Source organism: Pseudomonas sp. Root329, assembly GCF_001424925.1.
GTDB lineage: Bacteria > Pseudomonadota > Gammaproteobacteria > Pseudomonadales > Pseudomonadaceae > Aquipseudomonas > Aquipseudomonas arabinosi.
In genome coordinates, this window is the sequence record NZ_LMCV01000048.1 from 54,299 (window position 1) to 110,908 (window position 56,610).

The following is a 56,610-nucleotide window of genomic DNA, read 5'->3' on the forward strand; positions in this document are numbered from 1 at the left end:
TTGGCAATGAACGACGAACCGTAGAAGGTAATGTCGTAGCCGTCCTGCTCTTCGTTACCGATGCGGTTGCTGGCGATCAGCGGCATCAGGTTGGCGCCGGCATGGCCTTGTTGCACGCGCTGCCAGTGATCACGGGACGAAATGGTCTTGTCGTGTGGCTCGCTGCCGATCGCGGTCGGGTAGAACAGGATTTCCGCGCCCAGCAACGCCATGCTGCGAGCGCATTCCGGGAACCACTGGTCCCAGCAGATGCCCACGCCGATTTTCGCGTAACGGGTGTTCCAGACTTTGAAGCCGGTATCGCCCGGATTGAAGTAGTACTTTTCGTGGTAGCCAGGGCCGTCCGGGATATGGCTTTTACGATAAATCCCGAGGTTGCTGCCGTCGGCATCGATAATCGCGATGCTGTTGAAACGCGCGCGGCCCGCCAGTTCGTAGAAGCTGATCGGCAAAACGACTTGCAGTTCTTTGGCAACTTTCTGGAAGTGCTTGATGGCGACGTTGTCTTCAACGGTCGTGGCCAGCTGCAGGTAATCCGGGTTCGGCTTCTGGCAGAAGTAAGGAGCCTCGAACAGTTCCTGGATCAGGATGATCTGCGCGCCTTTCGCCGCGGCCTCACGGACCAGCCGCTCAGCGGTCTCGATGTTGGCTTCAAGGTCCCAGGAACAGGCCATCTGGGTAGCGGCGACGGTAACGATACGGCTCATGAATCATCTCCGGGGCAATTGCTTTAGGGTCGAAGGTGGCATCGACCAATGACAGAAAGAAGAATGACGACTTTATAGCCGATAAAAATCGGCTTTAAAAGCGATAAATATGCCTCCCATCTAAAACAATGCACTTAAGATCGATAATAATCGAACTGAACGCGATCCCCTGTGGGAGCGGGCTTGCTCGCGAAGGCGGTTGATCACTCAACATTGATGTCGACTGATACGACGCTTTCGCGAGCAAGCCCGCTCCCACATTAGTCCGTGTACATCGAGAAATACCGTTTACAGCCCTTCATCCAAAACCTTCGACAGCATATCCACGAAGAAATCCACGCTCTGACGCGAGGTCACCATCGGCGGTTTGATCTTGAGGATGTTCAGGTAATCGCCGGTCGGCTGCATGAAGATCCCCAGCTCGCGCAACCGGTCACACAGCGCCGTGGTTTCTTCGGTTGCCGGTTCCAGGGTTTCGCGATTGCGGATCAACTCGACACCCAGATAGAAGCCGGAACCATGCACCGCGCCCACCAGCGGATGAATATCGATCAGCGCTTCGAGCCGTTCCTTGAAATACCCGCCCACGACCTGAGCGTTTTCCCAGAGCTTTTCTTCTTCCATCACATCCAGCACCGCCATGCCGATCTGGCAACTGACCGGGCTGCCGCCGGCCGACGAGAAGAAGTAACCCTCAGCCTCCAGAGCTTCGGCGATTTCCCGACGGGTGATCACCGCGCCCAACGGCTGGCCATTGCCCATGCCTTTGGCCATGGTGATGATGTCCGGCACCACGCCCTGCTCTTCGAAACCCCAGAAAAAGTTGCCCATGCGGCCGTAACCGACCTGCACTTCATCAGCGATACAAACGCCGCCCTGAGCACGAACCAGCGCATAAACCTGCTTCAAATACCCTGGCGGCAGCGAGATACCGCCGGCATTGCCGTACACCGGTTCGCAGATGAAACCGGCCAGCTGACGCTTCTGCTCGGCAATTTTCGCCAGGTTGTGTTCGACACTGCGCACGTAGTCCGGCGCACTATCCGGTCCACGGAATTCGCCGCGATAGGTGTTCGGCGCGGTGACCGGATGCACCCAGTCCGGACGGCTGCTCAAGGCCTTCGGGTTGTCGGCAATCGAAGTCGAGACCGCGTCCGCGCCTACTGTCCAACCGTGATAGGCCTCGAGCACGCTGAGCATGTCGCGACCGCCGCTGTAGGCCCATGCCAGACGGATTGCCAGGTCATTGGCCTCGCTGCCACTGTTGACCAGGAACACCCGGTCCATGGAGTCCGGCGACAGTTTCAGCAAACGTTCGGAGAACTCGGCAATCGCCGCGTAGTTAAAACGCGAGTTGGTGTTGAGCAACGTCCACTGACGACTGGCGACAGCAGCCATGCGCGGATGACCGTGGCCCAGCACCGCGACGTTGTTGAGCATGTCGAGGTAGGAGCGGCCCTGCATGTCAATTAGGTGATTACGCCAGCCACGTTCGATGCGCGGTGGGTCGACGTAATAGTGCTTCTGGGTACGGGCGAAACTGGCGTCACGACGCGCCAGCAACGTCTGCGAATCGAGCTCCTCTTCAGCGTCACAGGCCAATCCCAGCAGCACCGCCGGTGACGGGCACAACGCTTGCCAGGCCGCAGCGCGAGACGGCGTGCAAAACAAGGGCGCATTGAACGAAGCGCCTCGGCACAACTGCACGATCAGTGGCCCGCTGACCGAACCCAGCACCTGGCCTTTGACCAGCGCTGCGCCCGTGTGCAGCGACGGCGTCACGCCCCACAACCGCACGCTAAGTTGCGGGCCATCCAATTGCAGCACACCTGCCGCCGGCTGATGCACCACCCCGGCAAACGGTGACTCGACCGCCGTGCCGTGGGGCACGCGCAATTCGACGTGCAATGGGCACGTGTCCGGTTCAGTGGCGCTGTCCGGCCGGGTGCGGGACAAGCGATATTGCCCATAACGACTGGCCGCCAGACCATGAGCCGCGGCAGCTTCGGTCAGCAGACGCTGATCGATCCCCTCCTGCTCCCAGTTGCCGGCCTCAAAATGCGGACTGAGGACACCCAAATCGATCAACGCAAACTCACGCCCGACCAGACTCGGCAACAGCGGCGCGAAGCCTTCGCTACCGATGCTCGGCAGGTTCTGGCCGACGGCGGTCAGGATCGCCGCTTCCATCAACGCCAACGGCACCGATGTAGCGACGCGGAAAATCTCCCACTCGTGGGTGAGGTTGTCGCGGCTGTACGCGTTGCCAGGATCGATGCTGACCTGCTGTTCGCCACTGAGCACCAACACCGCCGCACGGGCGACGATCAGCGGCCAGAGCGCCAGTAGCTCTTCCTGCGTGAGCGGATTGACAGCGTGATAGGCCTGGACCGCCGGCAAAATGTAGAAAGGATCGCCATCGGCATGGTGCAGCAGCGCCGCACACGTCACCGACAGATCAGTAATGCGCCAGGTACGAACCAGGTCGCCGAAATCGATCACACCCTGCAATTGCCACTGGCGTTGCGAATCTCGCTGCCACACCACGTTGTCGTCGGTGATATCCATGTGAATGGCCTGCACCGGCAGCTTATCCACAAGCGGCTGCAAATGACGCTCGGCCTGTTCAGCCGCATCGGCAATCAGCCGACGTTGCTGGTCGTCGTTGATAACCGGCAGCAAATGCGCGATCAACGCGTTGGCGTGACGGGCGTCCCATTGAAGGGTGCGTTCGAGGCCCGGATGGTCGAAGCCGGCCAGCGCCAGGTCCATTTCACCGCAGAGTCGACCGAAGCCGGCCACCACTGAACCGGGCAGATGATCCAGGTGTGTGAGCGACTGGCCTTCGATGTAATCGAGCAAGCGCACATGAACCGATTGGCCGCCGAATTCCAGGGAAAGCAGGTCTGCACCGTTTTTGGCGGAAATCACTCGCGGCACATGCACATCGGGGTGCTCACCCAAATGCTTGAGCCCGGCGTGCTGAGCGTGCAGCTCCTGCGCCGAGTAGTCCCCACGGCAGATTTTCAGGACAAAACGCCCCTGGTCGCTGTCGACCCGAAAGTTAAGATCTTGCTGGCTACCAAGGGCCTGCAACCTTCCACTCAGCCCGTAATGTCCCTTCAGCAGCTCAAGCGCTTGCTCCGCAGACACTTGCGGGCTGGGCAAACTGGCGCGATGAATCAACGTGGCGAGTGGCATACAACGACCCCTGAAATTTTATTAGGCGCTTATATCGCCACTGCTTGGGGCGATACGCAACCCCCCTACAAGCCAGTAACCTCTCAGGTGAACTTTCCTACGCCAATTTCGGATTGCCTTCCGCTGGGGGAAAACAAAATACTGCGGCTGTACGCAAAGAATGCGCCAGGGCATATGATCAACATAGCCTTCCTGACAAAGCCTTTTTTCATCGTGGATGATGAAAATTTGTTCACGTCAATGAAAACGGACAGTGCCTATAGTCCAGGCACTGGTACTTCGGCGAGGTGAATATAGCGAACGATGGCGCGGATTAAGACCGCTGGAGATACAAAACCTTCAGCGCCTGAACCACAGTCGACTCGCGCCTGCCATCACTTTGCGCAAGAATGACGCCTATCAACGCCTATTGCTGGAGAAAGACCATGAAAGTAGTCACCACCGACCTTCCCGGTGTTCTGATCATCGAGCCCAAGGTATTTGGTGACGAGCGTGGTTTCTTCTATGAAAGCTTCAATGCCAAGGCTTTCAAAGAAGCGACTGGCCTGGAAACGAATTTCGTTCAAGACAACCATTCCCGCTCGCAAAAAGGCGTATTGCGCGGCCTGCATTACCAGCTGGAAAACACTCAGGGCAAACTGGTTCGCGTCACAGCCGGTGAAGTGCTCGACGTGGCTGTGGACATTCGCCGCAGCTCGCCACATTTCGGCAAATGGGTGGCCGTGCGTCTGTCCGCCGAGAACCATCGTCAAATGTGGGTCCCGGAGGGTTTCGCCCACGGTTTCGTGGTGCTGAGCGAGTTCGCCGAGTTCCTCTACAAAACCACGGACTACTACACCCCGTCCGCCGAGCGCAGCATTCGCTGGGACGACCCGGACCTGGCCATCGATTGGCAACTGGACGAAGCACCGCAACTGTCCGGCAAAGATCAGGCTGCCGCGTTCTTCAAGGACGCTGACGTCTTTTCCTGAAACACCGTCTGAATCTTCACCCCGCAAGCGTGCCTGACCCACGGCGCGCAGACTGCGCCCGCAAGCCTAGGCATAATGCGCCTGTACCCACAGGCGCTCGATGCTCATGACTCCGACCCTTCCCCGCAGACCCCGCTGGCGCAGCCTGGCCCTGCTCGCGCTGTGCCTGGCGCCATTGCTGTGGCCGCTGGAGCATCTGGCCGAGCGTTACTACCGCAGCGAACTGGCCGGTCAGAACCGTCAGACCCTCGACCTTTACGTCGCCAACCTGCTGGGCACCCTGCACCGTTATGAAGTGTTGCCGCAGATCCTCGGCGATCTGCCGGCCCTGCGAGCCGTCCTTGGCGCGCCCGATGATGGCGTCACCCAGGGCAACGCCAATCGCTTGTTGAAAAACATCAGCGCCCAGACCGGTGCCGAAGTCATGTACCTGATGGACACCTCGGGCAAGACCCTGGCCGCGTCCAATTGGGACAAACACGACAGTTTCGTCGGGCGTAATTTTTCCTTCCGGCCGTATTTCAGCGAAGCCATGGCCGGGCGGCTTGGGCGCTTTTTCGGTTTGGGCACAACCTCGGCCAAGCGCGGTTATTTCTTCGCCGCCGCCGTGCGTAACGGCGAAAAGATCATCGGTGTGCTGGTGGTCAAGGTCGACCTGGACCACACCGAAAGCCTCTGGGGCAAAACCCCGGAACAACTGCTGCTGACCGACCATAATGGCGTGGTCATTCTCACGTCGCGACCCGAGTGGCGATTCCGCTCGACCCGCCCGTTGGGCGAAGAGGAAAGTAAGGCAATCACTGCGATTCAACCTTATCCGACCCGTGATCCCAAGCCATTGCGGCTCAACCCCAACGCCTGGCTGACACAAACCCAGCCCATCGCAGAAACCGGTTGGAACGTCAGCATCCTCGCCCCACGCACCCTGATCGATCGCCCGGTACGCACGGTCGTCGCTATCGGCGGCGCGACATTGTTGGTGTTGATGTTGCTGCTGGGGCTGATGATGCAGCGCCGCCGCCATTACCTTGAACGAATCGCCTTTGAAGCAAAGGCCCGTCGCGAGCTGGAAGGTCGGGTAGCCGAGCGGACCAGCGACCTCGAAGGCCTCAACCGTCGACTGAAACAGGAAGTGCTGGAACGCGAACAGGCCCAGCAAGAGCTGGTTCGCGCTCAGGATGATCTGGTGCAGGCCGGCAAACTGTCAGCCCTTGGCACCATGTCGGCGAGCATCAGCCACGAATTGAATCAACCGCTGGCGGCGATCCGCAGCTACGCCGAAAACGCCGAAGTGCTGCTCGATCATCAGCGCACCGACGATGCGCGCGGCAACCTCAAGCTGATCAGCGAACTGACCGGGCGAATGGCGTCGATCATCGCCCACCTGCGCGCCTTCGCCCGGCGCGATCGCCACGCCCCGGAAAGCGTCGCCCTGCAACCGGCGCTGGACGATGCGCTGGCGCTGCTGGCCAAGCGTCGACGCAGCATGGAAGTCGAGCTGATCCGAGACTTGCCGGCCGCCACCCTGTGGGTCGAGGCGGGGGAAACCCGTTTGCGTCAAGTGCTCGGCAATCTGCTGGCCAACGCCCTGGACGCCCTGACGGAAAAAGGCCCGCCGCGTAAGCTCTGGTTGAGTGCCCAATCCACTGCCGACGGCGTCAATCTGTACATTCGCGACAATGGCCCCGGGTTCTGCCTGGAGGCACTTGGCCGCGCCAGCGAGCCCTTCTATACCACCAAGACCCGCACTCAGGGGCTTGGGTTAGGGTTGGCGATTTGCGAAACCCTGATGCGCGCCTTCGGTGGTGAACTGTCGTTCTCCAACCACAAGGAAGGTGGCGCCCTGATTACCCTGAAGCTGCGTGCAGGCGCACCGGGTGTGAGCCTGCAACCGTCCGAGGACCGAAGTGCATGACCATCGACAACCGCATCCAGGTCGTGCTGATCGACGACGATCCGCACCTGCGTCAGGCCCTGAGCCAGACCCTGGACCTCGCCGGCCTGAAAATCCTGCCACTGGCCGAAGCCAAGGGCCTGGCCGCACAACTGGAGCGTGACTGGCCCGGCGTGGTGGTCAGTGACATCCGCATGCCGGGCATGGACGGTCTCGAACTGCTGACTGAACTGCATGCCCAGGACCCGGAGCTGCCAGTGCTGCTGATTACCGGTCACGGCGATGTGCCACTGGCGGTGCAGGCCATGCGCGCCGGGGCTTATGACTTTCTGGAAAAACCCTTCGCCAGCGACGCCCTGCTCGACAGCGTGCGCCGCGCCCTGGCCCTGCGCCGGCTGGTGCTGGACAACCGCAGCCTGCGTCTGGCCCTGAGCGATCGCAATGAGCTGAGTACCCGACTGGTCGGGCAATCGGCGCCGATGCTGCGCCTGCGCGAGCAGATTGGTGCATTGGCGGCGACCAAGGCCGATGTGCTGATCCTTGGCGAAACCGGCGCCGGCAAAGAAGTCGTGGCCCGAGCGCTGCACGATCTGTCGAGCCGTCGTAACGGTCCGTTCGTGGCGATCAATGCCGGCGCCCTGGCCGAGTCGGTGGTAGAAAGCGAGCTGTTCGGTCACGAGCCAGGCGCCTTTACCGGCGCGCAAAAGCGCCGCATCGGCAAGTTCGAATTCGCCAATGGCGGCACGTTGTTCCTCGATGAAATCGAAAGCATGAGCCTGGATGTGCAGGTGAAGTTGCTGCGTTTGCTGCAAGAGCGGGTCGTCGAGCGCTTGGGCGGCAATCAGCTGATCCCGTTGGACATCCGCATCATCGCCGCGACCAAGGAAGACCTGCGCCAATCCGCCGATCAGGGCCGCTTCCGTGCCGACTTGTATTACCGCCTGAACGTTGCACCACTGCGTATTCCACCGCTGCGCGAGCGCGGCGAAGATGCGTTGATGCTGTTCCAGCATTTCGCCGACGAAGCCAGCGCTCGCCACGGCCTGCCACCCCACGAGTTGCAACCGGGACAACGCGCGCTGCTGCTGCGCCACACCTGGCCGGGCAACGTGCGGGAATTGCAGAATGCCGCTGAACGCTTTGCCCTGGGCCTGGAACTGGCCTTGGACAACAGCACGGCGGATGGCGCTGTCGGCATGACAGTCGACGTGGTCAGCGGCGGTCTCAGCGAACAAGTGGAAAACTTCGAGAAGAGCTTGATCGCCGCCGAACTGGCGCGCTCTCACAGCTCGGTGCGCAGCCTCGCCGAAGCCCTTGGCATCCCACGCAAGACCTTGCACGACAAACTGCGCAAGCACGGACTGAACTTCGCCGACGGTGGCAGCAGCCACACCGACGAACCCGATTGAGCTACCGTCAAATCATCATCTTCAAACAAGAGATCCGTGCATGAGCCGCGACAGCCGTCATCTGGAATCAGTCCTCCATCGCGACATTCCCCTTACCCGGGACATGGGCCTCAAAGTGCTCGATTGGCACGACCAGCAACTGCGCCTGCACTTGCCGCTGGAGGCCAACGTCAATCATAAAAGCACCATGTTCGGCGGCAGCCTGTATTGCGGCGCCGTGCTGGCCGGTTGGGGCTGGCTGCATTTGCGTTTGCGTGAGGAAGGGGTTGAAGGCGGGCACATCGTGATTCAGGAAGGACAGATCAGCTATCCGCTGCCGGTGACCATGGACGCGACAGCGATTTGCCATGCGCCGAGTGCGGCGGTGTGGAAGAAGTTTTTGGCGATGTATAACCGATATGGGCGGGCGCGGTTGACACTGCATTCGCGGATCGTCAATACGGACAGTAATGACGATGCGGTGACGTTTACCGGGCAGTACGTACTCCACCGCTAAAGCAAAAGATCGCAGCCTCGTTTCACTCGACAGCTGCTACAGAGAAACGCGTCCCCCTGTAGCAGCTGTGTAGGAGCTGTCGAGTGAAACGAGGCTGCGATCTTTTGATCTTCAACCCCGAGCCAAAGCCAATAACTTTTCCCGCCACGCAGCCTTCGCCGGCAGCGCCAGGAAAAACTCATTCAACAACGACTCCCGCGCCGGATAACTAAACGGCGCACCGCTCAAATCCAGCACCTCACCACCAGCCCCTTCCAGCACGCCTTGTGCGGCCGCCGTGTCCCACTGCGAAGTCGGCGCCAACCGCGGATAACAATCCGCCGCCCCTTCCGCCAACAAACAGAACTTCAGCGAACTGCCGATATTGGCCAATTGCAGTTCACCCAAACTGTCACTCAACCCAGCCAGTAAACGCTCCTGCTCAGGACTGGAATGCCGACGACTGGCAACCACCGTAAACGCCTCACCTGCGGCTGGCACGTCGCGAACCTGAATCGGCGAAGGCGCCGCGTCTTTATCGCCACGCCACGCACCCAGACCCGCACCACCGACGTAGAAGCGCCCGTTGGTCGGAATCGACACCACGCCAAACACCACTCGCCCCTGCTCGATCAGCGCGATATTGACGGTAAATTCTTCGCTGCCGGAAATGAACTCCTTGGTCCCGTCCAGCGGGTCCACCAGCCACCAACGCTGCCACCCGGCGCGCACGCTCTGGGGAATGTTGGCGTCTTCTTCGGACAGCACCGGGATGCTCGGGTCCAGTGCCGTCAGCCCGGCCAGGATCACATGGTGAGCAGCCATGTCGGCGGCCGTTACCGGAGAATCATCGGATTTTGCAGTCACGGCGACGTTGGCACGCCAGAACGGCAGAATCGCTTCACCGGCTTTCAGCGCCAGTTCAACAACAGGCGCCATCAACGGATGGGGAAAAATCATGGCTGGAACACTCCACGCTGAGTCAGTAGATCACGGGCCAGATACAGTGCTGCCAATGCACGGCCCTCAGTGAATCGCGGGTTCTGGGCCAGGGCCGACAACTCACGCAAGTTGATTTTGTCCACGCCCATCGGCTCGGGCTCATCGCCTTCAAGGCTTTCTTCATACAGATCGGTGGCCAACACCACCTGGATCTTCTGGCTCATGTAACCGGGCGACAACGACAACTCAGTCAGATGCTCCAGTTGCCGCGCACCGTACCCGGCCTCTTCCTTGAGCTCCCGCTCGGCCGCCGCCAGCACGTCCTCGCCCGGCTCGATCAAGCCTTTGGGCAAGGACAGCTCATATTCATCCGTGCCGCCGCAATACTCTTCTACCAGCACCGCGTGGTCCGCATCCAGCATCGCCACAATCATCACCGCGCCATAACCGGCGCCCTTGCCGACCAGTCGCTCATACGTACGCTCCACGCCATTGGAAAAGCGCAACTTCAGCTCTTCGACGCAGAACAAACGGCTGGTGGCGACGATCTCGCGGGCGAGGATGGTGGGTTTCTGGCGCATGAGCGGCTCCTTGGCGATAGCGCGTTACTATACCCGGCCTATCCTGATTGTTTACGTCGGATATCTTTTTTACCGCTGGAGAAGTTTTTATGTCCCTGCTGCCCTGGCGCGACATCGACACCGTTCTGCTGGATATGGACGGCACTCTGCTGGACCTGCATTACGACAACCATTTCTGGATGGAACACCTGCCCCAGCGTTACGCCGAGTTGCACGGGGTGAGTCGGGCCATGGCCGAGATGGAATTGCAGCCGTTGTTCGAACGCAACGCCGGCCAGTTGCAGTGGTATTGCCTGGATTTCTGGAGCGCCGAGCTCAAACTGCCGGTGCGCGAACTGAAACTGGAAACCGCGCACCTGATCGCCTTGCGACCGGATGCGGACACCTTTCTGGCCGCCATCAAACAGGCCGGCAAGCGCGTGGTGCTGATCACCAATGCACACCGCGATTCGCTGTCATTGAAACTGGAAAGAATCGAACTGGCGCCGTACTTCGAGCGGTTGATCAGCTCGCATGATTACGGTTTCGCCAAGGAAAACCCGCAGTTCTGGGATGCCTTGCAGGCGGACATTGGGTTCGATCCGGCGCGCAGTCTGTTTATCGACGACACCTTGCCGATCCTGCGCAGCGCGCGGAATTTTGGTGTGGCGCATTTGTTGGCCGTGCGTCAGCCGGACAGCCGTAAAGGACCGAAGGACACGGCCGAATTTGCGGCGGTGGGGGATTATCGGGAGTTGATTGCCGGGCTTTGATCCCCTGTAGGAGCTGCCGCAGGCTGCGATCTTTTGATCTTGATCTTCGGCAGCTTAGAAACCGCCAAGATCAAAAGATCGCAGCCTTCGGCAGCTCCTACGGGCCTCACATTATTCGGGAATCCGCAACGACTGCCCCGGATAAATCTTGTTCACGTCCTTGAGCATCGGTTTGTTGGCCTCAAAGATTTTTTGATATTTGTTGGCATCGCCATACACGCGCAAGGAAATCGCGCTGAGGGTGTCGCCTTTCACGACCGTTACAAACTTCGCGGCCACAACCACCGGCCCGGTCACGGTGATCTGGTCATCCACACTACCGACACCGGCAATATTGCCCACCGCCAGCAGGATTTTTTCCTTCTCTTCCTGACTGCCGACTTCGCCGGTCACGATGACTTTGTCGCCATCCACCGTCGCCTGCACATTCGGGTTACCCAGGCCGACCTTGCTGATGTGTTCCTTCAACTGCTCGCTGGCATTGGCGTTGCCTGGCGTCAGCAGATCGATAAGTTTTTCGCCTGCTTCTTTCACAAAGCTAAAAATACTCATGGTGCGCTCTCCTTGGGTTTTGGGTTCCAGACGCAAAAGCCTAGACCAAGGCTGTCACTTGCGGTTCCAACCCGACCAATGACGCCGCTTCCCCCCAAGCGCTAGAATCCGCACCTTCCCGCGCCTTGGAGCGAAGATGGACATCAAGCAACTGAAATTCCTCATCGCCCTCGACGAGACCCGGCATTTCGGCCAGGCCGCTGCGCGTTGTCACATCACTCAGCCGACCCTGTCCATGCGCCTGCGCAGCCTCGAAGAAGAACTCGAGCTGCCGCTGGTCAATCGCGGTCAGCGCTTCGAAGGTTTCACCGCACCGGGTGAACGGGTGCTGGCGTGGGCGCGCACCGTGCTGGCGGCCTACGACGGTTTGCAGGCCGAGGCGGCTGCCTGTCGCGGCAATCTGGTCGGTACGTTGCGACTGGGCGTAGTGCCGCTGTCGAGCTTCGATCCACTGCCATTGATGCAACGCCTGCACGCCGAACACCCGAACCTGCGCTTCGAACTCTCGGCCCTGAGTTCTGAACAAATCCTGGAACAACTGGCAAACAATCGCCTGGACCTCGGCGTGTCGTACCTGGAGCGACTGGACGGCGAACGCTTCGATTCCCTGGCGTTCAGCGAAACCCGCATGGGCCTGCTCTACGATCAGCGCTTCTTCAGTTTCGGCGAGGCGCCGCTGAGTTGGGGATCACTGATTGAACTGCCGCTGGGCATGCTCACCAGCGGTATGCATTTTCGGCAGTCCATCGACCACAACTTCCACAGTCGCGGCCTCACCCCACAGCCGTTGCTGCAAACCGATGCCGTCCACCAATTGTTACAAGCAGTGCACGGCGGATTCTGCTGCGCCGTGATGCCGCTGGACGGTGGCCTGGAAAAACTCACCGATCATTTGCGCCTGCACCCCATCGAAAATGCTCAAACCCTCGCCCGGCTGGGGCTAATCATGCGTCGCAGCGCCCCGCGTTCGGCGCTCGCGGAAGCCTGTTTCGCGATTCTTCAGCAATCGCTGCCGAGCTCTTGATCGACGCCATCTATCGGCAGATCAGTATTAGCGATTAGACGCGACAAGTTGACACGCCTAGGCTTAAAGCAGCCTAAACCGTCGGTGATACCTCATGAACGCCAAGCGCCCTGCCTGCGCGGCGCCAGCCCTCGAAACGCCAGCGCCCGCCGCAAGCCAGACTTACAGTTACTGCGACCTTCAAGACACTGAATCAGCCAGCACCGCGCTGGCCGAAGAAGTCGCGTTGGCGATCGCTTATAACGGCATCAGTCAGGCGGTCATGTTGGTGACGCCGACGGACCTTGAAGACTTCATCGTCGGTTTCAGTCTCGGCAGCGGCATCATCGAAGACGCCTGCGATATCTACGACCTGCAACTCAGCGGCTCGGGTTCAGCGCAATACGCGCAAGTGACCATCGCCAACCGCGCCTTCTGGAACCTCAAGCAACAGCGTCGGCAAATGGCTGGCACCAGCGGTTGCGGGCTCTGCGGTGTGGAAGCGGTGGAACAGGCATTGCCAGACCTCAAGGTGTTGCCCGGCGCACCCTTGCCGCCCGCCGAATGGCTCGATGGTTTGCGTCAGCGCATCGGTGCGTTCCAGCCTCTTGGCCAGTACTCCGGCGCAGTGCACGCCGCCGTGTTTATGAACAGTCAGGGACAATTGCTGCTGGGCCGTGAAGACATCGGCCGACACAACGCCCTTGATAAGCTGATTGGCGGACTGATCCGTCAGAAGATCCCGACCACCGGCGGGCTGGTGATTGTCACCAGCCGTTGCAGTCTCGAATTGATCCAGAAAGTGTTGCGCGCAGGTATCCAGACCCTGGTCAGCCTGTCGTCGCCCACGGGCCTTGCCGTGCAATGGGCCCGTCGCCACAACCTCAATCTCATCCACCTGCCGCAGAAAAGTGCGCCGCGGGTCTACAGCCCCGCGACGGAGAACCAAGCGTGAGTCAACATCGTCAAGCCGATCAGAAACCCGTCCCCCGCTACAAGCCCTATAAAGGCCCGGCCGGTGGCTGGGGCGCGCTGGCCAGCGTTGCCCGTGCTTGGCTGACCAGCGACAACGCGCTGAAAAACTTGCGCATGATGCTCAAGACCAACAAGAACGGCGGGTTCGACTGCCCCGGCTGCGCCTGGGGCGATTCCAATGAGGCCGGCATGGTGGCGTTCTGCGAGAACGGCGCCAAAGCAGTGAACTGGGAAGCGACCAAGCGCCGTGTCGATGGTGCGTTTTTCGCCAAGCACAGCGTCAGTTCGTTGCTGGAACAAAGTGACTATTGGCTGGAATATCAGGGTCGCCTGACCGAGCCATTAAGCTATGACGCCGAAACCGATCGCTACAAGCCGATCAGCTGGGACGCTGCGTTCTCCTTGATCGCCAAACATTTGCAGGGCCTGTCGAGCCCGGATCAGGCCGAGTTCTACACCTCGGGTCGCGCCAGCAACGAAGCGGCGTACCTGTATCAATTGTTCGTGCGTGCCTACGGCACCAATAACTTCCCCGATTGCTCGAACATGTGCCACGAGGCCAGCGGTGTGGCCATGGCGCAAAGTGTCGGCGTCGGCAAAGGCACCGTCACCTTCGACGACTTCGAACACGCCGACGCGATTTTTGTCTGGGGTCAGAACCCTGGCACCAACCACCCACGGATGCTCGAACCGCTGCGCGAAGCAGTGAAACGCGGCGCTCAGGTGGTGTGCATCAACCCTTTGAAGGAGCGCGGCCTGGAACGCTTCCAGCACCCGCAACACCCGATCGAAATGCTCACCAACGGCGACAAGCCGACCAACACCGCGTACTTCCGTCCGGCATTGGGCGGCGACATGGCGATCATGCGCGGCATGGCCAAGTTCCTGCTGCAGTGGGAGCGTGACGCACAGAAGGCGGGTGAGCCTGCCGTATTCGACCACGACTTCCTCAATGAACACAGTGTCAACGTGCTGGAATACCTGGGCATCGTCGACGACACCTCGTGGGAGCAGATCGTCGAACAATCCGGACTGACGCTGGTTGAAATCGAGCAAGCGGCGCGGATGTACGCCAAAGGCAAGAACGTGATCATGTGCTGGGCGATGGGCATCACCCAGCATCGCCATTCGGTGGCGACCATCCAGGAAATCGCCAACCTGATGTTGCTGCGCGGCAACATCGGCCGGCCCGGTGCCGGTCTGTGCCCGGTGCGCGGCCACAGTAACGTGCAGGGCGACCGGACCATGGGCATCAACGAACGTCCGCCGGTGGCGTTCCTCGATTCCCTGGAGCGTCGCTTCAAGTTCAAGGTGCCACGTGAAAACGGTCACAACGTAATCGAGGCGATCCATGCCATGGCCGACGGCCGCGCGAAAGTCTTTATCGGCCTGGGCGGCAACTTCGCCCAAGCCACGCCGGACAGCTCACGGACCTTCCAGGCCCTGAGCAACTGCGACCTGACCGTGCAAATCAGCACCAAGCTCAACCGCAGCCATTTGGCGCACGGTAAAGACGCGTTGATCCTGCCGTGCCTGGGCCGCACCGACATCGACATCCAGACCGAAGGCCCGCAAGCGGTGACCGTCGAAGACTCGTTCAGCATGGTTCACGCCTCCAACGGCCAGTTGCAGCCGCTGTCGAACCAGATGCGCTCTGAGCCATCGATCATTGCCGGCATTGCCGCCGCGACCCTGGGCAGCAAACCGGTGGACTGGAACTGGCTGGTGGCCGATTACCGGCGCATCCGCGACCTGATCGCCGACACCATTGCGGGTTTCAAGGACTTCAACGAGAAGATCCAGAACCCGGGCGGGTTCTACCTCGGCAACAGCGCCGGTGCGCGCCGCTGGAATACCGCGTCGGGGCGCGCCAATTTCCGTGCGAACATCCTGCCCAAAGATCTGGTGCACGAACGCACTCGCGCCACTGGCGTGTTGCCGGACCTGATCATGCAGTCGATGCGCTCTCACGATCAGTACAACACCACGATTTATGGGCTTGATGACCGCTATCGCGGCGTGAAAGGTCAGCGTGATGTGTTGTTCGTCAACGAAGCCGACATTATTCGCCTGGGGTTCAAGCCGGGGCAGAAGGCTGACATCGTTTCGATCTGGGATGATGGCCGTGAGCGTCGGGTGAAGGGCTTTACGCTGCTGGCGTTTGATATCCCTGCCGGGCAAGCGGCGGCTTACTATCCGGAAGTCAATCCGCTGGTGCCGCTGGAGAGCATCGGGGATGGCAGCCATACGCCGACGTCGAAGTTTGTGGCGATCCGGTTGGAAGCGGCGAGTGAGACCCAGCTCATCATGGCCAAGTCGGCTTAATCAAGATCGTTCCCACGCTCTGCGTGGGAATGCCTCAATGGACGCTCGGCGTCCGCTTTGGGACGCAGAGCGTCCCGGGCTGCATTCCCACGCAGAGCGTGGGAACGATCACTGAGAATACACTTTCCAAACGCCCACAAAAAAGGCCGTTTTGCATGAAAACGGCCTATCCGAAGTAGCTAAAGACCGGCGAAAAACGCTTAAGTTCCAGCTAAAAAACAGTAACTTATAGAAATGTGCTCAAGTCGTGTTACTCGTCGGATTTCGATTGTCACAACCATGACACAGCCTCAGGATCGCGCCGTCATCCCCTTGAGGTTCCTCTAATGAAGTTCTCCTCGATTCTCTTGTTGTCCCTTGGCCTGGTCAGTGGCTTCGCTTCTGCTGGCGGCACCACCGAAGCTGGTGTGGGCGGCGCATTGGGCGGGGTTCTGGGCTCGGTCGTCGGTCAGTCACTAGGCGGCAGTACAGGTTCCACCATCGGCGCGGCCCTGGGCGGCGCGGGTGGTAGCGCCGTCGGCGCCGACAAACACAGCCGTGGCCAAGCCGCCATCGGCGGTGCGTTGGGCGCAGCAGGCGGTAACGTGGTCGGCCGCAGCATGGGCGGCACCACCGGCAGCCTGATCGGCTCCGCAGCAGGCGGCGGCGCCGGTGGCGCGCTGGGTAACTACATGGGCAACTCGAGCAACGACGACGATGATCGCCGTTCCTATCGTGGTGGCGATGACGATCGTCGCTACTACCGTGGAGGCCGCCATGATCGCGGCCACCATTACGGGCATCGCAAGCATCACAATCGCTATCGCGACTGAGGCTTGAATCGCCTCGCTTGCCGATGCATCAAAAAATCGCAGCCCAAGGGCTGCGATTTTTTTGCCCGTCAAACCACCAACCGCTGCAGCGCCCCACGCAACCCGGCAGGAATCGCCACCGGCTGATTAGAGGCCCGATCCACAAACACATGCACAAAGCGCCCCGCCGCGCAGGCTTCGTCTTCCCCGGCCTTGAACACTGCCAGCTCGTATTGCACCGAACTGTTGCCCAACTTGCCCACCCGCAAACCGATTTCTATCCGGTCAGGGAAGGCAATGGAAGCGAAGTAATCGCAGGACGAACTCACCACAAAGCCCACCACTTCACCGTCATGGATATCCAGACCGCCGACTTCGATCAGGTAGGTGTTCACTGCCGTGTCGAAGAAGCTGTAGTAGGTGACGTTATTGACGTGACCGTAGGCGTCGTTGTCGTGCCAGCGAGTGGTGATGGGTTGGAAGTGAGGGTAGTCGGTGCGTTGATTCATGGGTCTCGCCTTGAGGATCGTTCGAACAGGTGAAGTCTACCGATCCGCAAACCCTTTACCCACCGCCGCCAGCTCCCCAATTAACCGCGCTGGCTTCCACTGATCACCCTGCTTCGTCTCAAGCGCCAGCAACCGCTGGTGAATATCCGCCAGCCCTTGCAGGTCCGCCCAAGCCATCGGCCCGCCCTTGTCCGCCGGGAAGCCGTAGCCATTGAGGTACACCAGATCGATGTCGTGCGCCGATTCGGCAATCCCTTCCTGAAGAATCTTCGCGCCCTCATTGACCAGTGCCAGCAAACAGCGCTCCAGAATCTCCTCAGACCCGATCTCGCGACGCTGGAAGCCCAACCCTTCGCTAACCTTCAACACCAGCGCATCGACTTCAACATCGTGCTCAGCCTGGCGACTGCCCGGCTCATAGTGGTAATAGCCATTGCCACTCTTCTGGCCGAAACGACCCAATTCGCACAGACGATTGTCCACCTGAACCTCAGGCGCATCTTGCCCTATGCCGGCCAACTGCCGAGCGCGCCACTCCAGATCGATGCCGACCACGTCGTACATGCGGAACGGCCCCATGGCAAAGCCAAAACCTTGCAGTGCCGCATCGACCTGATAGGGATAAGCGCCTTCGAGCAACATCTTGCGCGCTTCGAGCACATACGGATGCAGCATGCGGTTGCCGATGAAACCATGGCAGTTGCCCGACACCACGCTGACTTTGTCCATACGCTTGCCCAGCGCCAGGGCGGCCTCAAGCGCGGCCGGTGAAGTCTGCGCACCACGAACGATTTCCAGCAGTTTCATGATGTGCGCCGGGCTGAAGAAGTGCAGGCCCAGGACCTGTTGCGGACGGCGAGTAGCCACAGCGATAGCATCGATATCCAGCGCCGAGGTATTGCTGGCCAAAATCGCTTCAGGTTTGAGCAGACCGTCCAGTTCACCGAAGATTTTCTGCTTGAGTTCGAGGTTTTCGTACACCGCTTCGATGACCAGATCGACATCGCAGATCGCCGCGTAGTCAGCAGCTGCCGTTACCCGTGCTATGCGAGCGTCCGCTTCGGCCTGATCGATCCGTCCCTGACGCACGTTGTGGGCGTAGGTGTCCGCCACGGTAGCCAGCGCCTGCTCAAGCATCTGTGGATTGTTATCGACCCACCGCACCGGGACGCCGGCGTTGGCCAGGCACATGACAATGCCACGGCCCATGGTGCCCGCGCCAATGACGGCGGCGCGCTGAATATTGAACGGTGTCTGGCTCATAGTTGTTCTCTTGTTGGCGATCCAAAGACAGCCTTCACCATAGTCAGCCACCGCGCATTTTTGAAATTTATTCCTGTGATGAGCAACATTCAGCGGATGGATCTACACCGGTAAATGCACCTCGGCCCACGTCCGGACGTCGGCATACGGATAATCCTCCAGCGCCGCAAACCCGGAAATCGACCGCGCCTTGAGCTTGGTGAACAGCGGCACGCCGATCCCGCACAAAAACCGCGTCACGCGTTCCGCCGACGGAACGTTGCCAGTGTGCTGCTCGTGCCTGTGGATAAAATCACCGCACAACGCCTCGAAGTTTTTATCCACAAGCACCGGTAGTTCTGGTGGCGTCGGCAACCGCGCCACATCCCCGTGACATACCGAACAATGCCCGCACTGCTGCGGCGCATTTTCATCGCCGAAGTACTCGGCCAGGCGATAACCCAGGCAATGGTCCGTGGCGAACAGATCCAGCATGGCGTGAATCCGCGCGATCTCGGTTTGTTCATGGCGGGTGAAGTAGGCGTGCAACTCTTCGCTCAGGGCTTGGGCATCAAAGTCGGTTTGCAACAGGCTGTAGACCTCGGTCATCTGCTTGCTTTCGAGTTCGACCCAGCCCTTTTCCTGAAAATAATCCAGCGCCTTCACCACGCGATTACGCTCGGCCTGATGCTGCTCATACAGCGCATCGAAATTCACCGTGGCCCAGGTCCGTGCGCGGTTCGAGGTCTGGATGATCGCCGCGACGAAGTCCTTGCGCTCACCCTCGAAGCGGGCCAGCAAGACCTCGGGCTCCTGCAAGTACTTGAAGCGATATTCGGCGTAATAGGCGTAACGCGGCGCAATGATTCCGCGCAGTTCCAACTGCACCAGCAAGGTCTTGAGCGGCAATTGGCGGATGTTGCTCTGATCGGCCAGTGGCCCCAACAGAAACTCCCATTGCCCCTCGGGCGCGGCAGCTTGCAACTCATCGAGCACAAAGCGGATGCCGTCCAGCTCAGGCGTATCGCCGTAGACGAAGTTTTCCAGCACGTTGAGGCTGTCGCGGTTGGCCAATGCCAGGCAGTCGGATGGCTGCCCGTCACGCCCGGCGCGGCCGATTTCCTGGCTGTAGTTCTCGATGGATTTGGGCAGGTCGAAATGCACCACGTTGCGGATGTCGCTCTTGTCGATGCCCATGCCGAACGCGATGGTGGCGACGATGCAATTGGACTGCCCGCCCATGAACCGGCGCTGGATTGCTTCGCGTTGTTCGTGGGGCAGACCGGCGTGATAGGCCTCCGCCTGAATACCGTTGCGGGCCAGATGTTCGGCGATATGCTCGGCGGTTTTCTGCAGGGTGACGTAGACGATGCTCGGCTGGTCGGGACGCTGGCTCATCCATTCGACAAGGCGTCGGCGTTTGTCCTGACCGCGCACCGGCTCGACCAGCAAGTTGAGGTTCGGCCGATAGAAACCAGTGGTTACTACGTCTTCGGGGGCAATGGCGAACTTGGCCTCCATGTCGGCGATCACTTTGGGTGTCGCGGTGGCGGTCAGCAGCAGCGCCTGAGGGATGTTGAACTGGCGCTGATAGTCGGGGAGCTTGAGGTAGTCGGGGCGGAAGTTGTGGCCCCACTCCGAGATGCAGTGCGCCTCGTCCACCACCAGCAACGAGATCGGCACCTGCTGCAAGAAATTGCGGAAACGCTCGTTCTTCAGGCGCTCCACGGAGATCATCAAAATCTTCAGCTCGCCAGACTTGGCCCGGGCCATTACGTCGCTGGCGTCATCGCGGCTCTGGGCCGAATCGATACTGCCCGCCGCAATGCCGTGGCGCTGCAAAAACGCCAGTTGATCCTGCATCAACGCCAGCAGTGGCGAGACCACCAGCGTCAGGTGCGGCAGCAGCAAGGCTGGCAATTGATAACACAGGGACTTGCCCGAGCCGGTAGGGAAAATCGCCGCCGCCGAACGCCCGGCCAACACCGCGCTGACCGCCGCTTCCTGGCCGGGCCGAAACTGTGGATAACCGAAAACCTGTTCCAGGGTGTTGTGCATAAGCTGTCACTCCGTTGACCGCTGCGAAGCCCAAAGCCTAGCCGGCAAACGCAGCGAGTCGAGAAAAGGTCGGGGACCAAAACGATACGGGATGATACAGCTTCGAACGATCGCCAGCAGACGATGAGGCTACGGCACCAACACCGCCACGCGCAGTTGCTCATTAAGCGCCTGCTCATGGAACACCTGGCTCTTGCTCGCCCAAATGGCATGGGCCGGGCTGATTTCGCCGGTGAACGCCGACGCCAACTGACGTAAATCAGCGACGCTTCGTACGCGGGGGCAGAAGGGTTCACCGTCGCAGTTCTGGCTGGCGCTGCGGTAGGTGGTCAGCAGCCGGTCCCACAGCCCGTCACGCACCTGCCTGACCGACTTGAGCTTCACATCCTGCACGCCCAGTCGTTGTTTCAGGCTCTGTTCGTCCAGCGCTTCGCTGGCCAGCAATGCCTTGCCGAACATCAGCACTTCAGCACGGAAAGCAGTGTCCATGTTCGCCTGACTGGTCAGCGCATCCGGCCAACCGGTGCGGTCCATATTGGCCAGGACCATCGAGTTTCCTGCATCAGCAGCATCTGCTGCGCGACAAACCCCGGCCCACAGCAACAAAATCGAGGCCATACGTAGCCATTGCATACTTAATTCCCTTTAAGCGTTGGACGGACGTTTCGAAACGTCCTACTGATTCTGGCGCGCACCATACAGAGGTTTGCTGCGTTGCGCCTGACAAACCCGTAGGAAATTTGCCGTCTAAGGGTTTAGGCGTAAAAAACCTCGGGAACGCGTAGGTTCGGTCCGAAAAGGCAGGTAAACCCCCTACAAACCCTGTCCATTGCGGCCGTATTGCCGCACTGCGTCGCCACCTTCATAGTTTGCGGCGCGGCTGAAAACAGGGTGTCGACCTGCCGGCGAGACTGCCCGACTTCCTACAGGAATGACCTAAATGCAAGACCGCTATCGTCCACTCAAAACCAGCTACAGCGAAACACCCGTTCTGGTCATCGACACCGCCGCCAGCACGGCTGCCGTCCTCGATGCAGCGCACCAACGCCTGCGCGCAGCCAGCGATTTGCTCGAAACACTTTATTGTCTGTGCTTCAAACAGGCCGATGTTAAAGACATCCCTCATATAGTGAATGCGCTTTATTTATTAACGCAGGATGGTTGCGAGCTCCTGGAAGTTGCCAAACAAAAAATAGAATACTAAAACCTTAAACACGCACTACAAACTCCGCAACAACTAACAACTTCACTATTTAAATAACCAACACTAGTCTGCAAGCTCTTAAATCAAACAAGAGCACTACAATGACTACATTAACTATTTTCTTTTGCGGCACCGGCTCGACCAAATTCGACAGCCTGAACCCAACTTACTGGAATGGCGAACTGGTTTCGACACTGGCCTCCCATCATGCCGGCCGGGAGTTCGCCGAATGGATCGTGATCGATGGTCCGGGCACCAGCAACCTGCAAGCTGATGAGCTGTTTACCCAATCCAAGGACTACGGCCTCAGCGGAACGTTGTTCGGCAAGGGCTGGGAAGAAAACGTAAAGCACGCCATCAACATCATCAAAGGCCAGTGTGACTGGCAGCGCGAAAAACTGACCGAGACTGAATACAACCGCCTCAAGGCTGCCGGTATTCCCATCGAAGACGTGATCGTCGAAGGCTCCTGGCTGTGGCGTAAATATAACTACGGCGACCGCAGTGTGACCCAGCAGAAGTTGCAAGAACAAATCATTAAAACGTTTCGCAAGGACGGCATTACTCCAACCAAGGTTAACTTGGTAGGCTGGAGCCGCGGCGGAATCAGTTGCCATATGCTGGCCAATGCCATGTTCAAGGACAGCGCACTGAAGAACATCCCGGTCAATATCTTTGCGATTGATCCGGTACCGGGCATCGGTAACTTTCAGGAAGACAAAGTAAAACTGAATGCCAACGTAAAAGAATACGTCGGCTTCTACGCCCGGGACGAGCGCTCCAAAGGCTTCAGCTGTGTCATCCCGCAAACCGCCACCGGCACCCGAACCCACATTTATCCCATGCCCGGCCGCCATGGCACGCTGGTTGGCAACGCCGCAGCGGATGGTGTCAGCGGCCCTAAAGCGCTGGCCGAACCCGGCCTGATCGTCCGCCACTTTGCCGAAGTGTGCCTGAAGCGCTGGGGCGTGCCGCTGAACAAAGCCCTCAACCTGACCCCGGCCGACCTGCAGAACCACCACAACACCATGGTCAGCACCGCCGCGAAATACAAAGCGATGGAAAAGTGCTCATACACCTACTTCACCGAGCTGGACCAGGGCGAGCGCTACGTTTCGCTGGGCAGTAATGGGGTCAAGTTCTCGGCAGTGAAAGGCACGATCTATGCGCCGGCGACCGGGCTCACTACTGGCCTGCTGGATGTTGCTTCGTATCAGCATATTCGTTGAGGTGGTGGGGCGCGGGATGATGGAAAGCGCGATAAAATTCGTCGCGAAAATTCCTATAGAAAGGGCCTAGCCGAGGTTCGGCCCGATCCTACAAGCGGGGACTCTTTGTCGCCTATCGCTGCCCGGCTGCTCACACCTATAGTCGGGCTGTCGCTGCTAATTCAGCGACTCGGGCTTGGTCACCCGAATAGCTCATATCTACGCGTCCGTTGTATGCTGCCGGCACTTCAAGTGCCTGCACGCTATATGGTGGCTGTGTTTGGGACGCCCTCGGGCGTGCCGGGATGTGAGCCTCATCGGTTGACCAACCCGAACACAGTCCGCCTCCCATCGCTTGGTCACGATGGCGCGGGTTATTGCTGATGCATTTGAGGCTACAAACAATGAAAACGTTGAACCCATTCCCCGATCGCTACCGCCCACTCCAAACAAACCTCACTGATTCCCCGCCCCTGATCATCGACACAGAGGCCAACCCTCAGGACATCCTCGAAGCCGCCCTCCAGCGCATCCGAGCCTCCAGCGACCTACTCAAAACCCTACATTGCCAATGCTTCAAAAACGGTGACGTGGAAGACATCCCGCATATCACCCACGCCCTCTACCTGCTGACTCAGGACGGTTGCGACCTACTGAAAGTCGCCCAACAACGCATGATGGGCTGGAAAGCACCAACCTGACGCCGAGCGAAGATCGTTCCGACGCTCTGCGTGGGAACGATCAAACACCAGTTACGACTGAACAGATGAAAGTCCATTCAGCCGGACCAGCATTGCCAAAAAGTAAGCCAGTGGCGTACATTAACGATGATTTTCATTGAAACCCCGATTTTCACCCGTCGAGCCAAAGAGCTAATGGATGACGATGCCTATATCGCCTTGCAGAAGGTACTGGTGTTGAACCCTTCGGCTGGCGACGTAATCGAAGGGACAGGCGGGATTCGCAAAATGCGAGTCGCGGCGAAAGGGCACGGAAAACGAGGCGGAGCCCGAGTGATTTACTATCATTTCATCTCGGCGTCGCAGATCGCTTTGTTGATGATCTACCCTAAAAATGAACAACAAGACCTGACCGCCGATGAACGCAAAGCGTTGAAAGCCGTCATCGAACACTGGAGATAACCATGAGCAAGTTTTTTGATGAGCTGATGGAAAGCGTGCAACAGATGGACGAGATCGTACAGGGTGAGCGTCGGCCTTCCCGCGAATTCCATGTTGATGCGTTGCAAGTCAAAGAAATTCGTAAGGCTACCGGTCTGACTCAGGCCAAGTTCGCAGCCTTGATAGACGTCCAACTGGGCACTCTTCGCAACTGGGAACAGGGTCGCCGCGAACCGACAGGGCCGGCCAAAGCCCTGCTGAAAGCCATCCATAATGACCCTGTCCATGTGCTGAATGCATTAGCTGGTTGAACAGCGCAACACAGACCACCTCCCCCGCGCTTAGTCCTGGAACGTGGGAGCGTTCAAAAATATTGACTCTTTATAAAAACGTTTTTCCGACTGTCCACACTCCATAAAACGTGGACAGTCGCCAAGTGCATCAAAGCTGAAAGTCAAGACAGCAGACCCACGGCAATAGGCGAACACTCGTACCCGAGACAGCCACGATGAGCGAATCTACGTTCCAACGTAAACAGGATTACTACGAAAAGGTCCGCCGCTTAAATTACCTGGCCAGCCTGTATCTCGCCGGTTTCGACACATCACCGGCAGACCTCAACAAACCACTTCCTACGCGAGACGAAGTGCTCGCCAAATACCAACAAGACAAACCACCGCAATTCTCTCCCGTCCTTCCCCACAAGCCTGACGACCAATAAGATCCATCCAAGCCCAACCGGACACCCCGTAATGAACCTCGCCCCCAACTTCCCCGACAACCAAACCATGCACCTGCTCATGCAGCTGCTGCACGAAGAGCTCGGTCTGCCTGAACGCAAAACCATCAGCCTCACCACTTCGATTAACTTCGACCTGGGTTGCGATGGTGCTGATGCGCGAAACCTGATGGAAGCCTTGGAAGAACAGTTCGCCATCGACTTCATCGACTACGACGCTTATCGCTACTTCCAACCGGAAGGGTTTGATGTGTTTCTCAAGCACAGAGCCAAAGGTCGTGGCGACAAAGCCCCATTGACTATCGGAATGATTTACCAAGCGATCAAGTTGCAACGGTGGGATACACAGGAATTGGAAGGCATCTAGCCGAATGTGTAAGTGCCATTATTCTGGTCGTTTAGCGCCTTTTCAGCTGGAATAATGGCAGTTACGGTTTCCCTGGCAGCCTGAATAGCGCCCACAAAAAAAGCCGCCCCTTGAGGCGGCTTTCTCATTACATCAAACCAAACCTTACAACTTCGGCCCAGCAGCCTTGATTGCGTCGCTCACTTCAAACTTCTTGAAGTTCTCAACAAACAACCCAGCCAGTGCTTTAGCGGATTCATCGTAAGCAGCCTTGTCAGCCCAAGTGTTACGTGGGTTCAACAGGCCAGTTTCAACGCCCGGTACGGCCAGCGGCACGTCGAGGTTGATGGTGTCGAGGTGTTCGGTTTCAGCACCGATCAACGCGCCGCTCTGGATCGCGGCGATCACGCCGCGAGTGGTCGGGATGTTGAAGCGTTTGCCGACGCCGTAGCCGCCGCCGGTCCAGCCGGTGTTGACCAGGTAGACCTTGGAGCCGAAGCCGCGGATGCGCTTGATCAGCAGTTCTGCGTATTCGCCAGCCGGACGCGGGAAGAACGGTGCGCCGAAGCAGGTGGAGAACGTCGACTTGATGCCGCTGCCGGAACCCATTTCGGTCGAGCCCACCAGTGCGGTGTAGCCGGACAGGAAGTGGTAGGCCGCTTGTTCTTCGCTGAGGATCGACACCGGTGGCAGCACGCCGGTCAGGTCGCAGGTCAGGAAGATCACAGCGTTTGGCTCGCCGCCGAGGTTTTTCTCGGAACGCTTGGCGACGTGCTCCAGCGGGTAGGCGGCGCGGCTGTTCTGGGTCAGGCTGACATCAGCGTAATCGGCGTGCTTGGCGTCATCGATAACGACGTTTTCCAGGACTGCACCGTGCTTGATGGCTTTCCAGATGACCGGCTCGTTCTTCTCGGACAGGTCGATGCACTTGGCGTAGCAGCCGCCTTCGATGTTGAAGACAACGCCTTCGCCCCAGCCGTGCTCGTCGTCACCGATCAGGTAACGGCTTTCATCGGCGGACAGGGTGGTCTTGCCGGTGCCGGACAGACCGAAGAACAGGGTCACGTCGCCCGCTTCGCCGATGTTGGCGGCGCAGTGCATTGGCAGCACGTCGGCAGCCGGCAGCAGGAAGTTCTGCACAGAGAACATGGCTTTCTTCATTTCACCGGCGTAACGCATGCCGGCGATCAGCACTTTCTTCTGAGCGAAGTTGAGGATCACGCAACCGTCGGAGTTGGTGCCGTCACGCTCTGGCACGCACTCGAAGTTGGCAACGTTGAGCACTTGCCACTCATCACGGCCAGCCGGGTTGTACTTTTCCGGGTTGATGAACAGGCAACGGCCGAACAGGTTCTGCCAGGCAGTCTGGGTGGTCATCTTCACGGCCAGGTAGTGGTCTTCAGACGCACCTACATGCACGTGGGAAACGAAATGTTCTTGCGCGTTGTTGAACGCTTCAACGCGGTCCCACAGGGCATCGAACTTGTCGGCCGGGAACTTGCGGTTGATCGGGCCCCAGGCGATGGAAGCCGAAGTGGACGGCTCTTCAACGATGAAACGATCGACTGGCGAGCGGCCGGTACGGTGACCGGTGCGAACTACCAGCGCGCCGGTATCGGCAAGCTCGCCCTCACCGCGACTCAGAGCTTCTTTTACCAGATCATCAACACTCAGATCGGTGTACACGGCGTTATTGGCTTGCGTCATGAGATTCCCCGTCGGCCAGTGGCCGAGTGTGCTCCAAACGTTTTGTAGTAGAAAGTCGTGCACTACTACCGCGACAAAAAGTGGGCCGGATTATGCCAGAAAAGCCCAAAAATAGTAGGGCCCTCCCGTCGTAACGGCGTTATTCCGGCACAAACCAGTGAATTTACCTGCGCTGAACCGTTTTAGTGACGGGTATCTGACGGCGTATCGACACCCGCTCCAGCGAACAATTGAGCGATATCGGCAGCGTCGAACAGGTAGCGTTCGTTGCAAAACTGGCAATCAATCTCAATGTTGCCGCCGTGTTCGATCACGAGCGACTGAGCATCTTCCAGACCCAAACTGACCAGCGCATTGGCAGAACGTTCGCGCGAGCAGCTGCAACGGAAGCGCAGTTTCTGCACATCGAACAGACGAACCTGCTCTTCGTGGTAGAGACGATGGAGGATGGTTTCGTTGTCCAGGCTCAGCAATTCATCGGCGGTCAGGGTGCTGCCCAGCGCGGTGATGTGCTGCCAGCTGGCGGCGCGTTCTTCTTCGTCTTTCAATCGATCAGCAGGCAGTTGCTGCAGCAACAGGCCACGGGCGCGACGGCCATCGGCGTACAACCAGAAACGCGTGCCGACTTGTTGGGACATCACGAAGTAATTAGTGAAGCACTCCGACAGGGTTTCGCCATCGAGGTCGACGATGCCCTGGTAACGCTGGCCGTGAGTCGGGTCGACGGTCAGCGCCAATACGCCATTGGGCATCAGGTCGGCGAGGGTCGCATCCGGCGCGATCTGGTCGGCTTCGTATCGGGCCAGGCCACGGATTTCGCGCTCGCTGGAGCACTCGATCATCAGCAGCGGGATCGGGCCTTCGGAACGGGCCTGGAGAATCAGCAAGCCATCGAACTTCAAGGTGCCGACCAACAACGACGCCGCCGCCATCAGCTCGCCGAGCAGTTGCGCGACCGGCTCCGGGTACGGGTGTTTAGCGAGGACTTCGGCGTAGCTACGCTCCAACGCAACCAGCTCGCCGCGGGTGTCGCTGTCATCGAAGATGAAGCGTTGGGTGTAGTCGGTATCCGGTAGATCGGTCATAGGTCTGGGTATCTGAAGTAATGACAAAATGATTTCAAACAGTGAGGAATTGCGCCTCTGCGGCACCCTTTGGGTGCGCAATGTTCAGCCGTGAGCGGCATTTTATGAACAATCCGGGTTTGTTCCAAGCAAGGTGGAACCTCCGCCGGTTGGCTTTATGCAATTTCTTACCTCTGGCGCTGCTGGCCTTCTGGTTATGGCCTACGGGTCAGAGGCTGTGCGTGATTTTCGACGAGTGGCACTTTCACCCATCCAACGCGCTGCTCGCGATTAACCCGATATGGCTACACGTTTGGGCAATTGCAAGTCTGCGTCCCTTTGCTACGGGCGGCGATCCGACGAAGGCTGCTTCACAGGCAACACAGAAGTAACTGACTTAATCGTCGCTACTGCTTCCACGAAACTTGAACAAATCCCGACGCTGCTTCTTGCTCGGCTTGCCATCAGTGCTCACGCCCAACGCACCGGCCTTTCGCATGGCCGCAGCCGCTTCGCGCTTGGCGATGCTGGCGTCGGTCTCGGCGTAAAGCGCCTGAGCCTCTGGTGCGCCACGGCGTACAATCGACAGCGCCTGAACCACCACCGTGCGCTCCTCGAACCCTGCGCGAATCTGAAACTCGTCGCCGATCCTCGGCTCCTTGCCCGGTTTGCAGCGCTCGCCCCGACAATGCACCTTGCCGCTTTCAATAGCCGCCTTGGCCAAGGCACGTGTTTTATAAAAACGCGCGGCCCACAACCATTTATCGAGACGGACTTTGTCGTCCTCTTCGCTTTTTTGTGCCATGGAATTTCCTCATTCTGAAATATTGCTGAACTGTACTACCGTTTCTGTCGTGCCATGAATTACCCCGGCTCGGATTACAATGCACACGTTCCAGTGCCTCCCTTGAGGGCTGGAAATCCGGGCCGTAGATATCTGTCGCCTTTTACCCATTATTCTGCGTGAATACCGCGAATTCGGCCGCGTGCGGCCTGAGCGGTTTCTACCGGTTGAGCACCTTTGAAGACATTTGACCATTTGACCGTTGTCGGTCTGCGCGAGTGGGTGGCGCTTCCGGATTTGGGAGTCGCGGGCCTGCGCGCAAAAATCGACACCGGCGCCAGCACCTCCAGCCTGCATGCCACCGATATCGAACCGTTCGAGCGCGACGGGGAACAGTGGGTGCGCTTTACTGCTCACTTGGGCACGGTTGTGCAACTGCGTCACCGGCGCTGCGAAGCTCCGCTGGTGACGATGAAAACCATTAAAAGCTCCAACGGCCACGCGCAGATGCGTTACGTGGTCAGCACCACCCTGGCCCTCGGTGATCGGGTCTGGCGGGTCGAGTTCACCCTCGCCTGCCGCAAGTCCATGCGTTATCGCCTGTTACTCGGTTCCAAAGCCTTGATCGACGGCCAGTTGGTGGTCAATCCGGGCATTAAGTACGTACAAGACAAGCCGGTGTTCCCGGTATCTACCTCCTCCACAGGTGTTGCATGAAGATCGCTGTGCTGTCGCGGAACCCGCGTCTGTATTCCACTCGTCGTCTGGTCGAAGCCGGTACCGAGCGTGGCCATGAAATGGTGGTGATCGACACCCTGCGCGCCTACATGAACATCGCCAGCCACAAGCCGCAGATCCACTACCGCGGCAAGCCGCTGGAGGGTTTCGATGCGGTGATCCCGCGGATTGGTGCGTCGGTGACGTTTTATGGCTGCGCGGTGTTGCGTCAGTTCGAAATGATGGGCGTTTTTCCACTCAATGAATCGGTGGCCATCGCCCGCTCGAGGGACAAACTACGCTCGTTGCAATTGCTGTCGCGCCGAGGAATCGGTTTGCCGGTCACCGGTTTTGCGCACTCCCCGGATGACATTCCCGACTTGATCGAGATGGTCAACGGTGCGCCGCTGGTGATCAAGGTGCTGGAAGGCACTCAGGGCATCGGCGTGGTGCTGTGTGAAACGGCGACGGCGGCGGAGTCGGTGATCGAGGCGTTCATGGGCCTGAAGCAGAACATCATGGTTCAGGAGTACATCAAGGAAGCCGGCGGCGCGGACATTCGCTGCTTCGTGGTGGGCGACAAGGTGATCGCGGCGATGAAACGCCAAGCGAAGCCGGGGGAGTTTCGCTCCAACCTGCATCGCGGCGGTAGCGCCAGCCTGATCAAGATCACACCGGAAGAACGCATGACGGCGTTGCGCGCGGCGAAGGTCATGGGGTTGGCGGTGGCTGGTGTAGATATCCTGCGCTCCAATCACGGGCCGCTAGTGATGGAAGTGAATTCGTCGCCTGGGCTTGAAGGGATTGAAACCACCACCAGCAAGAACGTGGCGGGGATCATCATCGAGCACCTTGAGAAGAATGGTGGGCCGAATATGACGCGCACCAAAGGCAAGGGTTAAGGGTACAAAAGCCGCCTTTTGTGGTGACGGGCAGGCCGCCTTCGCGAGCAAGCCCGCTCCCACATTTGATCTGCGGCGAACACAATATCAGTGTCTGACACGATCTACTGTGGGAGCGGGCTTGCTCGCGAAGAGGCCTTGAGCCCCAACGACAATGCTGATCTCTTAAACCGCATCCCGCGGCAACATCAGTCCCAACGGCAACCGCACCCGCGCTTCCAATCCACCACCGGACCGGTTACGCAGCTCAACATTCCCGCCATGCATCGAAGCAATCCGCTTCACGATCGCCAAGCCCAACCCGGTCCCCTTCCCGCCCCGAGCTCGGTCACCCCGAGTAAACGGGTTGAAAATAGCCTCCAGCTCCGACGGATCAATCCCCGCCCCACGGTCCATGACACTCAGCACCACATACGGCGCGCTGGTATCCCCGGATACATAAGCCGCCACCTCAACCCCACTGCCAGCGTGATGCAGCGCGTTGCCAATCAGGTTGTTCAGCAGACGCTTCATCGACACCCGACGCAATGGAAACGGCTGAATCGGCTCCAGGCGCAGGCGCACTTTCTCTTCATTCTGGTTGTATGGCGCCGCGACTTCGCGCACCAGATCGCTCAGGTCCACCTCTTCCACCGACTCGTCACGACCATCGCGTATGAACGCCAGGAACTGGTCGAGAATCGCGTCCATGTCTTCGATATCGCGGACCATGTCGTCGGTCAGGTCGCTGTGGTCGCCCATCAGTTCCAAAGACAACCGCAAACGGGTCAACGGTGTGCGCAGGTCGTGGGACACCCCGGCCAGCATCAACTCGCGCTCACGTCCCGCCTGTTCGACGTCTTCCGCCATCTGGTTGAAGGCGCGGTAAACCTCGGTCATTTCACTCGGCGTGTCGCTGATCGGCAGGCGCACACTGCGGCCCTGCCCGAGTTGCCTCGCGGCATAGACCAGACGTTTCAATGGTTGATTGAGCTGGCTGACGAAGATCCACGCTGAAGCGGTGGACAGCAGACCGATAGCGAGGAACCAGCCAAGCACGTTCCAGATTTTCTGGCCACGCAACGGATGCGGGTAAAGCGGCACTTTCAGCCAGCCATCACCCAGGCTTGGCGCCCGCACCCACAGGGCCGGCGGCGAGTGCATACGCAATCGGACTTCGGTGTCGGCACCCAGCTCCGCCTGCATCTGCCGCTGATAGATCTCGCTGTAAGGCCAGTGTTGCTCACCTTCCGGCACGCCAGCGCCCACTACCCGGATAAGGGTCGCGGCATCGGCAATCTTCGTGCGGTTTTCTTCATCGGCCGCCCAATAAGCGCGCAGCGTCAGGGCGACGCCGTGGCTGTATTGGCGGTCCACCAGCACGTCTTCGTTCATCAACAGATAGACCAGGGTCAGCGCCTTGGAGAACAGCACGACGATCAGCACCAGCCAAAGGGTGCGGGAGAAGAAGCTCTGGGGGAACCAAACGGGGGTTTTCATGGATAACCGCTACACACTTGCAGGAGCGAGCGATGCTCGCATATTGCGGATCGCGAGTCTGCGAGCAAGGTCATCTGACCCGTTGCCCGCAAGACCCGCTCCTACAAATCACCGATCACTTGGTGGCGGCGCCATCCGGAACGAACACGTAACCCACGCCCCAGACTGTCTGGATGTAACGCGGCTTGGACGGATCGGGCTCGATCATCCGGCGCAGACGGGAAATCTGCACGTCGATGGAACGCTCCAGGGCATCCCACTCGCGGCCACGGGCCAGGTTCATCAGTTTGTCGCGAGTCAGCGGCTGACGGGCGTTCATGACCAACGCCTTGAGCACCGCAAACTCACCGGTGGTGAGCATGTGCACTTCATCACCGCGTTTGAGCTCGCGGGTGGCCAGGGACAGTTCGTAGTCACCGAAGGTCACACTTTCGTCTTCGCTGCCCGGAGCGCCCGGCACTGGAGCCGACTGACGACGCAGGACCGCTTTGACACGCGCCATCAGCTCGTCCGGGTTGAACGGCTTGGCCAGGTAATCGTCGGCGCCCAGTTCGAGGCCCTTGATGCGGCTCAGCTCATCGCCCTTGGCGGTCAGCATGATGATTGGGATCTGGTTGTTCGCGGTGCGCAGGCGGCGGCAAGCGGTCAAGCCATCTTCGCCGGGCAGCATCAGGTCGAGGACGACCAGGTTGAACACTTCACGCGCCAGCAGGCGATCCATTTGTTCCGTGTTCGGTACGGCGCGGGCGCGGTAGCCCTTGCTGACGAAAAACCGTTCCAGCAGGCTGCTCAGCCCTGGATCGTCGTCAACAATAAGAATTTTTTCGCCTTCAGCAATGTTTGCAGTGCTGCTCATTAGATGCTCCTTTGATCTCGGCGCGCATTATGGCGTAGCTGCCGTTATACGCACCGTGTGCATTGTTAGCAGATTTTTCCTTGATCGCCAGAAATCCGGGCTTTATGCCTACAGCCTGCGATGCCCCCGAATGACAGAACGCTGGTTATAATGCCCGGCCTTTTGTGTCAGGCAACGTCTGATCATTACTGTAGGTGGCCGTTTTTTATTTTCATGGCGCCGGCAGTAATTGTTCGATTTCACGGGTCAACGGGATACCTGTTGATCCAGGTAGCGGCGCAGGCCAGGCCGCTCAACCAGACTCGCCGAGCCCTTATCTCTGCGCCTGCGAGCCTGCTTTCACAATTTGTCAGGTGGTTTTATGGACAGCATCAACAGCCGCATCGCCGAGGAACTCGGCGTCCGCCCACAACAGGTCGAAGCGGCCGTCGCGCTACTCGATGAAGGCTCCACGGTGCCCTTCATCGCCCGCTACCGGAAAGAAGTGACCGGCAGCCTCGATGACATCCAGTTGCGTCATCTGGAAGAGCGTCTGCGCTACCTGCGAGAACTCGACGAACGGCGTATCAGCATCCTTGCCAGCATCCAGGAGCAAGGCAAGCTGACCCCGCAACTTGAACGCGACATTAAGCTCGCCGACACCAAAACCCGCCTCGAAGACTTGTACCTGCCGTACAAGCAGAAGCGCCGCACCAAGGGCCAAATCGCCCTGGAAGCCGGCCTCGGCGAGCTGGCCGACGGCCTGTTCAACGACCCGACCCTGACGCCAGACGCTGAAGCCGCGCGCTTCATCGATGCCGAAAAAGGCGTCGCCGATGTGAAGGCGGCCCTCGAAGGCGCCAAGTACATCCTGATGGAACGCTTCGCCGAAGACGCCGGCCTGCTGGACAAGCTGCGCAGCTACCTCAAGCAGGAAGCGACGCTGAGTGCCCGCGTGATCGCCGGCAAGGAAGAGGAAGGCTCCAAGTTCCGCGACTACTTCGAACACGACGAACCGCTGAAAAGCATGCCGTCGCACCGCGCGCTGGCGATTTTCCGGGGCCGCAACGAAGGCATTCTGAGTTCGGCGCTGAAAGTCGGCGACGAACTGCCGGGCGCCATGCACCCGTGCGAAGGCATGATCGGCCAGCAATTCGGCATCCAGAACCAGAACCGCGCCGCCGACAAATGGCTGGGCGAAGTGGTGCGCTGGACCTGGAAGGTCAAGCTCTACACCCACCTCGAAACCGACCTGCTGGGCGAACTGCGCGATGGCGCGGAAACCGAAGCGATCAACGTGTTCGCTCACAACCTGCACGACTTGCTGCTGTCGGCGCCGGCTGGCCCGCGTGCCACATTGGGCCTCGATCCGGGCCTGCGCACCGGTTGCAAGGTGGCCGTGGTCGATTCCACCGGCAAGCTGCTGGATCACGCCACGGTTTACCCGCACGTGCCGCACAACAAATGGGACCAGACCATCGCGATTCTGGCTGCCCTGTGCGCCAAGCATGCAGTGGACCTGATCGCCATCGGTAACGGCACCGCCAGCCGCGAAACCGACAAGCTGGCCGCTGAACTGATCAAAAAATACCCAGCCATGAAGATGACCAAAGTCATGGTCTCCGAGGCCGGCGCATCGGTTTACTCGGCGTCGGAACTGGCTTCCAAGGAATTCCCGGACCTCGACGTGTCGATCCGTGGCGCGGTGTCGATTGCCCGTCGCCTGCAGGATCCACTGGCCGAGCTGGTGAAAATCGACCCGAAATCCATCGGCGTCGGCCAGTACCAGCACGACGTGTCGCAGCTGAAGCTGGCACGCGGCCTGGACGCTGTGGTCGAAGACTGCGTGAACGCCGTGGGCGTGGACGTGAACACCGCCTCCGTGGCGCTGCTGGCCCGCATCTCCGGCCTCAACGCGACCCTGGCGCAAAACATCGTCAGCCACCGCGACGAGCACGGCGCGTTCAAAACCCGTGCGGCGTTGAAGAAAGTCGCTCGTCTGGGCGAGAAAACCTTCGAACAGGCCGCTGGCTTCCTGCGCGTCATGAACGGCGACAACCCGCTGGATTCGTCTGCGGTTCACCCGGAAGCCTATCCGCTGGTCCAGCGCATCGCCGCTGAGACCGACCGCGACATTCGCTCGCTGATCGGCGACGCCAGCTTCCTCAAGCGTCTTGATCCGAAAAAGTACACCGACGAAACCTTCGGTCTGCCAACGGTCACCGACATCCTGCAAGAGCTGGAAAAACCTGGCCGCGATCCACGTCCCGAATTCAAGACCGCCGAGTTCCAGGAAGGCGTCGAAGACCTCAAGGACCTGCAGCTGGGCATGATCCTCGAAGGCGTGGTAACCAACGTGACCAACTTCGGTGCGTTCGTCGATATCGGCGTGCATCAGGACGGTTTGGTGCACATCTCTGCGCTTTCGGAGAAGTTCATCAAGGATCCGCGTGAAGCGGTGAAGGCCGGTGACGTGGTGAAAGTGAAGGTCATGGAAGTCGACATCCCGCGCAAACGCGTGGGCCTGTCGATGCGCATGAGCGACACCCCGGGCGAGAAAATCGACGGTGCCCGTGGTGCACGTCCGGGTTCGGCACCACGCCAGTCCCAGAACACCGCGCCGCGTAAAGAAACCACGGCGGCGGCTCCGGCCAACAACGCCATGGCTTCGCTGTTCGCCAACGCCAAGCAGTTGAAGAAACGCTGATGGACATCCCGGCCGGGCTGACCGAAAGCGCTTTTTTCAAGTTGCTGGGGTGTCGCTTGCACAGTCTGGAGGCCGGGGTGGCGCAAGTCGCCCTCGGGCTTGCACCAGAACTGCGCAATCGGGGCGGCAAGCTGCACGGCGGGGCCTTGTTCAGTCTGGTGGACATTGCCATGGGGCTGGCCTGTTCCAGCACCCATGGTTTTGACCAGCAGAGCGCGACCATCGAATGCAAGATCAATTACATTCGCGCCGTCGCAGACGGTGAAGTGATGTGCACGGCGCGGGTGATCCACCCGGGCCGCCGCACGCTGGTGGTCGAAGCCGACGTGATGCAAGGCGACAAACTCGTCGCAAAAGCACAAGGCACGTTCGCTGTCCTGTAGCTAGTGATCATCAATTTGAGTTAATTTCGGCGCTATGACCGCAGCGTCGGAGTTTCCTGTGGGAGCGGGCTTGCTCGCGAAGGCGGTGTGCCAGTCGACTTAAGTGCTGACTGACACACCGCCTTCGCGAGCAAGCCCGCTCCCACAGGGATTGTGGCGATCCAAAACCAGGCGACAACGCCAGTTTCAACTTCACCCTTGTAGACCGTCTTGCCCACCCCCATATTGGGGCGACTGACGCGTGAAGGAATCCAACTTGAGCGAACTTCTCAACCGCCGCCTGGCTCTGCTCGGCGAGCGCGCTAACCTCTCTCTGCTCGAACAGTGCCTTCACGGCATCGAACGTGAATGCCTGCGCGTGACCGGCGAAGGTCGCCTGGCGCAAACGCCGCACCCGGAAGAATTGGGTTCCGCGCTGACCAACGAACAAATCACCACCGACTATTCCGAGTCGCTGCTGGAGTTCATCACGCCCGCTCTGCCCGATCCGGCGGATACGCTGGCGAGCCTGGACAAGATCCACCGTTTTGCCTACAGCAAGCTCGGCAACGAGTACCTGTGGAGTCCATCGATGCCGTGCCCGTTGCCGGCCGAGGAAGACATTCCGATCGCCTATTACGGCTCCTCCAACATCGGTCAGCTCAAGTACGTCTACCGCAAGGGCCTGGCCCTGCGCTATGGCAAGACCATGCAGTGCATCGCCGGGATTCACTACAACTTTTCCCTGCCGGAAAAGCTCTGGCCGCTGCTTAAAGAGGCTGAAGGCTTTGTCGGCACCGACCGCGACTATCAGTCGTCGGCCTATATCGCGCTGATCCGCAACTTCCGTCGCTACAGCTGGCTGCTGATGTACCTGTTCGGTGCTTCGCCAGCGCTGGACGCCGGTTTCCTGCGCGGTCGTTCGCACCAGTTGGAACAACTGGACCCGGACACTTTGTATCTGCCGTACGCCACCAGCCTGCGCATGAGTGACCTGGGTTACCAGAGCAACGCCCAGGCTGGCCTGACGCCGTGCTACAACGATCTGGCCAGCTACACCGACAGCCTGCGCAAAGCGGTCGCCACGCCTTACGCGCCGTACGTCGAAATCGGCACGCATCAGGACGGTGAGTGGGTTCAGCTCAACACCAACATCCTGCAGATCGAAAACGAGTACTACTCCAACATCCGCCCGAAACGCGTGACCTACACCGGCGAACGGCCGATTCAGGCGCTGGTGGCCCGTGGCATTCAGTACGTTGAAGTGCGTTGTCTGGACATCAACCCGTTCCTGCCGATGGGCATCGACCTGCCGGAGTCGCGGTTCCTCGACGCATTCCTGTTGTATTGCGCGCTGAACGACAGCCCGCTGCTGACCAATACCTCGTGCGGCAACGCGACCTCGAACTTCCTCAGCGTGGTCAAGGAAGGTCGTCGTCCGGGCCTGCAACTGCAACGCGACGGTCATCCGGTGGACCTGAAAGAGTGGGCCAGCGAGTTGCTGGAGAAGATTGCACCGCTGGCGGCGATGCTGGATCAGAGTCATGGCGGCGATGCGCATAGCAAGGCATTGGATGCGCAGCTGGCCAAGGTCAAGGATCCATCGCTGACGCCATCGGCCCAGGTGCTGGCGGCGATGGCTGAGCACAAGGAGAGCTTTGCTCAGTTCTCCCTGCGTCAGAGCCAGGCACATGCGGAGTTTTTCCGCAGCGAGCCGCTTTCAAGCGAAGACCAGGCGAAATTTGAAGACCGGGCGCGTTCGTCGCTGGCCGAGCAGGTCGAGCTGGAGCAGAACGAAGTCGGCGATTTCGATGTGTTTGTCGGGTCGTATCAGGCGAGCATTTTGGCCATCAGCAACTAAGCGGCGCCTGTTAAAAGATCGCAGCCTTCGGCAGCTCCTACGGGACGGTGCCAGGGTTGCGATTTTTTTTGCCCGTATCACGCAATTTCGAATTCGCACGCTACCTTTGTAGGAGCTGCCGAAGGCTGCGATCTTTTGATCCTTTAGAATTTTCCGCTCATAAGCTCATTCGAAAAAGTTATTTATTTTCGGATTCTTATATCATTTAGTCTCCTTTTCACGCCGACTCTCGGTCGCCTGACAAGGAGCTTCTCAATGAAACTGACTTTCCCCCTTCGCCTGCTGGCGGCCGCGTCTCTGGCTGCGGTGAGTTTCTTTGCCCAGGCGGCTGATGTCACCGTCGCCTACCAGACCACCGTAGACCCGGCAAAAGTCGCCCAGGCCGACGGCGCGTACGAAAAAGCCACCAACGCCAAGATCGACTGGCGCAAATTCGACAACGGCGCCGACATCATCGCCGCCATCGCTTCCGGCGACGTGCAGATCGGTTACCTCGGTTCCAGCCCTCTGACGGCGGCAATCACTCGCAAAGTCCCGGTAGAAACGTTCCTCATCGCCACGCAGATCGGCGCTGCTGAAGCCCTGGTGGCTCGCGACGGTTCCGGGATCAAAACCCCACAAGACCTGATCGGCAAGAAAATCGCCGTGCCGTTCGTTTCCACTGGCCACTACAGCCTGCTGGCCGCGCTGAAGCACTGGAACATCGACCCGTCGAAAGTCACTGTCCTCAACCTTGCCCCGCCAGCCATCGTTGCCGCGTGGAAACGCGGTGATATCGACGCCACTTACGTGTGGGACCCAGCCCTCGGTGTCGCCAAGGAAAACGGCAAAGTGCTGATCACCTCCGGTGAACTGGCCAAGTTCGGCGCACCGACCTTTGATGCGTGGATCGTGCGTAAAGACTTCGCCGAGAAGCACCCGGAAATCGTCACCGCGTTCGCCAAAGTGACCCTCGATGCCTACGCCGATTACCGCAAAGACCCAAAAGCCTGGCTCGCCAACCAATCCAATGTCGACAAGCTGGTGAAACTCTCCGGCGCCAAGGCCAGCGACATTCCATTGCTGCTGCAAGGCAACGTCTTCCCGCTGGCGGCTGATCAGGTGATCACCCTCGGCGCACCGACCACCAAGGCCATCACCGACACCGCCACGTTCCTGAAAGAACAAGGCAAGGTTGAAGCCGTGCTGCCGGACTACGCCCCCTACGTCAGCGCCAAATACATCACCAACTGATCGGAGTTAACCGCGATGGCTTTGCTTCAGCTGGAGCGCATCAGCGCACAGTACCCCGGCGCCGCCGAACCGGTACTGGCGGATATTTCCCTGAGCCTGGGGCCCCAGCAATTGCTGGTCGCCCTCGGTCCGTCCGGCAGTGGCAAGACCTCGCTGTTGAACCTGATTGCCGGTTTCGTCGAGCCCAGCGCCGGGCGCATCACCCTTGATGGCGTGCCGGTCAAAGGCCCGAGCGCCGAGCGCGGCGTGGTGTTCCAGGACGATGCCTTGCTGCCCTGGCAGGACGTGCTGGCCAACGTCGGTTTCGGCCTGGAACTGGCCGGCATTGCGCGGGAAAAACGTGAACTGCGCGCTCGGGAAATGCTCGCCTTGGTGGACCTTTCCGGTTTCGAAAACCGCCGAATCTGGCAACTCTCGGGCGGCCAGAAGCAACGAGTCGGTCTGGCCCGCGCCCTTGCTGCGGATCCGCGCGTTTTGCTGATGGACGAACCCTTCGGCGCCCTCGACGCCTTCACCCGCGAACAGATGCAGGAGTTGCTGCTGCAAGTCTGGCAGCGCACCGCCAAACCGGTATTTCTGATTACCCACGACATCGAAGAAGCGGTGTTTCTCGCCACGGACCTGATTCTGCTGGCGCCAAACCCTGGGCAAATCGTCGAACGCCTGAGCCTGGATTTCGGTCAGCGTTACGCCGCCGGGGAGTCCGCTCGATCGATCAAGTCCGACCCGCGCTTTATCGAAACCCGCGAACACGTGCTCGCCAAAGTGTTCTCCCAACGCAGCGCCGCCCAGCGGCAGGAGACCGTATGAGCAGCTATGAGATTCCGGCCGTCACGGTCAAACCGCACTCGACGGTGATTCCTGTACATCGCAGCCTCAGTACTCGCTGGATCAGTCTGCTGACACTCGTCGCACTCGTGGTTATCTGGTGGGCCGTCACCGCCACAGGAATGATCGAACCGCTGTTCCTGCCGCCACCCTCCGCGGTGCTGCAAAAAGGCTGGCTGCTGGTGACCACCGGCTACATGGATTCAACGTTGTGGCAGCACCTGGGCGCGAGTCTCAGCCGAATCGGTCTGGGCCTTGGCTTCGCCGTGCTGACCGCCGTGCCGGTCGGCATTGCCATCGGCCACAACCATATTGCTCGCGGCATTCTCGATCCGCTGATCGAGTTCTACCGCCCTATCCCACCGCTGGCTTATCTGCCGCTGATCGTGATCTGGTGCGGCATCGGTGAGCTGTCGAAAGTCTTGCTGATCTACCTGGCGATCTTCGCCCCGATCGCCATCGCTACCGCGACCGGCGTGCGCACGGTTGACCCGGCCAAATTGCGCGCGGCGCAGTCGTTGGGCGCGACCCGGGCGCAGTTGATTCGCCATGTGATTCTGCCGAGTGCGCTGCCGGACATTTTGACCGGTGTGCGGATTGGCCTGGGTGTGGGTTGGTCGACGCTGGTTGCCGCCGAATTGATCGCCGCCACCAGTGGTTTGGGGTTCATGGTGCAGTCGGCCGCGCAATTCCTGGTCACCGATGTGGTGGTGTTGGGGATTCTGGTGATCGCGCTGATCGCCTTCGCCATGGAAATGGGCTTGCGCGCCTTGCAACGCAAACTGGTGCCGTGGCATGGCCTGGCTCACTGAATAACCCTCGGCGCCCCGGATTGAAGAGAAAGACCATGAGCAACCTGACCATCGTCCCCTTAAGCTACGCCCTCGGCGCGCACATCATCGGCGTCGACATCAGCCAGCCGCTGAATCTGGAACAGCGCGATGCCATCGAGCAGGCACTGCTCAAGCATCAAGTATTGTTCTTCCGCGATCAGCCGATCACACCGCAGCAGCAGGCACGTTTCGCCGCCAATTTCGGCGACCTGCACATTCACCCGATCTACCCGAATGTGCCCGAACAACCCGAAGTACTGATCCTCGACACCGCCGTCACCGACGTGCGCGACAACGCGATTTGGCACACCGACGTAACCTTCCTGCCGACCCCGGCCCTGGGCGCGGTGCTCAGCGCCAAGTTGTTGCCGGAGTTTGGTGGCGACACGCTGTGGGCCAGCGGTATCGCGGCGTATGAAGCGCTGTCCGCGCCGATGAAGTCCTTGCTTGAAGGGCTGACCGCCACCCACGATTTCACTCGTTCGTTCCCGCTGGAGCGCTACGGCAACACACCCGAAGCATTGGCTCAGTGGGAAGAAGCGCGCAGGAAAAACCCACCGCTGTCACACCCGGTGATTCGCACTCATCCGGTGAGCGGACGCCGGTCGTTGTTCGTCAATGAAGGCTTCACGTCGAAGATCAATGAGCTGTCGGAAACCGAAAGCGAGGTGATTCTGAAGTTTCTGTTTGCCCACGCGACACGGCCAGAATTTACCATTCGCTGGCGTTGGCAGAAGGACGACGTGGCGTTTTGGGATAACCGCGTGACACAGCATTACGCCGTGGATGATTACCGGCCCGCGCGGCGGGTGATGCAGCGGGCGACGGTGTTGGGGGATGTACCGTTCTTCCGGTGAACCCTGAAGTTCTTTATTGGCTTTGATGGCCTCTTCGCGAGCAAGCCCGCTCCCACATTTGATCTCTTTAGTTCACAAATTCTGTGTCCACTGGAATCTAATGTGGGAGCGGCGGTGCGGCGATCCGACTTGCTCGCGAAGGTAATCTGACAGGCGCCAAAGGTTCTGGCGCCGAACACTTATTCAGCCGTCGAAGGCTTCTCCCAAAGATTGACCCCACCCTCCTGGGCAAACCGGTCAATTTCCGCCAATTCCTCCGAGCTAAAGCTCAAATTCTTCAACGCGCCGACGTTCTCGATAATCTGCTCCGGCCGGCTCGCACCGATCAGCGCCGACGTCACGCGCGGATCGCGTAACGTCCACGCCAAAGCCAACTGCGCCAGGCTCTGACCGCGACGCTTGGCGATCTCATTCAGCGCACGCACATGAGCGATGTTGGCTTCGGACAGGTGCGCCGCCTGCAACGAACCACCGCCCGGACGATTGACCCGCGCGTCCGCCGGCACACCGTTGAGGTACTTGTCAGTCAACAACCCCTGAGCCAGCGGCGTGAACGCAATCACGCCCGTACCGAGTTCCTCCGTGGTATCCAGCAGGTCTTTTTCCACCCAGCGATTAAGCAGGTTGTAAGCCGGTTGGTGAATCAGCAACGGGACTTTCCACTCTTTCAGCAGCGCAGCCATTTCACGGGTTTTAACACCCGAGTAGGAGGAGATGCCGATATACAACGCCTTGCCCTGTTGCACGGCGGTGGCCAGTGCGCTGGCGGTTTCTTCCAGCGGTGTGTCCGGGTCGAAGCGGTGGGAGTAGAAGATGTCCACGTAGTCCAGGCCCAGGCGCTGCAGGCTCTGATCAAGACTGGCCAGCACGTATTTGCGCGATCCGCCGCCCTGACCATAAGGGCCGGCCCACATGTCCCAACCGGCCTTGCTGGAGATAATCAACTCGTCGCGATACTGCTTGAAGTCTTCGCGCAATAAACGACCGAAATTGATCTCGGCGCTGCCATACGGCGGGCCGTAGTTGTTGGCCAGGTCGAAATGATTGATGCCGAGATCAAACGCGGTACGCAGCAATGAACGCTGGGTGTCGATCGGCGTGCTGTCGCCGAAGTTGTGCCACAGGCCCAGAGACAGTGCCGGCAGCACCAGACCGCTGCGACCCACGCGGCGGTAAGGGATGGAGTCGTAGCGGTTTTCGGCAGCGGTGTAGGTCATCGAATCCTCTCTTGTCTGTCTTGAAGTTGGTATCGACTGCTTCGCAAGTTGCCCAGCATACGCCCAGACAAACGCCGATAAACCTCGGACTCGAGAAAATGCTGAAACGTTTCACAACATTTAGGCCGACAACTCACGCAGGGCAGCGGCAGCCAAAAAGCCAGACCTTGAGCTGTACCGCTGATCCCGCCTGACTGTTTGATCGATACGCTCAAGCAACTGCTCAGGCAGTGTGGCATTGAAGCGCACCGACTTGCCGAAGTAAGGCGTGATATCAAATTCGACCACCCCCCACACGCCGCCCGCGTAATCAGGGTTATCAAGATGAGCGTCGATCTCATGCACCTGCGGCAGTGGATCGCCATCGGCCACCAAGCCTTCGTAGTGCAACGACAACGCTTCCTTCACGTTTTCAAATGCCTGCGCCACAGTACCGCCTGCGGAGAAGCAACCCGGCACGTCCGGGATAATTACTCCGTATTCTGAGTCGGCATCCTTGTGCAGAACGACCGGGAATTTCATTTCGGTAAGTCCTTCCTGTGATGTGGCCCGCTCGGGGCTTTCGTATCCGGTGTCGGGGCTCATTTCAGACCCGCCTGTTTCAATATGCTGTTGATCGTTCCTTTTGGAAGATCCGAGTCCGGGTGCTTTATCGTCACCCTGCCTGGCTTGCACGGATGCTTGTACTGATGATGGCTGCCTTTCACGGCCACCAGATACCAACCATCCTCCTCGATCATCCTGATCATTTCCCGACTTCGCATCACCTTCGTCCTTGTGGGCAGCACCTGCTGCGTACACTACGCGACGAAGCTTCATGCCAATACACACCGTACACACTCTGATAAATATTAGCCTATCGTGCAAAGGTCTGATTTCCCTATAGACCAGCGGCTACTGTGCCCCCGCAAACACTTCCCCCAGCCAATCCACAAACACCCGAACCCGTGGCGACATGTGTCGGTTGTGCGGATACAACACCGAAACCGGCATCGGCGGTGGCGGCGTATCGATCAGGACTTCCTGCACCAAGCCCTGGGAAATCTGCGTTTCCATTCGGTAATGCGGGCACTGGATCAGGCCCAGCCCGGCAATTGCCGACGCCGCATAAATTTCCGCGCCGAATACTGAAAGCGCGCCATCGATAGCCACTTCCTTCAGTTCGCCATCCACCATGAATTCGAAGGGAAATAACTTGGCAGTCGTGCGCGAGACATAGTTCACGGCACGATGATGTTTCAGGTCGTCGAGGCTCTTCGGTTCGCCGTATTTGCGCAGGTACGCGGGGCTGGCGCAGGTGATTTGGCGCAGGTTGGCGACGCGGCGGCCGATCAGTGCGGAGTCGCCCAAGGTGCCGGCGCGCAGCACGCAGTCGACGCCTTCAGCGATCAGGTCGACAAAGCGGTCGGCCTCGCTGATGGACAGTTCGATGTCCGGGTAGCGCGCCATGAACTGCGGCAATGCCGGGATAACGAAGTGCTTGGCCAGCGTGCCATGCAAATCCACGCGCAACCGGCCCTTCGGTGCGACGCTACGGAATGCCAGTTCGGCTTCTTCCAGTTCCGCCAGCAGCTGCACGCAACGCAGGTAGTACGCCTCGCCATCCAGCGTGGGCCGCACCTTGCGGGTGCTTCGCTCCAGTAAACGCGTACCGAGCCAGGCTTCGAACTGATTCAGCGTGTGGGTCAGCGTCGCCCGCGGCAGGTTCAGGTCATCGGCAGCCAGCGTGAAGCTGCTGCGCTCGTAGATCCGCACGAAAACCTTCATCGCTTTGACTTGATCCACGCGGGTCTCCTGGCGGTCGATTGTTGGCGATTCTTGAACAGTCAAGGCAACTCTCGTGCATTTATCCGCCTGAGTAAACATGTGAATCTGGCTTCACCCCAAGCCATTAACTTCAAAGGAATCACCGCCATGACTACTCAAACTTCGAAAGTTGCCATCGTGACCGGCGCCTCCCGCGGCATCGGCGCGGTGATCGCCAAACAACTGGCCAAACAAGGTTTCGCCGTCGCCATCAACTACGCCAGCAGTGCCACCGAAGCTTCAAAACTGGTGGTCGAATTGCGTCAGGCCGGCCACCAGGCCATAGCGATCAAGGCGGATGTCGCGAACGCCGACGACGTACGCCGGATGTTCGACGAGACCGAAACGCAACTGGGCAAAGTCGATGTGCTGGTGAACAACGCCGGTATCCTCAAAGTCCTGCCGTTGGCGCAACACACGGATGAGCTGTTCGACCAGACCTTCAACATTCACGCTCGCGGCACGTTCAACACCCTGCGTGAAGCCGCCACTCGCCTGAACGCCGGCGGGCGGATCATCAACTTCTCCAGCAGCACCGTCGGCATGAACCTGCCGGGCTATGCGGTGTACATCGCCAGCAAAGCGGCGGTGGAATCCCTGACCCAGGTGTTCGCCAAGGAAATGCGCGGTCGTAATATCACCGTCAACGCCGTGGCCCCCGGTCCGGTGGCTACAGACCTGTTCCTGCACGGCAAGAGCGAAGAGCAGATCCAGACCTTCGCCAAGATGGCCCCGCTGGAACGTCTGGCTCAGCCAGAAGACATTTCCCGCGTTGTGTCTTTCCTGGTCGGGCCGGATTCAGGTTGGGTCAACGGGCAAATCCTGCGCGTCAACGGCGGGCTGATTTAACTATGCTCACTTGACACCGCAGCGCCCCTATCGCGAGCAGGCTCGCTCCCACAGGATTGCGACGACCTGGTGGGAGCGAGCCTGCTCGCGAAGGCGGCCCCAAAAGCAACACACATTCGAAGGGCGGAACACATCATGCACACCACGATCATCATCACCTTCGGCCTGATTCTCCTGGCGCTGATGCTGTTCATCGGCGAGAAAATCGGCTTCAGTCGCCAAACCCTGGCCTTCAGCTTTGTCGTGCTGTGGCTGGCGCTGACGTTGATCAACGGCGCGGTCGGCATGGTCAATGCCGGCCAGCCGTTCAGCACGGAACTGGTGGTCGGCAGCGCCGTGTTCGGTGTACCGGTGGCGGCGCTGGTGTTGTTCATGGTGTTGACCACCGAGACGTGAGTGCTCGATCAACGCACCAAATGCAAGAACTGCAGGTGCCGTTCGTACTGATCGAGGATGTCGTTGATGATCTGCTCCTTGGTGTAACCCACCAGATCGTAATCCTGACTGCCCTCGCTCAAATGCACCTCGGCCCGGTAATAACGACGGTTATTGAGTTCCTTGGAACCCATGCCGCCACGGGCGAAGGACGGCGTGAAGTAGCCGCGCATCTGCACCTGATAGATGAACGGATGCTCCTCGCCATGACCGATTTCCAGGCTGACGTTGTCGTTGGTCGGGTCCGGTTGAGTGACCACCTTCAAACCCTTCTCGACGAACACCGCCGAGACTTCTTCAATCGCCGGGCGCACGGTCGTATCGAGGAAGCGATAGACCTCATCCCGTGACGGGAAATGCACGGCCTGACTCAAACGTTGACGCCAGCCGCCACGCCGCGATCCGGATACCGGTGCCAGCGAATGCAGTTGCGCGATCTGCTTCTGCGACTCCAGGTAGAACGCCTTGTGCAGCCCCCACATCATCAACAGCAAGATCATCGAGAACGGCAACGAGGTCAGCACCACCGCTGACTTCAGCGCATCGATGCTGCCGGAAAACAGCAGCGCACTGGTCACCAGCGCGGTCATTGCGCCCCAGAACACTCGCAGCCATTTCGGCCCGTCTTCATCGGGATTGCCGCCCTTGGCAGACAGTGTCGACAGCACCACGGTGCCGGAATCGGCAGATGTCACGAAGAACACGAAGCTGATAAACACCGTGACCGCGATGACGGTTTTGCTCCACGGATAGGTTTCCAGCAGCAGGTAAAGGGTCATCGATGGGTTATCGATGGCGGACATACCGAGCGCGCTCATGCCATGGTTGAGGACTTGATCGATGGCGCTGTTGCCGAAGATCGACATCCACGCGAGGGTGAAGCCGAGCGGAATCAACAGCACGCCGAAGACGAATTCGCGGATGGTCCGGCCACGGGAAATCCGTGCGATGAACAGGCCCACGAACGGCGACCATGCGATCCACCAGGCCCAATAGAACACCGTCCAGCCGCCCAGCCAGTCACTGGGTTTGTCGTAGGCATAGAGGTCGAAACTCTTCATCGGCAAGGCGCCGAGGTAGTCGCCGATGTTCTGGATCAGGGTGTTGAGCAGGTGCTGAGTCGGGCCGGCGAACAACACAAACAGCAACAGCGCGCAGGCCAGCAGCATGTTGATGTCGGACATCACGCGCACGCCTTTATCGACGCCGGACACCGCGACGATGATCGCCGCGCCCATCATCAGCGTGATCAGGCCGACCTGAATCCACTGGGTGTGAGCGATGCCAAACAGGTAGTCCAGACCCGAGTTGAGGTGCAACACGCCAAAGCCCATGTCGGCACCGAGGCCGAACACCGTGGCGATGATGCCAAAGCCGTCCACCGCGTAACCGATGGGGCCGTTGATGCGCTTGCCAATCAGCGGATAGAGCGCCGAACGCAGGGCCAGCGGAAGGTTATGGCGATAAGCGAAGTAGGCCAGCGCCATGCCGACGAAGGCAAACACGCCCCAGCCGTGCAGGCCCCAGTGCAGAAATAGAATCTGCATCGCCTGACGCGCCGCATCCGCCGTGCCCGCTTCGCCTTGCGGCGGTTGCGCCAAATGGGTCAGCGGTTCGGACACGCAAAAGAAAAACAGCGTGATGCTGATCCCGGCGGCGAACAGCATGCCGGCCCAGGACAGGTAACTGAATTCGGGTTCGTCGTGGTCGGCACCGAGCTTGATCTTGCCGTAGCCGGACAAGGCGGTGACCACCACGAAGACCAGATACAGGGTCATCGCGAGCATGTAGTACCAGCCGACCGTGTTGGCCGCCCAGTTTTGCGCTTCCAGAAGCCAGGCGCCGGCCTGTTCAGGCATGGCGATGACGATGATGCCGAACAGCAAAATGAACGTCGCCGAGAAGTAAAACACCGGCGGATTCATGCGGACCTGACCGCTGGCGGGGGTGGGCGATGCACTCATGAAAGGTGCACCTCAAGGGGGTGAAACAGGGCAATCAATAACGGACTCGGCAAAGGCAAGCCTCCTGTTGTGAGCGGGCAGCAAACCGGCGGTTTAACTTGAATGAGCGTTCAAGTTAAACATGAATAGGGGGCTAAGGACTAATCGCAAGGCTCGGCGGCACTGTTCGTACGCTAGCTCAAGGATGGGTATGACGCGGGGTTTGGGGGATTCGTTCAGTGAGAAATTAGCGGAATGCCAACATCTTGGTTCGCCTTGAAACCAATCGCGAGCAGGCTCACTCCTACAGTGGATTTGTGTCAGTCCACACCATTGTGAACACCATAAAAACCCTGTGGGAGCGAGCCTGCTCGCGATGAGGCCGGATCAGTCAGTCGAGACTCCGGATCTACTTCTGCGTCCCGTCATCATGCTGCAGATTCGCCTGAGTCAGGTTGCTCCCCGCCGGCACGCTGCGGGTCAGCCAGACATTGCCGCCAATGGTCGAGCCCTTGCCGATGGTGATCCGCCCCAGAATCGTCGCACCGGCATAGATCACCACGTCATCCTCGACAATCGGATGTCGCGGTTGCCCCTTCTGCAACTGACCGTCTTCATCCGCCGGGAAGCGCTTGGCGCCCAACGTCACGGCCTGATAAATCCGCACACGCTCGCCGATGATGGCGGTCTCGCCGATCACCACACCCGTCCCGTGATCGATGAAGAAGCTGCGGCCAATCTGCGCCCCAGGGTGAATGTCGATGCCAGTGGCCGAGTGCGCGATTTCCGCGCTGATCCGTGCCAGCAGCGGCAATCCGGCACGGTACAAATGATGGGCCAGGCGATGGTGAATCACCGCCAGAATCCCCGGATAGCACAGCAACACTTCATCGACACTGCGAGCCGCCGGATCGCCGTGATAGGCCGCCAGCACGTCGGTGTCGAGCAGGCTGCGCAGCCCCGGCAATGCGAGGGCGAAGTCCTGAATGATCTGAATAGTCTTGGCCTCGACTTCAGTGTCGGCCTGGGCACTGTGGCGAGCGGCGTAGCGCAATTCGAGTCGCGCCTGAGCCAGCAACGCGTTCAACGCAACGTCCAGCGTGTGGCCGACGTAGAAGTCTTCACTCTCCTCGCGCAAATCCACCGGTCCCAGGCGCATCGGGAACAACGCGCCGCAGAGGGCTTCGAGAATCTCTGCCATGGCCGCTCGGGAAGGCAACTCGCGACCACCCTGTTCGGTGCTGGCGCGACCATTTTGTACGCGCCACTGATCACGCGCCGTGCGCAGTTGGCTGACGATGGTCTGCAGTTGCCAATGACTGGAACGCTCGCTCACGGTAAAAACTCCTCACGGGCGGCCGGACTGTCTGGCCGCGTTAACCGCGATTACTTTACGGCATGGTCTGGAAGCCGAATTAAGAACCGATTGTGCTGTGCTCAGCACTTTTTGGCATAAGGCCGATTGGCAGTTGCCCCGCTAAATAGGCGTGCCTATAGTCCTGTCATCTCCCTCCGCCAGTACGGACCCCATGATCAAACAACAGCTTGCCCGCTTTAACCGCCTCGACCTGCTCGGTCATCCTACCGCCCTGGAAAAACTCGAACGCCTGTCGGCCTGGTTGGGCCGCGATGTGTACGTCAAGCGTGATGATCTGACGCCGCTGGCGATGGGCGGCAACAAGCTGCGCAAGCTCGAATACCTGGCGGCCGATGCACTGGCACAAGGCGCCGACACCTTGATTACCGCTGGGGCGCTTCAGTCCAACCACGTGCGCCAGACTGCCGCCATTGCGGCCAAGCTTGGCCTGGGCTGCGTAGCCTTGCTGGAAAACCCTCTCGGCACCGACGACGCTAACTATGTCGGTAACGGCAATCGGCTGTTGCTGGACCTGTTCGATGCCAAGGTCGAGCTGGTGGAAAACCTCGACAACGCCGACGAACAACTGCAGGCCCTGGCCGATCGCCTACGCAACAACGGCAAGAAGCCGTATCTGGTGCCGATTGGTGGCTCCAATGCGTTGGGTGCTTTGGGTTATGTGCGTGCCGGGCTGGAGTTGGCCGAGCAGATCAAGGACACCGGGCTGACATTCGCGGCCGTGGTTCTGGCTTCGGGCAGTGCCGGGACCCATAGCGGTCTGGCGTTGGCGTTGAGTGAAGCACTGCCGGATTTGCCAGTGATTGGTGTCACGGTTTCTCGCAGCGATGAGGATCAGCGCCCGAAAGTCCAAGGCCTCGCCGAGCGCACTGCCGAGCTGCTGGGCGTGAGCCTGCCAGCGAGTTTCAAGGTCGAGTTGTGGGACGAGTATTTCGGCCCGCGCTACGGCGAGCCGAATGCCGGGACGCTGGCCGCCGTGAAGCTGGTGGCGAGTCAGGAAGGTTTGCTGCTGGACCCGGTTTATACCGGCAAGGCCATGGCGGGATTGCTCGATGGCATCGGCCGCCAGCGCTTCAATGACGGCCCGATCATCTTCCTGCACACCGGCGGGGCGCCGGCGTTGTTTGCCTATAAAGACTTTTTGTAGCCGATCGTTCCCACGCTCTGCGTGGGAATGCAGCCCGTGACGCTCCGCGTCACTGGACGCGGAGCGTCCCTAGAGGCATTCCCACGCAGGAGCGTGGGAACGATCACTTAGCTCAAAAAAGAATAACAAAGTTGATATTTATTATTTTCCTATCTAAAAGCGCCATCATATAGTCACGCCGCAGGCGAATTTGCAGCGAGACGCATACGATGCTTTAGGGCAGGATATTGCAGTCGTTCAAATCCCGAATTTGCCAACATTCCTAAAAGCGTCTTCATAAGAAAACACAGGGGCTTGTCATGAATTTTTCCGCACTACGACGAAATCTGCTGGTAGGTTCGCTGGGCCTGGCGCTGAGCGCCGGTCTGCTGGGGCAAGCGGTTGCCGGTGAGCAGCTGCAAAAAATCAAAGACGCCGGCGTGATCAACGTTGGCCTGGAAGGCACTTACCCACCGTTCAGTTTCGTCGACGCCGACGGCAAACTGGCCGGCTTCGAAGTCGAGTTTTCCGAAGCCCTGGCCAAAGAGCTGGGCGTGAAGGTCAAACTGCAGCCGACCAAATGGGACGGCATCCTCGCAGCGCTGGAATCCAAACGTCTGGACGCTGTGATCAACCAGGTAACGATCTCCGAAGAGCGCAAGAAGAAGTATGACTTCTCCGAGCCGTACACCGTTTCCGGGATTCAGGCGCTGGTGCTGACCAAGAAGGCTGCCGAGCTGAACATCAAGACTGCCGCCGACTTGGGTGGCAAGAAAGTCGGCGTAGGCTTGGGCACCAACTATGAGCAATGGGTGAAAGCCAACGTGCCGACCGCTGACGTGCGCACCTACGAAGATGATCCGAGCAAGTTCGCAGACCTGCGTAACGGCCGCACCGACGCCATTCTGATCGACCGCCTCGCCGCGCTGGAATACGCCAAGAAAGCCAAGGACACTTCCGCCGCTGGTGAAGCGTTCTCCCGTCAGGAAGCCGGCGTTGCCCTGCGCAAAGGCGAGCCTGAGTTGCTGGCAGCAGTGAACAAGGCCATCGACAAGCTGCGTGCCGACGGTACGCTGAAAAAGCTTTCGGAAAAGTACTTCAGCGCTGACGTCACTAAATAATGGAAGAAGCTTTCCAACTCGCGCTGGATTCCGCGCCCTTCCTGCTGAAGGGCGCGTACTACACGGTGATCCTGAGCCTGGGCGGGATGTTCTTCGGCCTGTTGATGGGCTTCGGCCTGGCATTGATGCGCCTGTCGCGCTTCAAACTGGTGAGCTGGATCGCCCGCATCTACGTGTCGTTCTTCCGCGGCACGCCGTTGTTGGTGCAACTGTTCGTGATCTATTACGGCTTGCCGCAATTGGGCATCGAACTTGATCCGCTGCCGGCGGCCCTGATCGGCTTCTCGCTGAACATGGCGGCCTATGCCTGCGAAATCCTCCGCGCCGCGATCAGCTCCATCGAGCGCGGTCAGTGGGAAGCCGCCGCGAGTATCGGCATGACCCGTGCGCAGACCCTGCGCCGGGCCATCCTGCCACAAGCGATGCGCACAGCCCTGCCGCCGCTGGGCAACAGCTTCATTTCGCTGGTCAAGGACACCGCGCTGGCAGCCACCATTCAGGTGCCGGAGCTGTTCCGTCAGGCGCAGCTGATCACCGCTCGCACCTTCGAAATTTTCACCATGTACCTTGCCGCCGCGCTGATCTACTGGATTCTGGCCACGGTGCTGTCGCACTTCCAGAATCAGTTGGAAGCGCGGGTCAATCGGCACGACCAGGAGTCCTGACCCAATGATTGTCGTGGAAAAACTGACAAAGCAGTTCAAGGGTCAAGTGGTGCTCAACGGCATCGATCTGGAAGTGAAGGAAGGCGAGGTGGTGGCGATCATCGGGCCTAGCGGCTCGGGTAAAACCACGTTCCTGCGTTGCCTGAATTTCCTGGAAGAACCCACCAGCGGCCGGATCAAGGTCGGTGACATCGAGATCGATGGCAGCCGTCCGCTGAACCAGCAGCAAGGCCTGGTGCGACGTTTACGCCAGCACGTGGGTTTCGTGTTCCAGAACTTCAACCTGTTCCCTCATCGCACCGCCCTGGAAAACGTTATCGAAGGCCCGATCATCGTAAAGAAGATCCCGCACGCCGAAGCCGTTGCCCTGGGTAAAAAGCTGATGGCCAGGGTCGGCCTGGCGGGCAAGGAAGACGCGTACCCGCGTCGCCTTTCCGGTGGTCAGCAACAGCGTGTGGCGATTGCCCGTGCGCTGGCGATGGAGCCGGAAGTGATTCTGTTCGACGAACCTACCTCAGCCCTCGACCCGGAGCTGGTGGGTGAAGTGCTGGCGACCATCCGCAGCCTCGCCGAAGAGCGACGCACCATGGTCATTGTCACCCACGAAATGGGCTTTGCCCGGGACGTGGCGAACCGCGTGGTGTTTTTCGACAAGGGCGTGATCGTCGAACAAGGCGAAGCCAAGGCGCTGTTTGCCAACCCGAAAGAAGAGCGGACAAAGCAGTTTCTCAGCAAGTTTCTGAATAACGCTCACCACTGAAACATCGCCTCACTACTTGTCAACTTCCACGGATGGAAGTGACAACTACCCCTACTAACAAAATCTCTCGCTACGCTCTCTTCGTTTATTCATCCATCTGAACAATAGATAATTTTTTAGAGCTGCGTGCGGTACATATATATGTCCTGCAACAGAATAACCTCGCCTAAAATTCGCCAAACTCGGCGCCATCATCGAACCGTTCCTCGTCGTCAACAATGCAATAAAACCCCATAAACCAAGGCTAAGTTCGGCAGAGTGGTGCGGCTTATTAACTTCAATGCGTAGGAATTTTCTGAATAACACTAGATCCCATACTTAACTAGCCAGCTCTATTGACACCTATTCAAGCGCACTCTTATCTAGTCTCCAACAGGCGTTCAACCTCGCACTCATTCACTATTTAATTTCACACACAGTGAACAGTTTTGTTGCTCGGTAATTCACGCCTTTCGAACTTTCAGAAACGGACTTTCGCTGCAAGGCTTCAAGGAGAAACCCCATGACAAGCACTTCGAACAAACCCGAACTTGCGGCCCCGACCCTGGCGCAATCTCACAAGACCTGCATCAACATCACTTCGGCGGCGCACCTGCTGATCGATGTGGCGCCCTACTCCGGCATGGACGAAGGCGACCTGATCGAACTGTTCTGGGATAACTGCTATGTGGCCTCCAGAGTGCTGACGGCCGACGATGTCGGCCAACCGGTCCAACTGCGTGTGCCCGAAAGCTTCATCGCCAATGGCACCTCGCGCGTTCACTACCGGATCATGCAGATCGGGCAAGGACCAACCCTTTCAGCCATCAGACGGGTGCAAATCAAACTCGACTGCCCCGGCGGCCAACCGTCTGCGCTGTGCGGCGATGAAAACCAGAGTCTGGAGCCCGTGAATATCCCCGAGACCATTCGCCGCCAGGGAGTCAATCCGAACCAGATCAAGCGCGGGGTTCCTTTGACCATCGAGCCTTACCTGAACATGGCTGCCGACGACGAAATCACCCTGCGCTGGGGCGATGTGCGCATGGATCTGCCACGACTCAAGGCCGGCGATGTCGGCCAGCCAATCCAGGTCTGGGTGCCGCCGACGATCATTCTCGAAGCCGGCGAAGACCTGCGGCTGGAAGTGACTTACTGCATCCTCGACCGAGTGGGTAACAACTCCCGCTGGGCACCCCCGCGCCGGCTGAAGATCGGTTGCGCCAATCCCTACTTGAAGGCCCGGCCGAAAGAAATGCTCATGGCCGCCGAACCCCGCAAACACTGAGATCCGTGTAGCAGCTGGCGAAGCCTGCGTTCGGCTGCGTAGCAGTCGTAAATCCTGAGTCCACGATTAACCTGAATGACCGCGACGCCTGATTTCACGACTGCTGCGCAGCCGAACGCAGGCTTCGCCAGCTGCTACATGAATCTGGCGTACCGTCTTCTATGCATATTCCTAAAAGTTAGTTTATTAATTTTTTATACACGCTTAGGGTATATACACCGGACCACCGGACATTCTTGTTTTCGTTCGTCGCAACCATCGCGACGTTTCCATGAGATGTGAGGTAGGTATGGTCCGGAACACAATCACCCCAGTGCAGATCGCCAGGGCATTGCGTGCAGCCAAGGAGCGGCACTGATGTCCAGTCTGGCAGATGCAATCGTCCAGAGTGATCTGGACATCGCCCCCCTGTTGTTGCCCGCGCAGGTCTTGCGCAACGACGCACAAGCCATCAAGGCCGCCCATGAACTGGCGCAAGTCGCCCGTCTGCAAGCAGCCAAACGTGACCAGCAGCGCAAGCTGCCGTGGTCGGAAATCGAACAGTTCACCCGCAGCGGCCTGGGCAGCATTGCCATCCCGCGCGAGTACGGTGGCCCGCAGGTTTCGTTCGTCACCCTTGCCGAAGTCTTCGCGATCATTTCCGCGGCCGACCCGGCACTGGGACAGATCCCGCAGAACCAGTTCGGCATTCTCAACCTGGTGCTCGGCAGCGCCACCGAATCGCAAAAAAAACAGCTGTTCAAAAGCGTGCTCGACGGCTGGCGGATCGGTAACGCCGGACCTGAGCGCGGCACCAAAAACACCCTCGAACTCAAGGCACGAATCACCGCCAGCGGCGACGGCTTCATCCTCAACGGGCAGAAGTTCTATTCCACCGGCGCCCTGTTCGCCCACTGGGTCGCCGTCAAGGCGCTGAACGACGACGGCAAGCAAGTGCTGGCCTTCGTTCGTCGCGGCACTCCTGGCCTGCGCATCGTTGATGACTGGTCGGGCTTCGGCCAACGCACCACCGCCAGCGGCACCATTTTACTCAACAACGTGCAGGTCGACGCCGAGCTGGTGGTGGACAACTGGAAGATCAATGACAGCCCGAACATTCAGGGTGCCGTGTCGCAGCTGATTCAAGCAGCCATTGACGCCGGCATCGCCCGGGGCGCCATCGACGACGCCATCGCGTTCGTGAAAACCCGCGCACGACCGTGGATCGACGCCAAGGTCGAACGGGCCAGCGACGACCTCTATGTGATCGCCGACATTGGCAAATTGAAGATCGAACTACACGCCGCCGAAGCGCTGCTGCGCAAGGCCGGGCAAGTGCTCGATCAGGTCAACGCCGCGCCGCTCACCGCCGAGTCCGCCGCCCGCGCTTCAATTGCCGTGGCCGAAGCCAAAGTGCTGACCACCGAGATCTCGCTGCTGGCCAGCGAAAAGCTTTTCGAACTGGCCGGCAGCCGCGCCACCCTCGCCGAATTCAACCTCGACCGCCACTGGCGCAACGCCCGCGTGCACACGCTGCACGACCCGGTGCGCTGGAAATATCACGCCGTCGGCACCTATCACCTGAACGGCACGCTGCCCGCACGGCACTCCTGGATCTAACGACCAGAACACTTTTGACCAGATCTCTGGAGAAACACATGACTCTTTCTCACCACGTCGCGGTCATAACCAGCGATGAGCAAGCCCTGATCGTCGCCAGTGACCTGGCCGAAGATTTCAAACGCGACAGCGCCCTGCGCGACCGCGAGCGCCGTTTGCCACACCCGGAACTGGAAGTGTTTTCCCGCTCAGGGCTTTGGGGCATCAGCGTGCCAAAAGAATATGGCGGCGCCGGGGTTTCCAACGTCACCCTGGCCAAGGTGATCGCGCTGATCGCCCAAGCTGATGGTTCCCTCGGCCAGATCCCGCAGAACCATTTCTACGCGCTCGAAGTGTTGCGGGTGAATGGCAGCGAAGAGCAGAAAAAGCGCCTGTACGCAGAAGTATTGGCCGGTCAACGCTTCGGCAATGCCCTCGCGGAACTGGGCACCAAAACTGCCCATGACCGCGTCACCAGTCTGACCCCTGATCTGCACGGAGAACGTGACGGCTATCGCATCAACGGCCGTAAGTTCTACGCCACTGGGGCGATTTATGCCCAGCGCATTCCGACGTCGGTGGTGGACGAAAACGGTGTTCAGCAACTCGCTTTCGTCCCTCGTAACGCCAAGGGTCTGACAGTGATCGACGATTGGAGCGGCTTCGGTCAGCGCACCACCGGCAGCGGTTCGGTGGTGTTTGAAGATGTCTACGTCGCCGACGAAGACGTGATCCCGTTTCAGAGCGCGTTCGAGCGCCCGACCACCGTCGGCCCGCTGGCGCAGATCCTCCACGCCGCTATCGACACCGGTATCGCCCGTGCTGCCTATGAAGATGCGCTGCACTTCGTGCGCACCAAGACCCGGCCGTGGATCGATTCCGGCAACGACAAAGCCACCGAAGACCCACTCACCATCAAGAGCTTCGGCCACTTGAGCATTCGTCTGCACGCCGCCGAAGCCTTGCTGGAACGCTCCGGCGAATTCCTCGACAAGGCTCAGGCCAAGACCAACGCCGAGACCGTCGCCGCCGCGTCGATTGCCGTCGCTGAAGCCCGCGCCATCAGCACCGAGATTTCCCTCGCCGCTGGCAGCACGCTGTTTGAACTGGCCGGCAGCCAGGCAACTCTGATCGAACATGGTCTGGACCGTCACTGGCGCAACGCTCGGGTGCACACCCTGCACGACCCGGTGCGCTGGAAATATCACGCCATCGGCAACTACTACCTCAACGATGAAAACCCGCCACTGCGGGGGACCATCTGATGGCCGATGCCAAAAAGAAGATCCTGCTC

Annotated in this window: 55 protein-coding genes and 1 pseudogene (2 of these 56 only partly in view); 36 read left to right on the forward strand and 20 right to left on the reverse strand. The window is 59.4% G+C overall.

The window, feature by feature from the left end:
- Positions 1-707, reverse strand: the 5' portion of a protein-coding gene (gene aguB / locus ASC74_RS26955; RefSeq protein ID WP_056745557.1) for an N-carbamoylputrescine amidase. It extends 172 nt beyond the left edge of the window; the window shows 707 of its 879 coding nt (coding positions 1-707); its start codon is at positions 705-707; the stop codon falls past the left edge of the window.
- Positions 708-995: 288 nt separating this feature from the next.
- Positions 996-3,908 (reverse strand): aminotransferase, encoded by a 2,913-nt coding sequence (locus ASC74_RS26960; RefSeq protein ID WP_056745559.1) that lies wholly within the window; start codon positions 3,906-3,908, stop codon positions 996-998.
- A 425-nt stretch (positions 3,909-4,333) separates the two neighbouring features.
- On the opposite strand from ASC74_RS26960, the gene rfbC reads away from it, so the two are divergent.
- From rfbC to ASC74_RS26980, 4 genes are all read left to right on the forward strand, one after another.
- Complete coding sequence (rfbC, locus tag ASC74_RS26965) at positions 4,334-4,879, forward strand: dTDP-4-dehydrorhamnose 3,5-epimerase (protein ID WP_056745562.1); 546 nt, start codon at positions 4,334-4,336, stop codon at positions 4,877-4,879.
- Positions 4,880-4,985: 106 nt separating this feature from the next.
- On the forward strand, positions 4,986-6,794 hold the full coding sequence (locus tag ASC74_RS26970) for a sensor histidine kinase (protein WP_056745564.1): 1,809 nt from the start codon (positions 4,986-4,988) through the stop codon (positions 6,792-6,794).
- On the forward strand, positions 6,791-8,182 hold the full coding sequence (locus ASC74_RS26975) for a sigma-54-dependent transcriptional regulator (RefSeq protein WP_056745566.1): 1,392 nt from the start codon (positions 6,791-6,793) through the stop codon (positions 8,180-8,182). Before ASC74_RS26970 ends, ASC74_RS26975 begins: the two co-directional genes overlap by 4 nt.
- Before the next feature lie 40 nt (positions 8,183-8,222).
- On the forward strand, positions 8,223-8,678 hold the full coding sequence (locus ASC74_RS26980) for a YiiD C-terminal domain-containing protein (RefSeq protein WP_056745568.1): 456 nt from the start codon (positions 8,223-8,225) through the stop codon (positions 8,676-8,678).
- Between the two features lie 111 nt (positions 8,679-8,789).
- Here the strand turns inward: ASC74_RS26980 and cysQ are convergent, their stop codons facing one another.
- The gene (cysQ, locus tag ASC74_RS26985) at positions 8,790-9,617 is read right to left on the reverse strand and encodes a 3'(2'),5'-bisphosphate nucleotidase CysQ (RefSeq protein ID WP_056745570.1); all 828 of its coding nucleotides are present in this window, start codon (positions 9,615-9,617) and stop codon (positions 8,790-8,792) included.
- Positions 9,614-10,180: an ADP compounds hydrolase NudE gene (nudE, locus tag ASC74_RS26990; RefSeq protein WP_033058385.1), complete on the reverse strand. Its 567-nt coding sequence runs from the start codon at positions 10,178-10,180 to the stop codon at positions 9,614-9,616. Before nudE ends, cysQ begins: the two co-directional genes overlap by 4 nt.
- 89 nt (positions 10,181-10,269) lie before the next feature.
- Between nudE and yrfG the strand changes: the two genes are divergently transcribed.
- Complete coding sequence (gene yrfG / locus ASC74_RS26995) at positions 10,270-10,932, forward strand: GMP/IMP nucleotidase (RefSeq protein ID WP_056745572.1); 663 nt, start codon at positions 10,270-10,272, stop codon at positions 10,930-10,932.
- A 111-nt stretch (positions 10,933-11,043) separates the two neighbouring features.
- Here yrfG and lysM read toward each other — a convergent pair whose 3' ends face one another.
- Positions 11,044-11,484 carry a peptidoglycan-binding protein LysM gene (gene lysM, locus ASC74_RS27000; RefSeq protein WP_046045516.1) on the reverse strand — a complete coding sequence of 147 codons (441 nt, stop codon included), beginning with the start codon at positions 11,482-11,484 and terminating at the stop codon, positions 11,044-11,046.
- Positions 11,485-11,620: 136 nt separating this feature from the next.
- Here lysM and ASC74_RS27005 point away from each other — a divergent pair, with 136 nt between their 5' ends.
- The 4 genes from ASC74_RS27005 (at position 11,621) to ASC74_RS27020 (ending at position 16,599) form a co-directional block, all read left to right on the forward strand.
- Positions 11,621-12,508: a LysR family transcriptional regulator gene (locus tag ASC74_RS27005; protein ID WP_056745574.1), complete on the forward strand. Its 888-nt coding sequence runs from the start codon at positions 11,621-11,623 to the stop codon at positions 12,506-12,508.
- A gap of 94 nt (positions 12,509-12,602) precedes the next feature.
- Positions 12,603-13,442, forward strand: coding sequence for a formate dehydrogenase accessory sulfurtransferase FdhD (gene fdhD / locus ASC74_RS27010; protein ID WP_046045514.1), 840 nt, complete (start codon positions 12,603-12,605; stop codon positions 13,440-13,442).
- Positions 13,439-15,787 (forward strand): FdhF/YdeP family oxidoreductase, encoded by a 2,349-nt coding sequence (locus tag ASC74_RS27015; protein ID WP_056745576.1) that lies wholly within the window; start codon positions 13,439-13,441, stop codon positions 15,785-15,787. Before fdhD ends, ASC74_RS27015 begins: the two co-directional genes overlap by 4 nt.
- Before the next feature lie 326 nt (positions 15,788-16,113).
- Positions 16,114-16,599, forward strand: coding sequence for a glycine zipper domain-containing protein (locus tag ASC74_RS27020; RefSeq protein ID WP_056745578.1), 486 nt, complete (start codon positions 16,114-16,116; stop codon positions 16,597-16,599).
- Between the two features lie 68 nt (positions 16,600-16,667).
- Here ASC74_RS27020 and ASC74_RS27025 read toward each other — a convergent pair whose 3' ends face one another.
- The 4 genes from ASC74_RS27025 to ASC74_RS27040 all read right to left on the reverse strand — a co-directional run bounded on the left by ASC74_RS27025 (position 16,668) and on the right by ASC74_RS27040 (position 21,020).
- Positions 16,668-17,087, reverse strand: a complete 420-nt coding sequence (locus ASC74_RS27025; protein ID WP_056745580.1) for an acyl-CoA thioesterase — start codon at positions 17,085-17,087, stop codon at positions 16,668-16,670.
- A 36-nt stretch (positions 17,088-17,123) separates the two neighbouring features.
- A complete protein-coding gene (locus tag ASC74_RS27030; protein WP_056745581.1) occupies positions 17,124-18,350 on the reverse strand; it encodes a 3-hydroxyacyl-CoA dehydrogenase in 1,227 nt (408 codons plus the stop codon).
- 102 nt (positions 18,351-18,452) lie between these two features.
- Positions 18,453-20,387 carry a RecQ family ATP-dependent DNA helicase gene (locus ASC74_RS27035; protein WP_056745583.1) on the reverse strand — a complete coding sequence of 645 codons (1,935 nt, stop codon included), beginning with the start codon at positions 20,385-20,387 and terminating at the stop codon, positions 18,453-18,455.
- Positions 20,388-20,516: 129 nt separating this feature from the next.
- Positions 20,517-21,020, reverse strand: a complete 504-nt coding sequence (locus ASC74_RS27040) for a hypothetical protein (RefSeq protein WP_056745585.1) — start codon at positions 21,018-21,020, stop codon at positions 20,517-20,519.
- A 307-nt stretch (positions 21,021-21,327) separates the two neighbouring features.
- Here ASC74_RS27040 and ASC74_RS27045 point away from each other — a divergent pair, with 307 nt between their 5' ends.
- From ASC74_RS27045 to ASC74_RS27075, 7 genes are all read left to right on the forward strand, one after another.
- On the forward strand, positions 21,328-21,591 hold the full coding sequence (locus tag ASC74_RS27045) for a hypothetical protein (RefSeq protein ID WP_056745587.1): 264 nt from the start codon (positions 21,328-21,330) through the stop codon (positions 21,589-21,591).
- 101 nt (positions 21,592-21,692) lie between these two features.
- The gene (locus ASC74_RS27050) at positions 21,693-22,820 is read left to right on the forward strand and encodes a hypothetical protein (protein WP_056745589.1); all 1,128 of its coding nucleotides are present in this window, start codon (positions 21,693-21,695) and stop codon (positions 22,818-22,820) included.
- 383 nt (positions 22,821-23,203) lie between these two features.
- Positions 23,204-23,500, forward strand: coding sequence for a hypothetical protein (locus ASC74_RS27055; protein ID WP_056745591.1), 297 nt, complete (start codon positions 23,204-23,206; stop codon positions 23,498-23,500).
- A 126-nt stretch (positions 23,501-23,626) separates the two neighbouring features.
- Positions 23,627-23,941 carry a type II toxin-antitoxin system RelE/ParE family toxin gene (locus ASC74_RS27060; protein WP_056745593.1) on the forward strand — a complete coding sequence of 105 codons (315 nt, stop codon included), beginning with the start codon at positions 23,627-23,629 and terminating at the stop codon, positions 23,939-23,941.
- A 2-nt stretch (positions 23,942-23,943) separates the two neighbouring features.
- The gene (gene nadS / locus ASC74_RS27065; protein WP_056745595.1) at positions 23,944-24,231 is read left to right on the forward strand and encodes a NadS family protein; all 288 of its coding nucleotides are present in this window, start codon (positions 23,944-23,946) and stop codon (positions 24,229-24,231) included.
- 197 nt (positions 24,232-24,428) lie between these two features.
- Entirely contained in the window at positions 24,429-24,641 is a 213-nt protein-coding gene (locus ASC74_RS27070; protein ID WP_056745598.1) for a YhfG family protein, read from the forward strand.
- A gap of 31 nt (positions 24,642-24,672) precedes the next feature.
- A complete protein-coding gene (locus tag ASC74_RS27075) occupies positions 24,673-25,026 on the forward strand; it encodes a DUF1493 family protein (RefSeq protein WP_056745600.1) in 354 nt (117 codons plus the stop codon).
- A 144-nt stretch (positions 25,027-25,170) separates the two neighbouring features.
- Here the strand turns inward: ASC74_RS27075 and ASC74_RS27080 are convergent, their stop codons facing one another.
- Positions 25,171-26,712: a phosphoenolpyruvate carboxykinase gene (locus ASC74_RS27080; protein WP_056745602.1), complete on the reverse strand. Its 1,542-nt coding sequence runs from the start codon at positions 26,710-26,712 to the stop codon at positions 25,171-25,173.
- Between the two features lie 182 nt (positions 26,713-26,894).
- Positions 26,895-27,797, reverse strand: coding sequence for an Hsp33 family molecular chaperone HslO (gene hslO / locus ASC74_RS27085; protein WP_056745604.1), 903 nt, complete (start codon positions 27,795-27,797; stop codon positions 26,895-26,897).
- Between the two features lie 104 nt (positions 27,798-27,901).
- On the opposite strand from hslO, the pseudogene ASC74_RS32305 reads away from it, so the two are divergent.
- Positions 27,902-28,117, forward strand: a pseudogene (locus ASC74_RS32305) (phosphatase PAP2 family protein); the annotation flags it as partial.
- Between the two features lie 56 nt (positions 28,118-28,173).
- On the opposite strand, the gene ASC74_RS27095 reads toward ASC74_RS32305, so the two are convergent.
- Positions 28,174-28,581 carry an RNA-binding S4 domain-containing protein gene (locus ASC74_RS27095; protein ID WP_056745605.1) on the reverse strand — a complete coding sequence of 136 codons (408 nt, stop codon included), beginning with the start codon at positions 28,579-28,581 and terminating at the stop codon, positions 28,174-28,176.
- 216 nt (positions 28,582-28,797) lie between these two features.
- Between ASC74_RS27095 and rimB the strand changes: the two genes are divergently transcribed.
- Together rimB and rimK are read left to right on the forward strand one after the other, a co-directional pair.
- Entirely contained in the window at positions 28,798-29,277 is a 480-nt protein-coding gene (rimB, locus tag ASC74_RS27100) for a retropepsin-like aspartic endopeptidase RimB (protein ID WP_008149289.1), read from the forward strand.
- Positions 29,274-30,179: a 30S ribosomal protein S6--L-glutamate ligase gene (rimK, locus tag ASC74_RS27105; RefSeq protein WP_008149287.1), complete on the forward strand. Its 906-nt coding sequence runs from the start codon at positions 29,274-29,276 to the stop codon at positions 30,177-30,179. Before rimB ends, rimK begins: the two co-directional genes overlap by 4 nt.
- Before the next feature lie 165 nt (positions 30,180-30,344).
- On the opposite strand, the gene ASC74_RS27110 is transcribed toward rimK, so the two are convergent.
- Positions 30,345-31,658, reverse strand: a complete 1,314-nt coding sequence (locus ASC74_RS27110) for an ATP-binding protein (protein ID WP_008149285.1) — start codon at positions 31,656-31,658, stop codon at positions 30,345-30,347.
- 115 nt (positions 31,659-31,773) lie between these two features.
- Entirely contained in the window at positions 31,774-32,514 is a 741-nt protein-coding gene (gene ompR / locus ASC74_RS27115) for an osmolarity response regulator transcription factor OmpR (protein WP_008149284.1), read from the reverse strand.
- Between the two features lie 361 nt (positions 32,515-32,875).
- Between ompR and ASC74_RS27120 the strand changes: the two genes are divergently transcribed.
- The 7 genes from ASC74_RS27120 to tauD all read left to right on the forward strand — a co-directional run bounded on the left by ASC74_RS27120 (position 32,876) and on the right by tauD (position 41,174).
- Entirely contained in the window at positions 32,876-35,200 is a 2,325-nt protein-coding gene (locus ASC74_RS27120; protein ID WP_056745608.1) for a Tex family protein, read from the forward strand.
- Positions 35,200-35,583: a PaaI family thioesterase gene (locus ASC74_RS27125; RefSeq protein WP_050482828.1), complete on the forward strand. Its 384-nt coding sequence runs from the start codon at positions 35,200-35,202 to the stop codon at positions 35,581-35,583. The genes ASC74_RS27120 and ASC74_RS27125 overlap by 1 nt, the downstream gene beginning before the upstream one ends.
- A 256-nt stretch (positions 35,584-35,839) precedes the next feature.
- Positions 35,840-37,423 carry a glutamate--cysteine ligase gene (gene gshA / locus ASC74_RS27130; protein ID WP_056745610.1) on the forward strand — a complete coding sequence of 528 codons (1,584 nt, stop codon included), beginning with the start codon at positions 35,840-35,842 and terminating at the stop codon, positions 37,421-37,423.
- A 255-nt stretch (positions 37,424-37,678) separates the two neighbouring features.
- The gene (gene tauA / locus ASC74_RS27135; protein ID WP_056745612.1) at positions 37,679-38,656 is read left to right on the forward strand and encodes a taurine ABC transporter substrate-binding protein; all 978 of its coding nucleotides are present in this window, start codon (positions 37,679-37,681) and stop codon (positions 38,654-38,656) included.
- A gap of 15 nt (positions 38,657-38,671) precedes the next feature.
- Entirely contained in the window at positions 38,672-39,466 is a 795-nt protein-coding gene (tauB, locus tag ASC74_RS27140) for a taurine ABC transporter ATP-binding subunit (RefSeq protein ID WP_056745614.1), read from the forward strand.
- Positions 39,463-40,296 (forward strand): taurine ABC transporter permease TauC, encoded by an 834-nt coding sequence (tauC, locus tag ASC74_RS27145; protein ID WP_056745615.1) that lies wholly within the window; start codon positions 39,463-39,465, stop codon positions 40,294-40,296. The genes tauB and tauC overlap by 4 nt, the downstream gene beginning before the upstream one ends.
- Before the next feature lie 35 nt (positions 40,297-40,331).
- Positions 40,332-41,174 (forward strand): taurine dioxygenase, encoded by an 843-nt coding sequence (gene tauD, locus ASC74_RS27150; protein ID WP_056745618.1) that lies wholly within the window; start codon positions 40,332-40,334, stop codon positions 41,172-41,174.
- A 179-nt stretch (positions 41,175-41,353) separates the two neighbouring features.
- Here tauD and mgrA read toward each other — a convergent pair whose 3' ends face one another.
- From mgrA to ASC74_RS27170, 4 genes are all read right to left on the reverse strand, one after another.
- Positions 41,354-42,391 carry an L-glyceraldehyde 3-phosphate reductase gene (gene mgrA, locus ASC74_RS27155; RefSeq protein WP_056745620.1) on the reverse strand — a complete coding sequence of 346 codons (1,038 nt, stop codon included), beginning with the start codon at positions 42,389-42,391 and terminating at the stop codon, positions 41,354-41,356.
- A 120-nt stretch (positions 42,392-42,511) separates the two neighbouring features.
- A complete protein-coding gene (locus ASC74_RS27160; protein WP_176471520.1) occupies positions 42,512-42,976 on the reverse strand; it encodes a type II toxin-antitoxin system HicB family antitoxin in 465 nt (154 codons plus the stop codon).
- A complete protein-coding gene (locus ASC74_RS27165) occupies positions 42,973-43,155 on the reverse strand; it encodes a type II toxin-antitoxin system HicA family toxin (protein WP_046045491.1) in 183 nt (60 codons plus the stop codon). The genes ASC74_RS27160 and ASC74_RS27165 overlap by 4 nt, the downstream gene beginning before the upstream one ends.
- A gap of 130 nt (positions 43,156-43,285) precedes the next feature.
- Positions 43,286-44,176 carry a LysR family transcriptional regulator gene (locus ASC74_RS27170; RefSeq protein ID WP_056745622.1) on the reverse strand — a complete coding sequence of 297 codons (891 nt, stop codon included), beginning with the start codon at positions 44,174-44,176 and terminating at the stop codon, positions 43,286-43,288.
- A 129-nt stretch (positions 44,177-44,305) separates the two neighbouring features.
- On the opposite strand from ASC74_RS27170, the gene ASC74_RS27175 reads away from it, so the two are divergent.
- The gene (locus tag ASC74_RS27175; RefSeq protein ID WP_056745624.1) at positions 44,306-45,046 is read left to right on the forward strand and encodes an SDR family oxidoreductase; all 741 of its coding nucleotides are present in this window, start codon (positions 44,306-44,308) and stop codon (positions 45,044-45,046) included.
- Positions 45,047-45,181: 135 nt separating this feature from the next.
- Positions 45,182-45,442 (forward strand): hypothetical protein, encoded by a 261-nt coding sequence (locus ASC74_RS27180; RefSeq protein ID WP_046045488.1) that lies wholly within the window; start codon positions 45,182-45,184, stop codon positions 45,440-45,442.
- A gap of 8 nt (positions 45,443-45,450) precedes the next feature.
- Here the strand turns inward: ASC74_RS27180 and betT are convergent, their stop codons facing one another.
- Both betT and epsC read right to left on the reverse strand, forming a co-directional pair.
- Positions 45,451-47,406 (reverse strand): choline transporter BetT, encoded by a 1,956-nt coding sequence (betT, locus tag ASC74_RS27185; RefSeq protein WP_177338887.1) that lies wholly within the window; start codon positions 47,404-47,406, stop codon positions 45,451-45,453.
- A gap of 427 nt (positions 47,407-47,833) precedes the next feature.
- Entirely contained in the window at positions 47,834-48,760 is a 927-nt protein-coding gene (gene epsC / locus ASC74_RS27190) for a serine O-acetyltransferase EpsC (RefSeq protein WP_046045486.1), read from the reverse strand.
- A gap of 193 nt (positions 48,761-48,953) precedes the next feature.
- On the opposite strand from epsC, the gene ASC74_RS27195 reads away from it, so the two are divergent.
- The 8 genes from ASC74_RS27195 to ASC74_RS27230 all read left to right on the forward strand — a co-directional run.
- Complete coding sequence (locus tag ASC74_RS27195) at positions 48,954-49,946, forward strand: D-cysteine desulfhydrase (protein WP_046052254.1); 993 nt, start codon at positions 48,954-48,956, stop codon at positions 49,944-49,946.
- Between the two features lie 299 nt (positions 49,947-50,245).
- Positions 50,246-51,046, forward strand: coding sequence for a cystine ABC transporter substrate-binding protein (gene tcyJ / locus ASC74_RS27200; RefSeq protein WP_056745625.1), 801 nt, complete (start codon positions 50,246-50,248; stop codon positions 51,044-51,046).
- Positions 51,046-51,711, forward strand: coding sequence for a cystine ABC transporter permease (gene tcyL, locus ASC74_RS27205; protein ID WP_056745629.1), 666 nt, complete (start codon positions 51,046-51,048; stop codon positions 51,709-51,711). The genes tcyJ and tcyL overlap by 1 nt, the downstream gene beginning before the upstream one ends.
- Positions 51,712-51,715: 4 nt before the next feature.
- On the forward strand, positions 51,716-52,471 hold the full coding sequence (tcyN, locus tag ASC74_RS27210) for an L-cystine ABC transporter ATP-binding protein TcyN (protein ID WP_056745630.1): 756 nt from the start codon (positions 51,716-51,718) through the stop codon (positions 52,469-52,471).
- Between the two features lie 502 nt (positions 52,472-52,973).
- Positions 52,974-53,738, forward strand: a complete 765-nt coding sequence (locus tag ASC74_RS27215) for a hypothetical protein (RefSeq protein WP_056745631.1) — start codon at positions 52,974-52,976, stop codon at positions 53,736-53,738.
- A 357-nt stretch (positions 53,739-54,095) separates the two neighbouring features.
- Complete coding sequence (locus ASC74_RS27220) at positions 54,096-55,337, forward strand: SfnB family sulfur acquisition oxidoreductase (RefSeq protein WP_056745633.1); 1,242 nt, start codon at positions 54,096-54,098, stop codon at positions 55,335-55,337.
- A gap of 38 nt (positions 55,338-55,375) precedes the next feature.
- On the forward strand, positions 55,376-56,581 hold the full coding sequence (locus ASC74_RS27225) for an SfnB family sulfur acquisition oxidoreductase (protein WP_056745635.1): 1,206 nt from the start codon (positions 55,376-55,378) through the stop codon (positions 56,579-56,581).
- Positions 56,581-56,610: the 5' portion of an LLM class flavin-dependent oxidoreductase gene (locus ASC74_RS27230; protein WP_056745637.1), read on the forward strand. 1,329 nt of this gene lie beyond the right edge of the window; the window shows 30 of its 1,359 coding nt (coding positions 1-30); the start codon lies at positions 56,581-56,583; its stop codon lies off the right edge, out of view. Before ASC74_RS27225 ends, ASC74_RS27230 begins: the two co-directional genes overlap by 1 nt.

Excerpts from the sequence above, each read along its gene's own strand:
- ASC74_RS26960 (WP_056745559.1), bottom strand. The coding sequence starts at position 3,908 with ATGCCACTCGCCACGTTGATTCATCGCGCCAGTTTGCCCAGCCCGCAA.
- rfbC (WP_056745562.1), top strand. The coding sequence starts at position 4,334 with ATGAAAGTAGTCACCACCGACCTTCCCGGTGTTCTGATCATCGAGCCC.
- ASC74_RS26970 (WP_056745564.1), top strand. The coding sequence starts at position 4,986 with ATGACTCCGACCCTTCCCCGCAGACCCCGCTGGCGCAGCCTGGCCCTG.
- ASC74_RS26975 (WP_056745566.1), top strand. The coding sequence starts at position 6,791 with ATGACCATCGACAACCGCATCCAGGTCGTGCTGATCGACGACGATCCG.
- ASC74_RS26980 (WP_056745568.1), top strand. The coding sequence starts at position 8,223 with ATGAGCCGCGACAGCCGTCATCTGGAATCAGTCCTCCATCGCGACATT.
- cysQ (WP_056745570.1), bottom strand. The coding sequence starts at position 9,617 with ATGATTTTTCCCCATCCGTTGATGGCGCCTGTTGTTGAACTGGCGCTG.
- nudE (WP_033058385.1), bottom strand. The coding sequence starts at position 10,180 with ATGCGCCAGAAACCCACCATCCTCGCCCGCGAGATCGTCGCCACCAGC.
- yrfG (WP_056745572.1), top strand. The coding sequence starts at position 10,270 with ATGTCCCTGCTGCCCTGGCGCGACATCGACACCGTTCTGCTGGATATG.
- lysM (WP_046045516.1), bottom strand. The coding sequence starts at position 11,484 with ATGAGTATTTTTAGCTTTGTGAAAGAAGCAGGCGAAAAACTTATCGAT.
- ASC74_RS27005 (WP_056745574.1), top strand. The coding sequence starts at position 11,621 with ATGGACATCAAGCAACTGAAATTCCTCATCGCCCTCGACGAGACCCGG.
- fdhD (WP_046045514.1), top strand. The coding sequence starts at position 12,603 with ATGAACGCCAAGCGCCCTGCCTGCGCGGCGCCAGCCCTCGAAACGCCA.
- ASC74_RS27020 (WP_056745578.1), top strand. The coding sequence starts at position 16,114 with ATGAAGTTCTCCTCGATTCTCTTGTTGTCCCTTGGCCTGGTCAGTGGC.
- ASC74_RS27025 (WP_056745580.1), bottom strand. The coding sequence starts at position 17,087 with ATGAATCAACGCACCGACTACCCTCACTTCCAACCCATCACCACTCGC.
- ASC74_RS27030 (WP_056745581.1), bottom strand. The coding sequence starts at position 18,350 with ATGAGCCAGACACCGTTCAATATTCAGCGCGCCGCCGTCATTGGCGCG.
- ASC74_RS27035 (WP_056745583.1), bottom strand. The coding sequence starts at position 20,387 with ATGCACAACACCCTGGAACAGGTTTTCGGTTATCCACAGTTTCGGCCC.
- ASC74_RS27040 (WP_056745585.1), bottom strand. The coding sequence starts at position 21,020 with ATGCAATGGCTACGTATGGCCTCGATTTTGTTGCTGTGGGCCGGGGTT.
- ASC74_RS27045 (WP_056745587.1), top strand. The coding sequence starts at position 21,328 with ATGCAAGACCGCTATCGTCCACTCAAAACCAGCTACAGCGAAACACCC.
- ASC74_RS27050 (WP_056745589.1), top strand. The coding sequence starts at position 21,693 with ATGACTACATTAACTATTTTCTTTTGCGGCACCGGCTCGACCAAATTC.
- ASC74_RS27055 (WP_056745591.1), top strand. The coding sequence starts at position 23,204 with ATGAAAACGTTGAACCCATTCCCCGATCGCTACCGCCCACTCCAAACA.
- ASC74_RS27060 (WP_056745593.1), top strand. The coding sequence starts at position 23,627 with ATGATTTTCATTGAAACCCCGATTTTCACCCGTCGAGCCAAAGAGCTA.
- nadS (WP_056745595.1), top strand. The coding sequence starts at position 23,944 with ATGAGCAAGTTTTTTGATGAGCTGATGGAAAGCGTGCAACAGATGGAC.
- ASC74_RS27070 (WP_056745598.1), top strand. The coding sequence starts at position 24,429 with ATGAGCGAATCTACGTTCCAACGTAAACAGGATTACTACGAAAAGGTC.
- ASC74_RS27075 (WP_056745600.1), top strand. The coding sequence starts at position 24,673 with ATGAACCTCGCCCCCAACTTCCCCGACAACCAAACCATGCACCTGCTC.
- ASC74_RS27080 (WP_056745602.1), bottom strand. The coding sequence starts at position 26,712 with ATGACGCAAGCCAATAACGCCGTGTACACCGATCTGAGTGTTGATGAT.
- hslO (WP_056745604.1), bottom strand. The coding sequence starts at position 27,797 with ATGACCGATCTACCGGATACCGACTACACCCAACGCTTCATCTTCGAT.
- ASC74_RS27095 (WP_056745605.1), bottom strand. The coding sequence starts at position 28,581 with ATGGCACAAAAAAGCGAAGAGGACGACAAAGTCCGTCTCGATAAATGG.
- rimK (WP_008149287.1), top strand. The coding sequence starts at position 29,274 with ATGAAGATCGCTGTGCTGTCGCGGAACCCGCGTCTGTATTCCACTCGT.
- ASC74_RS27110 (WP_008149285.1), bottom strand. The coding sequence starts at position 31,658 with ATGAAAACCCCCGTTTGGTTCCCCCAGAGCTTCTTCTCCCGCACCCTT.
- ompR (WP_008149284.1), bottom strand. The coding sequence starts at position 32,514 with ATGAGCAGCACTGCAAACATTGCTGAAGGCGAAAAAATTCTTATTGTT.
- ASC74_RS27120 (WP_056745608.1), top strand. The coding sequence starts at position 32,876 with ATGGACAGCATCAACAGCCGCATCGCCGAGGAACTCGGCGTCCGCCCA.
- ASC74_RS27125 (WP_050482828.1), top strand. The coding sequence starts at position 35,200 with ATGGACATCCCGGCCGGGCTGACCGAAAGCGCTTTTTTCAAGTTGCTG.
- tauA (WP_056745612.1), top strand. The coding sequence starts at position 37,679 with ATGAAACTGACTTTCCCCCTTCGCCTGCTGGCGGCCGCGTCTCTGGCT.
- tauB (WP_056745614.1), top strand. The coding sequence starts at position 38,672 with ATGGCTTTGCTTCAGCTGGAGCGCATCAGCGCACAGTACCCCGGCGCC.
- tauC (WP_056745615.1), top strand. The coding sequence starts at position 39,463 with ATGAGCAGCTATGAGATTCCGGCCGTCACGGTCAAACCGCACTCGACG.
- tauD (WP_056745618.1), top strand. The coding sequence starts at position 40,332 with ATGAGCAACCTGACCATCGTCCCCTTAAGCTACGCCCTCGGCGCGCAC.
- mgrA (WP_056745620.1), bottom strand. The coding sequence starts at position 42,391 with ATGACCTACACCGCTGCCGAAAACCGCTACGACTCCATCCCTTACCGC.
- ASC74_RS27160 (WP_176471520.1), bottom strand. The coding sequence starts at position 42,976 with ATGAGCCCCGACACCGGATACGAAAGCCCCGAGCGGGCCACATCACAG.
- ASC74_RS27165 (WP_046045491.1), bottom strand. The coding sequence starts at position 43,155 with ATGCGAAGTCGGGAAATGATCAGGATGATCGAGGAGGATGGTTGGTAT.
- ASC74_RS27175 (WP_056745624.1), top strand. The coding sequence starts at position 44,306 with ATGACTACTCAAACTTCGAAAGTTGCCATCGTGACCGGCGCCTCCCGC.
- ASC74_RS27180 (WP_046045488.1), top strand. The coding sequence starts at position 45,182 with ATGCACACCACGATCATCATCACCTTCGGCCTGATTCTCCTGGCGCTG.
- betT (WP_177338887.1), bottom strand. The coding sequence starts at position 47,406 with ATGAATCCGCCGGTGTTTTACTTCTCGGCGACGTTCATTTTGCTGTTC.
- ASC74_RS27195 (WP_046052254.1), top strand. The coding sequence starts at position 48,954 with ATGATCAAACAACAGCTTGCCCGCTTTAACCGCCTCGACCTGCTCGGT.
- tcyJ (WP_056745625.1), top strand. The coding sequence starts at position 50,246 with ATGAATTTTTCCGCACTACGACGAAATCTGCTGGTAGGTTCGCTGGGC.
- tcyL (WP_056745629.1), top strand. The coding sequence starts at position 51,046 with ATGGAAGAAGCTTTCCAACTCGCGCTGGATTCCGCGCCCTTCCTGCTG.
- tcyN (WP_056745630.1), top strand. The coding sequence starts at position 51,716 with ATGATTGTCGTGGAAAAACTGACAAAGCAGTTCAAGGGTCAAGTGGTG.
- ASC74_RS27215 (WP_056745631.1), top strand. The coding sequence starts at position 52,974 with ATGACAAGCACTTCGAACAAACCCGAACTTGCGGCCCCGACCCTGGCG.
- ASC74_RS27220 (WP_056745633.1), top strand. The coding sequence starts at position 54,096 with ATGTCCAGTCTGGCAGATGCAATCGTCCAGAGTGATCTGGACATCGCC.
- ASC74_RS27225 (WP_056745635.1), top strand. The coding sequence starts at position 55,376 with ATGACTCTTTCTCACCACGTCGCGGTCATAACCAGCGATGAGCAAGCC.